The sequence below is a fragment of the Microvirga medicaginis genome (assembly GCF_052658925.1).
Window position 1 is genome coordinate 396739 of sequence record NZ_JBQWEL010000001.1, and the last position, 53592, is coordinate 450330.

The following is a 53592-nucleotide window of genomic DNA, read 5'->3' on the forward strand; positions in this document are numbered from 1 at the left end:
CATCATCGACCTCGCTCAGTCGGTCCCGATGCTGCACCGCGCCCTCCAGGCCGTCAGTGACACGGTGGCCAAGGGCGGTCGCGTGCTCTTCGTCGGCACGAAGCGTCAGGCTGCTGATGCCGTTGCCGATGCTGCCAAGCGTTCGGCTCAGTACTATGTGAACTCCCGCTGGCTCGGCGGCATGCTCACCAACTGGAAGACGATCTCCGGCTCGATCCAGCGCCTGCGCAAGGTCGACGAGATCCTCGCCGGTGGCGGCCAGGGCCTCACGAAGAAAGAGCGTCTTATGCTCGCTCGTGAGAAGGAGAAGCTCGAGCGTGCTCTCGGCGGCATCAAGGACATGGGCGGCACGCCTGACCTGATCTTCGTCATCGACACCAACAAGGAACAGCTGGCGATCAAGGAGGCGAACCGCCTCGGCATCCCGGTTGCTGCCATTGTCGACACGAACTGCGATCCGGACGGCATCGCTTTCCCGGTCCCGGCCAACGACGACGCCGGCCGTGCGATCTCGCTCTATTGCGACCTCGTTGCCCGCGCCGCTCTCGATGGCATCTCCCGTGGTGCTGGCGCCATGGGCATCGACATCGGCGAGTCCGAGAACCCGATGGCCGAAGAGCTCCCGGCAAATGATACCGCCGCCTATGAAGGCGAGCAGTTCGAGCGTCTGGCCGCTCCCCGCGGCGCTCCGGACGATCTGACCAAGCTGAACGGCGTTGGCCCGCAGCTCGAGAAGAAGCTGAACGAAGCCGGCATCTTCCATTACTGGCAGCTGGCCGCCATGCAGCCGGGCGACATCGCCCAGCTCGACAAGGACCTGAAGCTGAACGGCCGCCTCGAGCGTGACGGCTGGATCGATCAGGCCCGCGCGATGATCGAAGCCGCTGCGGCGTAAATCTCTTGGCGCCGCCTGCAGCGCATCGTGCGGAAAAGTGGATCCGGTTTTCCGCCATAAACGATGCGCTACTCTATAGGGGCATCGGATGGACCCCAAAAGTGCAAATCCACTTTTGGGTCTGATGCTCCGGCGGCGCTTGAACGAATGATCGAGCCCGGCGTTCCATGAGCGCCGGGCTCCCTCTATGCAAGAACCTGTGAAAGGATAAGCCATGGCGAATATCACCGCTGCGATGGTGAAGGAGCTGCGCGAGACGACCAGCGCAGGCATGATGGACTGCAAGGCTGCTCTCGCCGAAACCAACGGCGACATGGAAGCCGCCATCGACTGGCTCCGCAAGAAGGGCCTCTCCAAGGCTGCCAAGAAGGCCGGCCGCGTTGCTGCCGAGGGACTCGTTGCCGTCGAGTCGTCCGGTCATACGGCCACCATCCTCGAGGTCAACTCGGAGACGGACTTCGTTGCCCGCAACGACCAGTTCCAGGCTTTCGTCCGCGAGGCCGCCAAGATCGGCCTGAACGGCAACGGCACCATCGAGTCGCTTGAAGCCGCTACGTTCCCCGGTTCGTCCACGACCGTGAAGGATCGCCTGCAGGAGCTCATCGCCACCATCGGCGAGAACATGACCCTGCGCCGCATCGCGAAGCTTGAAGTCTCGAAGGGCGTGATCGCAACTTACGTGCACAACGCTGTCGCCGAGGGTCTCGGCAAGATCGGCGTGCTCGTTGCGCTTGAGTCCGAGGGGGACGTTGAGGCTCTCAGCACGCTCGGCCGTCAGATCGCCATGCACGTGGCTGCGACCAGCCCGGTTGCTCTCGACGCTTCGGGCGTCGACCAGGCCACCATTGACCGCGAGACCGCGATCCTGCGCGATAAGAACGCCGGCAAGCCGGACAACGTCATGCAGAAGATCATCGAGAGCGGCCTGAAGAGCTACTTCAAGGAAGTCACGCTCCTCGAGCAGCCCTTCGTGCACGATCCGTCCAAGACTGTGACGCAGGTGCTGAAGGAAGCCGAGTCCAAGGCCGGCAAGCCGGTCGCTCTGAAGGCCTTCGTCCGCTACGCTCTCGGCGAGGGCATCGAGAAGGAAGAGGCCCCAGACTTCGCGGCAGAAGTCGCGGCCCAGGCCGGTCTCAAGGCCTAAAGCAAGAAACAAAAACGGCGGCTTCTCAGCCGCCGTTTTCATGAGAAGGCTACAAATCCGGCAAACTCTCCTGAACCCTATCCTTTGAGATGGCCCGAAGCCCTCATCTGGATAATGGCTTCCGGCGAGCCATGCTGAAATGATCGCGAAACGAGGAGACCGACAGTGGCACAATTCCGGCGCATTCTGGTGAAGCTTTCGGGAGAGGCCTTGATGGCTCCCGATGGATATTGGTTGGATTCCGAAGTCCTTTCCCGCTTGGCCCGGGATCTCGCCAGAGCCACCAAGGCCGGATTCGAGATCGCTGTCGTGATCGGCGGCGGCAACATCATTCGCGGCGCGCGCATGAGCGCTGCCGGCTGGATCGACCGTCCCACCGCCGATTCCATGGGCATGCTCGGCACCGTCATGAACTCCCTGGCCATCGAGACGGCCCTGAACGCTGCAGGCGTTCCGGCCCGCACCATGTCGGCTGTATCCATGCCGACGATCTGCGAAACCTATGCCCGCCAGCCCGCTCTGCATCACCTGGACAAGGGACAGGTGATCGTACTTGCCGGCGGCACCGGTAACCCGTTCTTCACCACCGATACCTCGGCGGTGCTGCGTGCAGCGGAACTCAGGTGCGATGCGGTGCTGAAGGCGACCCAGGTAGATGGCGTCTATTCCGCCGACCCGAAGAAGGATCCCAGCGCCGTCCGCTTCGATCGCCTCACCCATGACGAAGCCATCGCCAAGGATCTGAAGGTGATGGACACGGCCGCCTTCGCCCTGGCCCGGGAGAGCAAGCTCTCGATCATCGTCGGTTCGGTCCACGCGCCGAGCTCGGTCACCGATCTCCTGCTCGGAAATGTGCCGTCGACAATTGTGGTCCCGTAAGGCGCATCGTGTGGAAAAGTGGTTCCGGTTTTCCGCACAAAACGATGCGTCACTCAAAAAGGCATCGAATGAGTCCCAAAAGTGGTGCCCACTTTTGGGTCCGATGCTCTGGGGCCTTGATGCGGGACCTTGGGCAGCGTAAGCCCGTTTCTAGAGAGTTCGCGTAAGGAAAAGATCTCCATGGCTACGACCTTTGACCTCGCCGATGTCAAGCGCCGAATGCAGGGCGCCATCAACGCTTTCAAGAACGACCTCGCCAGCCTGCGTACGGGCCGCGCTTCGCCGAACCTTCTCGACCCGATTCAGGTCGATGCCTACGGCTCGCTGCTGCCGATCTCGCAGGTCGCCACCGTCAACGTCCCGGAGCCGCGCCTGCTCAGCGTTCAGGTGTGGGATCGCGGCATGGTTTCTGCCGTGGAAAAGGCCATCCGTGAGTCGGATCTTGGCCTCAATCCGCAAACGGAAGGCCAAGTCATCCGCCTGCGCATCCCCGAGATGAACGAGCAGCGTCGCAAGGAGATGGTGAAGGTCGCGCACAAATATGCTGAAGAGGCGCGCGTTGCCGTCCGCCACGTGCGCCGCGACGGTCTCGACCTGCTCAAGAAACTCGAGAAGGACTCGGTCATCAGCGAGGATGATGCCAAGCGCGATGGTGACCAAGTCCAGAAGGCTACCGATCAGTTCGTTGCTGAAATCGACCACCTGCTGGTGGCCAAGGAAAAGGAAATCATGCAAGTCTGATCAACTTCAGACTTGCATCGGAAACGCATCATGAGCGGCGAAGCCAAGCGGTCGGCTCCCATTCTGGCCCGTCAAGGAACGGGCGAGGGGGCGCCGGCCCATGTTGCCATCATCATGGATGGAAACGGCCGTTGGGCCGCTCAGAGAGGCTTGCCGCGCTTCGAGGGCCACCGCAAAGGCATCGAGGCGATCCGGCGTGCCGTGCGTACGGCCACCGATCTCGGCATCCGGTATCTGACCGTCTACAGCTTCTCCGCCGAGAATTGGCGCCGCCCCGAAGAGGAGGTCTCCTTCCTCATGGGGCTTCTCAAGCGCTTCGTGCGCCACGATCTGGCCGAGCTCCACGCCAACAATGTGCGCGTTCGGATCATCGGCGAACGAGGGGGCTTGGCCTCCGACATTCGCCTTCTGCTGGATGAGGCTGAGCAGCTGACCCGCAACAATACGGGCCTGACCCTGGTGATTGCCTTCAATTACGGCGGCCGCCAGGAGATCGTGAGCGCGGTGCGCGCTCTGGCCCAGAAGGTCAAGGAAGGCACGCTCGATCCGTCCGCCATCGACATGGGCATGATCGGCGAGGCGCTCGACACGCGCGGCATCCCCGATCCGGATCTCGTCATCCGCACTTCCGGCGAGCAGCGGGTGTCGAACTTCCTCACGTGGCAAACGGCCTATTCCGAGTTCGTCTTCCTGCCCGATTTCTGGCCCGATTTCGACGAGGCGATCTTCAAGGCCGCCATTGATGAGTATTCCCGCCGCGACCGGCGCTTCGGCGGCCTGAGCGCCAAGGCTAGCTGACGATGGCTTCCCACGAAGGCCCCGCCTTGACGTCAAGCGCTCCTAAACCACCCACAAGCGAGCTGAAGACCCGGGTTCTGTCCGCGATCGTGATGGTCGCGCTGGCTTTGGGAACCGCCTATTGGGGCGGCTGGCCTTTTGCCCTGTTCTGGCTCGCGGCCGGCATCGCCGTGATGGTCGAATGGACGGACATGACCAAGGTCGAGCCGCGCCGGATCGTGCAGACAGTTTTCGGTTTGGGAGCTCTGGCTCTCACCGTGCTTTTCCTATCCGACGTGAGCTTCACGGCCGGAGCCGTGACGGCTCTTGTTGCCCTGGCTCTCGGCATGCTGCTCACGAAGGGCACCTACAACAAACTCTGGGCAGCCACCGGCTTTGCCTACGCCATGGTGATCGTTCTCGTGCCGCCCATGGTCCGGGCCTATCCGGACGTCGGCGTTCTCGGACTCATCTGGATGTTCGCGGTGGTCTGGGCGACGGATATCGCCGCTTATTTTACCGGCCGTGCTTTTGGAGGACCGAAGCTCTGCCCCGCCATCAGCCCGAAGAAAACCTGGTCAGGGTTCTTTGGGGGGCTCTTTGCCGCATCTCTTGCCGGCTTTCTGGTCGTGTGGGTGGGCGAGCGCTTCGGTGTGACACATTCCTTTCATCCGTGGGGTACGATAGCACTTTCCATGGTCGCTTCCATTGCAAGCCAGATCGGCGATCTGGGCGAGTCGGCGCTCAAGCGCCATTGCGATGTGAAGGATTCGAGCCATCTTATTCCTGGTCATGGCGGCGTGATGGACCGCCTCGACGGTTTCTGGGCCGTTGCTGTCATTGCCGGTATTGTTCTTCTCGTTGCGTCCGGAGTTACATAATCTTTCATGGTCCGCTCCCTCACGATCCTCGGGGCCACCGGCTCCATTGGCCGCTCCACGGCGGAGGTGGTTCTGGCGCATCGGGATGCGTTTCATGTCGAGGCCGTTGTCGGTGGACGCAATGCGCTGACACTGGCGGAAACGGCCAAGCGCTTGGGGGCCAAGTTCGCAGCTTTGTCCGATGAGAGTGGGGCTGGAGCCTTAAGAGACGCGCTTGCCGGGTCGGGAATTCAGAGCGGGGCAGGCCGCTCCGCGGTGCTCGAGGCGGTGGATCGTCCGTCCGAGATCATCCTGGCGGCCATCAGTGGAACCGCCGGTTTGGAGCCGACCCATGCGGCTCTGAAGCCGGGCAGGCGGATTGCTCTCGCCAACAAGGAAAGCCTCGTCTGCGCGGGCACTGCCTTCATGACGGATGCACGCCGGATCGGCGCCGAGATCATGCCTGTGGATTCCGAGCATAATGCTCTGGAACATGCCCTGGCGGCAGGGCGGAACGGCGATGTGGAAAAGGCGGTGATAACCGCAAGTGGCGGCCCGTTCCGCACGTGGCCGCGGGAGCAGATCGCCAAGGCCAGTGCCAAGGAGGCCTCGGCTCATCCGGTCTGGTCAATGGGCTCCAAGATCAACATCGATTCCGCCACCTTAATGAACAAGGGGCTGGAGCTGATCGAAGCGCACCACCTGTTCGATCTGGAGGGCGAACGCCTCGATGTGCTCGTCCATCCCGAGGCCATCGTTCATGGCCTCGTCCAATGGGGTGACGGCGCCGTGACTGCAGGGCTTGCGCTGCCGGATATGAAGGTACCGATCGCCAATGCCCTGCAGAATCGCGAACGGCTGTTCATGGACCTGCCCCGTCTCGATCTTGCCGCGATTGGCCGTTTAACCTTCGAGAGAGCAGACGAGGTGCGGTTTCCGTGCCTGGCACTTGCCAAGGCAGCACTTCAGTTCGGAGGGGCAATGCCCACGATTCTGAATGCCGCCAACGAGATCGCGGTCGAGGCCTACATGGCAGACCAAATAGGATTTTATACAATATCTGAGATAGTTGAGGACGTTTGCTCAACCTTCTCTGGAGGCGGGAGGGCTCCGGCGACGGTCGCGGAAGCCTTGGCCATTGATGGCGAGGCCCGAGACATGGCACGGCGCTTCATTCCCGCCAAGCAGGTTTAATGCGCTCTTGAGAGCGTGAAAGGGACGATGATGGGCTGGCTTTCAACAATCGGCGGGGCGACAGGATCGTTCGCTCTGACCATCTTTGCCTTCCTTGTAGTGCTGACGGTGGTGGTCTTCATCCACGAATACGGCCACTACTGGGTCGGACGCCGGTGCGGAATTGGCGTGACGGCCTTCTCCATCGGCTTCGGACGCGAACTAATCGGCTGGACGGATAAGCACGGCACCCGCTGGAAGATCTCCGCTATTCCCCTCGGAGGCTACGTGAAGTTCGTCGGTGACGTGAATGCGGCAAGCGTTCCGGATGCAGAGGGCCTCCAGCAGATGTCGCCCGAGCAGCGGGCTATCAGTTTTCCTCATCAAAGTGTCGCCAGGCGTGCAGCCACAGTTGCGGCGGGGCCGATCGCCAATTTCATCCTGGCGATCGCCATCTTTGCGGGCTTCAACTACTTCAGTGGGAAGATGGTCCTGGAGCCGGTGATCGAGAGGGTTATTCCTGGTAGCGCGGCCGAAGAGGCGGGCTTCCAGCCTCATGACGTCATCCGTTTCATTGACGGCACCCGTATTGAGACCTTCGCCGACATGCAGATGATCGTCAGCTCGAGTTCGGGCGAGGCGCTCAATTTCGTGGTTGAGCGCGACGGTCGGGCCGTGAATCTGACAGCCACTCCCAAGGTGGAGGAGCGGGAGACGCCCTTCGGCAAGCAGCGCATCGGCCTCCTGGGCGTTCAGGCTCCCCAGGACCGCTCAGCTATCAAGAGCATCTCCTATTCCCCTTGGGGCGCCTTGAAGGCTGGCGCCGTTGACACCTGGAATCAGGTGGATCGGACCTTCAACTTCTTGCGCCGCCTAATCCTGGGCCGAGAGTCGATCGACCAGCTCTCCGGGCCGGTGGGCATCGCTCGAATCGCGGGCACTGCCTATGAGGTCGGCGGGATCTACAGCCTGGTGAACCTGATCGGCTTCATGTCCGTCTCGATTGGCCTCATTAACCTTTTTCCCATTCCGCTGCTCGATGGCGGGCACCTTTTGTTTTATGCAATTGAAGCCGTTCGCGGTCGGCCTTTGAGCGAAAGGGCCCAGGAAATCGGCTTCCGGATCGGCTTCGCCTTCGTGGCGATGCTGATGCTTCTGGCGACCTGGAGCGACCTGACCCGCTCGTTCGGATGAGGACTCGTTCACCTTGCCACAGGATTTGTGGTGGGCAGAACGTGACAAGGGCGCAACGCCGGTTAAAAATTGCTACTCTGTTTGTATGGGCCGTTTGCAATAGCGGCGAAAGTTTGTACAAGCGGGGCAGCACCAAATAAGGTTGGGACACCTGTCGCCAGCCCGCGGGCCTGCCCCGCGACGGACAAAGTATAAAAGAAACGGGCCAGTTGATGATGTCGACGACCACGCCACGCCGGAAGAAGCCGGCCGCCACCGCAGTGATTGCCATGAGCGCGCTGATGGCTGGCCTTACCGTTGCGGACAGCGCTCTCGCTCAGCGGGCGCCGCAGACGAGCCGCCGCGCTTCCGCCGCCCAGGGGCCCCTGATCAACCGCGTTGCCATCGAGGGCAACAGCAAGGTCGAGAAGGCGCTCATCGAGGGTGAGCTTCAGACCCGGGCCCGTACGCCCGTGAATCAGGCAACCATCGACGCCGACGTGCAGCGCATCCTGGAGATCTACCGTCGCACGGGCCGTGGTCTTGCCCAGGTTACGCCACGTATCGTGGACCTGCCGAATGGCCGCGTCGACGTGGTCTACACCATCGTCGAGGGCGACAAGACGGGCGTGAAAGAGATTCGTTTCGTCGGCAACAACGAGATTTCCGCCGGCCGTCTGCGTGGCATCATGCAGACCACGGAAACCAACATCCTCAGTTTCCTGAAGAGCAGCGACGTCTATGATCCGGATCGTCTCGCCAATGACCTGGAACTGATCCGCCGTTACTACCTGAAGAACGGCTATGCCGATTTCCGCATCGTCTCCAGCGATGTGACGTTCGACCCCAATGCGGGCGGCTACATCGTCACTATCGCCATCGAGGAAGGCCCGCAGTACCGGGTTGGCAGTGTCAGCATCGATTCCCGCATTCCGACGGTGAATGCTGAGGCTCTGCGCAGCGACCTCTCGATCTCTTCCGGTTCGGTCTACAATGCCGATGCTGTGGAGAAGTCGGTTCAGGCCGTTACCAGGACCGTGGCTCGTCAGGGCAATCCCTTCGTTCAGGTTCGTCCCGTTGGCACCCGTGATCCTTCGACCCGCACGGTCAATCTCGGCTACGTGGTCGAGGAAGGTCCGCGTATCTACATCGAGCGCATCAACATCCGTGGCAACACCCGTACCCGCGACTACGTCATCCGTCGCGAGTTCGACCTGGGTGAGGGCGATGCCTACAACCAGGTATTCATCGACCGCGCCGAGCGCCGTCTGAATAACCTCGGCTACTTCAAGCGCGTTCGCATTTCCAATGAGCCGGGCTCCTCGGCCGACCGCGTGGTCGTGAACGTGGATGTGGAAGATCAGTCCACCGGTGCCTTCTCGATCTCGGGCGGTTACTCGACGGCTGACGGCTTCATCGGTGAAGTTTCGGTCAGCGAGTCGAACTTCCTGGGTCGCGGCCAATTCGTTCGCGTGGCGGGCCAGCTGGGCCAGCGCGCGCACGGCATCGACTTCTCCTTCACGGAGCCGTACTTCCTCGGCTACCGCATGGCTGCTGGTATCGACCTGTTCTCGAAGTTCAGCGATCAGACCAAATATTCCCGCTATGAGAACCGCATGACGGGTGGTCAGCTCCGCCTCGGCCTGCCGATGACGGAAGAGTTCACGCTCACCCTGCGCTACTCGCTGTATCAGCAGGATCTGACGATCCCGAACGATGAGGATAAGCCGTACAACGACTGCTCGTTCCCGATCCCGGGAGTCACGACGAGCACCAACTGTCTGGCGAATGGCGAGGCGTCGCTGGCGATCAAGGAGTCGCAGGGCGACACTCTCACGTCGCTTGCCGGCTTGACCTTCAACTATAACACCCTCGACAGCACCCGCGATCCGCGCAACGGTTTCTATGCCGAAGTGAAGACGGACTTCGCCGGTCTCGGCGGTGACTCACGCTACTTCCGTGCCACTGGCGATGCTCGTTACTACTACGAGATTTTCGAGGATGTGGTGGGTATCGCGCGCGTCCAGGGTGGTCACATCGTCGGACTTGGAAACGACAATGACGGCGCCGATCTGCGGATTGTGGACCACTTCTTCATGGGGCCGTCGCTGGTCCGCGGCTTCGCCACGAACGGGCTTGGTCCGCGCGATATTTCGAGCCCTGACGCCAATGCCAACGCCATCGGCGGCACCACCTATTTCGGCGGTTCGCTCGAAGTCCAGTTCCCGCTCTTCGGTTTGCCGCGTGATCTGGGTCTGAAGGGTGCCGTCTTCGCCGATGCCGGTACGCTCTACGGCTATGAGGGCCCGACCCAATTCAATCCTGGCGGCGGAAGCGTTTTCGATCCCGATGGCGGCGGAGTCTGCGAGCGGGTTGCGGGACAGCCGCAGGATTGCATCAGGGTCCTTGATAGCGACAAGATCCGTTCCTCGGTCGGTGCTTCGCTCCTCTGGAGCTCGCCCCTCGGCCCGATCCGCTTCGACTACGCAGTGGCTCTCTCGAAGGAAGAGGGTGAGCTTCAGGCGGATGGCACGCGGATCGGTGGCGACCGCACCCAGGCCTTCCGCTTCTCTGGCGGTACACGCTTCTAATCGGGGAGGGCGCCTTGATGGCGCCCTCACGTTTTCATGACAGAATCAATTTTCTTTCCGCAAATCCAGACGCTGAACCTGCGTCAGGTGGCGGAGATGGCGCAGACAACGCTCCCCGACGGTGCCGACGGGGAGTTTTTGCTTAAAGGCGTCGCTCCGCTTGAGAGCGCAGGCCCGAATGACTTGGCCTATATGGACAATCCGGCTTATGTGGGCGCCCTAGGTTCCACTCGCGCCGGGGCTTGCCTCGTCACGCCTCGTTTCGCGTCGAAGGTGCCCTCTCACACCATCGCGATCGTGACCCCGCTGGCTTATCGGGTTTTCGCTCAGGTCATGGGCAGGATGTTCCCCTCCGCCATGCGGCCGGAATCCTCCTTTGCCGCCACGGGCATCTCGCCAGGTTCCTTTGTTCACCCGACAGCGCGCCTGGAATATGGCGTCACCGTGGATCCGGGCGCGGTCGTCGGCCCTTATGCCGAAATCGGTGCGGGAACCATCGTCGGCGCTCATACGGTCATCGGCCCGCATGTGAAGATCGGTCGGGATTGTTCCTTGGCGCCGCATGTGACCGTATCCAACGCCTTCATCGGAAACCGCGTCATCCTGCACCCGGGCGTGCGCATCGGCCAGGATGGATTCGGCTTCGCCATGGGGCCGCAGGGGCACCTCAAGGTGCCGCAGATCGGGCGGGTCATCATCCAGGATGACGTTGAGATCGGAGCCAATACCACCGTAGACCGCGGCGCGAGCCGCGATACGGTGATCGGTGAGGGCACCAAGATCGATAATCTCGTCCAGATCGGCCATAATGTTGTCATCGGGCGGCATTGCGTGATCGTGGCCCAGGTCGGCATCGCCGGCTCAAGCACGCTCGAGGATTATGTGGCTCTCGGCGGCCAAGTTGCTGTCAAGGGCCATGTGCGGATCGGCATGGGGGCGCAGATTGCCGCCACCAGCGGCGTGAACGGCGATGTCCCCCCGGGCGCACGCTGGGGCGGCATTCCCGCCCGACCCATGCGCGAATGGTTCCGTGAAATCACCGCATTGAAAAAGCTTGCATCCACGGGCGATTCCGACAAAGACGACGGCGCATCGTCCTAAAATATCGATACGCCAGCCCTATCCGGAGAATTCAGTCATGTCCGAAGCGCCCACCACGCTTCAAACCGCCGATATTCTCGAGATTCTCGAGCTGTTGCCGCACCGCTATCCCTTCCTGTTGATCGACAAGATCATCGATATCGACGGCGACAATTCGTGCATCGGCATCAAGAACGTCACCTTCAATGAGCCACAATTCACGGGCCATTTCCCGTCTCGCCCGATTTTCCCGGGCGTGTTCCTCATCGAGGCCATGGCTCAGACGGCGGGTGCGATCTGCGTGAAGGCCAAGATGGCCGAGCAGGCGAAGCCGAAGCAGGTGTTCTTCATGACGATCGACAAGGTGAAGTTCCGCAAGCCCGTGCAGCCCGGCGATCGGGTCGAGTTCCATATGAAGAAGCTCAACAACCGCCGCAACATGTGGTGGTACAAGGGCGAGGCCAAGGTTGACGGCGTGCTCGTCTGCGAGGCTGAGGTCAGCGCCATGCTGGTGACCGACTGATGGAAACGGTGATTCATCCGACTGCCATTATTGAGGATGGTGCCAAGATCGGGGCCGGCGTCAAGATCGGCCCGTTCTGCACTGTTGGTCCGGAGGTCGAGCTGGGCGAGGGCTGCCAGCTCATGAGCCATGTGGCGCTTGCCGGCAAGACCAGGATCGGCCCCCGCACGCGCATCTTTCCCTTCGCGTCCATTGGCCATATCCCGCAGGACCTGAAATATCGCGGCGAGGCTTCGACGCTGGAGATCGGTGCCGATTGCATGATCCGCGAGGGCGTGACCATGAATCCCGGAACCGAAGGCGGCGGCCTGCGCACCCTTATCGGCGACCGCTGCACCTTTCTTGCCGGCTCTCACGTGGGCCACGACACAAAGGTCGGCAACGACTGCATCCTGTCCAACAATGTGATGCTGGCAGGCCACGTCACGGTCGGCAATTTCGTGATCTTCGGCGGTGGCTCCGCAGTGATCCAGTTTGCCCGTGTGGGCAACCACGCCTTCGTGGGCGGCTTGTCGGGCCTTGAGAACGATCTCATCCCCTATGGCATGGCCATGGGCAACCGCGCGCATCTCGCGGGCCTCAACATCATCGGCATGCGCCGTCGCAACTTCACCCGCGAGCAGATCCACGACATCCGCCGCGCCTATCGCCTGCTCTTCGCAGACGAAGGCACGCTTTCGGAGCGCGTCGAGGATGTGGCGGCTGAGTTCGGTAACCACCCCTTCGTGCACGAAATCCTGGACTTCATCCGTGAGGGCAAGGATCGCTCGATCTGCACGCCCCGGGATCCGGTTAGCTCCTCCGGTTGAGGCTGAATGCAGCCCCAGCGTGAGATAGAAGCAGGAGCCGGCTCCCATGAGCTGGCTTCTTCTGCAAACGGCCCGATTGCCATTGTTGCCGGGAGCGGACGCCTTCCCATTCAGGTCGTCGAGCACCTCGAACAGACGGGGCAGGATTATCGCGTGCTTGCCTTCCGGGGCTTTGCAGCGCCGGAACTGCGCAAGAAAGCCCATGCGAATGTGGGCCTTCTCGATCTCAAGACCATCCTGCACACCCTGGACAGCTGGAAGCCGCGCGCGGTTTCCCTCGTCGGCGCCGTGCGTCGACCGGGCTTTTCCGCATTGCTTGGAGCCTATTCGGCCCTGCGCAACATGCAGGAGGTGAAAGAGGTCATCACCCGTGGTGACGACCAGGTTCTGCGAGGCGCCGTGATGCTCATCGAAGAGCGCGGTCATCGGGTCGTGGGTGCGCATGAGCTTGCTCCGAATCTCGTTGCAGCACGTTCTTTGGGCGGATTCTTGAAACCGAACGAGGATGACCAGCAGGCCATCGCGGTCGGCCTCGATCTGCTCGCTTCGCTTTCGGCTTTCGATATCGGGCAGGGCGCCGTCATCGCGCGCAAGCATGTGCTCGCCATCGAAGGACCCGAGGGTACGGACCGCATGCTGCGCCGAGTTACGGGCCTTCGCCAATCCTGGTTCGGACTTCGCCGTCGGAAAGAGGGCGGGGTACTGATCAAGGCCGCCAAGCGCGGGCAGGATCTGCGCGTTGACATGCCGACCATCGGCCCGCGCACTGTTGCAGAAGCCGCGAAAGCAGGCCTCTCCGGGATCGCCATCGGCGCGGGCTCCACCTTCGTCTTGGAGCAGGAGGAGACCTTGCGCACGGCTGACCGTCTCGGCCTGTTCCTCATCGCCGTCGACCTGCCCTGGATGGAGGCCGCTCGTGGCTGATCCGAAGCCGTTGAACATCTGGATCGTGTCGGGCGAGGAATCGGGCGATCAGCTCGGCGCGAAGCTCATACGTGCCCTGAAAACCCGGCTCGGAGCAGAGCGCCTGCGCTTCTGCGGTGTCGGTGGGCACGCCATGGAAACGGAGGGCTTGAAGAGCCTCTTTCCGTTGGAGGACATTGCCGTCATGGGCATTGTCGCCGTCATTGCTCGGCTGCCGACGGTATTGAACAGGATCAATCTGACTGCCGATGCGGCCGTGGTCGCCAATCCGGATTTGCTCGTCATCATCGACAGTCCCGATTTTACGCACCGTGTCGCCAAGGCCGTGCGCAAGCGCGCACCGCATATTCCAATCGTCGATTACGTGAGCCCTTCGGTCTGGGCCTGGCGTCCGGGCAGGGCCGCCAAGATGCGCGCCTATGTTGATCACCTCCTGGCGCTCCTGCCCTTCGAGCCGGAGGCGCACAAGCGCCTCGGCGGGCCGCCGACCACCTATGTGGGCCATCCCCTGATCGAGCGGGTGGGCGAGTTCAGGCCCGCACCCGGCGAGCGAAATTTTCACAAGGATGAACCGCTTAATCTCCTCGTGCTCCCCGGCAGCCGTCGCTCCGAGGTGAGCCGTCTGATCGAGACCTTCGGTGAGACGTTGAAGCTGCTTCAGCAACGCTCGCCCCGTGCTTTCGAGGTCACGCTCCCGGCCGTGCCGCATCTGGCGCAGGAGATCCGGGAGCGCACGGCCTCCTGGAGCGTGAAACCGTGCATCGTGGAAGGCGAGGCCGCCAAGTGGCAGGCCTTCCGCAGCGCCGACGCGGCACTGGCTGCTTCAGGCACCGTGACCCTTGAACTCGGCCTCTCCGGCATCCCGATGGTAGTGGCCTACAAAGTGTCGAAAATCGAGGCCGTGATCCTGCGTCCGCTCATCAAGGCGCAATCCATTGTCCTCACCAATCTCGTGCTCGGCGAAAACGCGATTCCCGAGCTCATCCAGGAGGATTGCACGCCGGAAACCCTGGCAGCGGCGCTTCTGCCGCTTCTGTCCGACACGCCGGAACGAAAGCGCCAGGAGGCCGCTCTCCAGCGCCTCGATGAGCTGATGCGGATCGGCGACGAGATGCCGAGCGAACGTGCGGCGCGCATTGTGGAGGAGGTGCTGGAAGCGCGTCGATAGTTACGCACTCCGACATCATATCCGCCACCTTTTGCCTCAACCTCCTCCTGAGGAGCAGATGAAGTCTGCGTCTCGAAGGAGACTCTAGTGTGCACTGGATCATCTTTCGAGACGGTCGCGATGCGACCTCCTCAGGAGGAGGGGCATGCTTCAAGGCGTGAGCAGTCGCGGCAAGTGTAGCCGTGACCATAAAAGACAAAGGGGCCTTTCGGCCCCTTTCTCGTGTCCGTTTCCGGATGATCTTACCCGCGCTGGGCGAGGGTCACGTAGTCGCGCTCCGGCGCGCCGGTGTAGAGCTGGCGCGGACGGCCGATACGCTGGGACGGATCCTCGATCATTTCGCTCCACTGGGCGATCCAGCCGACCGTGCGGGCCAGCGCGAACAGCACCGTGAACATCGACGTGGGGAAGCCCATCGCCTTCAGCGTGATGCCCGAATAGAAGTCGATGTTCGGGTAGAGCTTCTTCTCGATGAAGTACTCGTCCTTGAGCGCGATCTGCTCGAGTTCCATGGCGACGTCGAGGAGCGGGTCGTCTTTGATGCCGAGTTCGTTGAGCACCTCGTGGGTGGTCTTCTGCATGATGCGGGCGCGCGGGTCGTAGTTCTTGTAGACCCGGTGGCCGAAGCCCATGAGGCGGAACGGATCGTTCTTGTCCTTCGCCTTGGCGATGTACTCGGGAATACGGTCGGGCGTGCCGATCTCTTCCAGCATCTTGAGGGCGGCTTCGTTCGCGCCGCCATGGGCAGGGCCCCAGAGGCAGGCAATGCCGGCCGCGATGCAGGCGAAGGGGTTGGCACCCGAGGAGCCGGCGAGACGCACCGTCGAGGTCGAGGCGTTCTGCTCATGATCGGCATGCAGGATGAAGATGCGGTCCAGAGCGCGCGCGAGAACCGGGTTCACCTTGTACTCTTCGCAGGGCACGGCAAAGCACATGCGCAGGAAGTTGGAGGTGTAGTCGAGATCATTCTGCGGATACACGAAGGGCTGGCCGATGGAGTACTTGTAAGCCATGGCGGCGAGCGTCGGCATCTTGGCGATCATGCGCATGGAGGCGACCATGCGCTGCTGCGGATCGGAGATGTCGGTCGAGTCATGATAGAAGGCCGAGAGCGCACCGACACAGGCGACCATGATCGCCATCGGGTGGGCGTCGCGGCGGAAGCCGGTGAAGAACCGGTTCATCTGGTCATGCACCATGGTGTGGCGCGTGACGCGGTAATCGAAGTCGGCCTTCTGGGCCGCCGTCGGCAGCTCTCCGTAGAGCAGCAGATAGCAGGTCTCGAGGAAGTCGCCGTGCTCGGCGAGCTGGTCGATGGGATAGCCCCGGTAGAGGAGGACGCCCTTGTCGCCGTCGATATAGGTAATCTTCGACTCGCAGGCAGCGGTCGAGGTGAAGCCGGGATCATAGGTGAACATCCCGGTCTGGGCATAGAGTTTCGAAATATCGATGACGCTCGGGCCGATCGTGCCCTCTTTCACCGCTAGTTCCACGGCCTTGTTGTCAACTGAGAGTGTGGAGTTGGAACTCATGGGTCTTCGCCCTTTCAGCAGGAGGCCGGGCATAACCTAGAGCAACCAAGTATTCGGAGGAGGCCTTCGAGCTTCGGTTGCCGGACCGAGGTCAGCCGGTCGGGTATGAGAATGGTGCCTTCGGTAGCTTATCCGTTGGTAAGGGGCAAGCACATCTAAAGGTGGGTGCGCCTGCTACGCAGCAGGCGCGTCCTTGAGCTGATCCTGAAGCCGCAACAGGGTTTCGTCCTTGCCGAGAACCGCCATCACGTCGAAGAGTCCGGGGGAGGTGGCCCGGCCTGTCAGAGCCGCGCGCAGGGGTTGCGCCACCTGCCCGAGCTTGGCTCCGATGGCCTCCGCATGCTCGCGGATCACCGCTTCCACGCTCTGAGAGTTCCAGTCGGAGATGGCCTGCAGCTTCTCGATAATACCGACCAGACGCGCGCGGCCGTCAGCAAGGAGGCCTGCTGCCTTCTCATCCAGCTTCAGGGGGCGCTGGGCATAGAGGTAATAGGCGCTGTCCAGGAGCTCCACGAGGGTTTTGGCGCGCTCTTTCAGGCCCGGCATGGCGGCGATCAGCTTCTCACGCAGGGCAGGAGTGAACTTGCGGCCCAGATGGTGCTCGTCGCCGCCGAGTTCAGGCAGCAAATCCTCGAGCGCATTCACCAGCCGTCTGTCGTCGGCCTGGCGCATGTAATGGCCGTTGAGATTTTCCAGCTTCGCGAAATCGAAGCGCGCCGGGGATCTGCCGATACTTTCGAGATCGAAGGCGTCGATCATCTCCTGAGTGGAGAAGATTTCCTGGTCGCCATGGCTCCAGCCGAGGCGCACGAGGTAGTTGCGTAGGGCCTCGGGCAGATAGCCCATGCTGCGATAGGCCTCGACGCCGAGCGCGCCATGACGCTTCGAAAGCTTCGCTCCGTCCGGGCCATGGATGAGTGGAATATGCGCCATCTTTGGGACATCCCAGCCCATGGCCTGATAGATCTGCGTCTGACGGGCGGCGTTCGTCAAATGATCGTCGCCGCGGATCACATGGGTGACACCCATGTCGTGATCGTCCACCACCACAGCGAGCATATAGGTCGGTGTGCCGTCCGAGCGCAGCAACACGAGATCGTCGAGATCCTTGTTCTGCCACACCACGCGGCCCTGCACCTCGTCTTCCACCACGGTCTCGCCCTCGGTGGGAGCCTTCAGGCGGATCACGGGCTTTACATCCTTGGGCGCCTCGGACGGGTCGCGGTCGCGCCAGCGACCGTCATAGCGCAAAGGACGGCCCTCCTTGCGGGCGGTCTCGCGCATCTCCTCCAGCTCCTGCTGCGTCGCGTAGCAGTAATAGGCGCGACCCTGGGCAAGCAGGGTTTCGGCCACCTCACGATGGCGGGCAGCGCGGGAAAACTGATAGACTACGTCGCCGTCCCAATCGAGACCGAGCCATGTCAGGCCGTCGAGGATGGCCGCAATGGCGGCTTCCGTGGAGCGTTCCCGGTCCGTGTCCTCGATGCGCAGCAGCATCTTGCCCCCATGCCGCTTGGCATAGAGCCAGTTGAACAGGGCCGTGCGTCCCCCGCCGATGTGCAGGAAGCCGGTAGGCGAGGGAGCGAAGCGGGTGACAACGGTCATCGCAGGGAACCTTAACTTGAAATTCTCAAAAGATTACGCGGCTTGGACAGCAAGCTCGCACGCGTCCGGCTCATCCACAGGGCGGTTTGGGCCGAAGCGTGGGCTCGTCTACCATGCAACCGACCCTGCGTTAAGCCAAAGCCATGACCGTAGACAACAAAGGAGAGCCAAACAGGATCCCGCGCAGCCTCGCGCGGGCCGTGGCGCTGCCTCGCTCGTCCGGCCTGGCCCTGGATTGGGGCGCCCTCGACTGGCGCGGTTGGCTGGAACGCAACCTTGCGCACGAAATCGAGCAGCGGCGGCTGTTCCCGTGGCTTGCCGTGTGCTTCGGCTTCGGGATCATCCTGTTCTTCCAGGCCGAGCAACCTTCGCTTTGGGCACCCCTGGGAGCCGTGACGGTTCTGACGGCTGCCGCCGTGTGGCTGCGGCACAATCTCCTGGCGCTTTCTGCTTGTGTCGGCCTTGCCGCTGTTTTTGCCGGATTCTCAGCGGGCGTGATCCGCACGCGCAGCGTTGCGGCTCCGGTGTTGACCCGAACCGTGATTGCGCCGATTTCCGGTTTCATCGATGCGGTAGAGGATCGGGAAGAAGGCAAGCGCATTCTGCTGCGGGTCTCCAGCCTGCAGGGGGTGACCGAGGCCGAGCGGCCCCTTCTGGTGCGTGTTTCCATTCGCAACGGGGATCGTCTGTCGGCAGGCCAGTTCATTGCCGGCACGGCGCGGCTGTTGCCGCCGCCACAGCCGGCATGGCCGGGCGGATACGATTTTGCGCGCGATGCCTATTACCGGGGAATCGGCGCAGTCGGTTCGCTCACGGGAGCCGTGCGTCAGCTTGAGTCGCCGACCTCTCTCGACTGGTCGCTATGGCTGGCGGCGCGTGTCGACGAAGCCCGCAATACGCTCACGCAACGCATTGCGGCATCCATCGGTGGCGCAGCCGGTGGTGTTGGCGCTGCGCTCGTCACCGGCAAGCGCGGGCTGATCGGCGAGCCGGCCAATGATGTGCTGCGCGCGGCAGGTATTTATCACATCGTCGCATGATGAGCGGTTAATCCATGCTACCTTAAGTATATGGAGGATTCGTTTCACATGGCGTCGCCGCGTCCCAAGGCCTATTCCTACATCCGCATGAGTTCCGAGCGCCAGCTGAAGGGCGATAGCCTCGCGCGCCAGGAGGAGATGCGCGACGCCTTCGTCGCCGAGCACGGCCTCGACCTTGACGACACGCTGCGCGACCTGGGCGTCTCGGCCTTCGACGGCTCGAACCGGGACCGCGGAGCCCTGGCGGTCTTCCTGCGCAAGGTGAAGGCCGGGGATATAGAGAAGGGCTCCTACTTGATTGTCGAGAGCCTGGACCGCCTGTCGCGCGACCACGTGCTCAAGGCCTTGCGTGTGTTCCAGGACATCCTTGAAGGTGGGATCATCATAGCCACGGTCGGGGACGGCTACATCTACTCCGAGGAGACCATCAACCAGAACTTTGCTCAGCTCATTGTCAGCCTGTCGATCATGTCCCGGGCCCACGAGGAGAGCGCCCGCAAATCCGACCGCCTGATCCGGGCCTGGCGCCGCAAGCGCGAGGACATGACGAAGAAGCTGACCGCCCGCTGCCCGGCATGGCTGACCCTGAGTGACGACCGCACCACCTTCATCGTCAACGAGTACCGGAAGAAGATCATCATCCGCGTCCTGGAAGACCTCGCCAATGGCATCGGCCGGGACAAGATCGCCCGCCGGCTGAACAAGGAAGGCGAGAAGCCCTGGACGCACGGCCGGGAGTGGCACGGCGGGACCGTGCAGAAGCTGACCGACAACGAAGCCCTCATCGGGCGGTACCAACCACACCGGATCGAGAAGCGGGATGGCAAGGTCGTCCGGGTGCCCGTCGGTGAGCCCATCGAGGGATATTATCCAAGGGTCATTGAAGATGATCTCTGGCAGCGGGCCCGGGCCGCTTCGGAGGCCCGCGCGCGGTCCGGCCCGGGCAATGCGGGAGGGCGCAAGGGCACCTGTTTCTCCAACATTTTGTCCGGCGTGACGGCGTGCCACCACTGCGGAGGCCGGATGGTCTACCGTGACAGGGGCCCCAGAAGCACGGTCGTGCTGCGCTGCTCCAGCGAGAGGAACGGCGTCTGCGAAAACGCGACCAGGGTCCCGTATCCGGATCTGGAGCGAGAAATCCTGCGCTGGGCCGAGACGTTCGAGCACCTCTCCCCGGCGACGGACGCGGAGCAGCCGATCCGCGAGCGCCTGGCCGGCATTGAGCGCGAGCGCAGGGAGGTCGCCGAGAAGATCGAGAATTTGATTGATCTGGCCGAGGCCGGCCAGCAGGTCGCAGACCGCCTGGCGCAGCGCCGCGTGAAACTCGCCGAGCTGCAGGAGCAGGAGGCCGAGGCGAAACGGGAGCTCGTGGCCGTTTCGGCCCGGACGGATCCCGGCGAGCGCCGGTCTCTCATTGCGGCCGTGCGGACGTGTGTCGGCCGCCCGGATGCGGAGCGCTACGCCGTCCGGGCCGCCGCGAACCAGGCCCTGCGGCAGGTCCTCGACGAGGTCCGCTGCATGGTGGACGGGCGGCTTGTCGTGCGTACTGGGACCTTCGGATCCGTGGTGACCCTGACCGACGACGGGTCCGTCTGGACGCCCTGGCGGAATGTCGAGCGGATGGACAACGTCCCGCAAGTCGCGTCCTGGCCTCCGGGGCAGGCGAGGGGGCTCGACCTGCTCGGCGCACGGAGAGCCGCCTGAACCTTTAGGTTAGCTTCTCGGCCCTCTCTTTGCTCGCCCGTCCCTCGGAGAACGCCTGCAGGACGGCACGGGCGAATGTCTTCGTGAGCTCAGCCATGGATTCCCCTCCCAGGAGTCGATTGGGGCCCGCACCAACCGGCCGGGCCCCGTGTCATGCTCCGGGCGATGTGCGGTCGAATGCAGTGATCCATTCCGCGGGGCTGAGATCTCCAATGCTAGCGATTCGCGCGGGTACCACCAGGGCGGGACTCTTGACGACCGATTCTCGGAGCTGGCAGCCTTGGCCGCATGACCAATGACAACAACCCGCGCCAAGTGCTCCGCGTCGAGGATCTCACGCTGGACGACATCGCGCGCATTCAGGCTGCCCAAATCGAACCGCCGCAGGACGACCAGGAATGAGGCTGCCCGTCGCCCTGGCCTGCCTGCTCGCGGCCGCCCCGGCTGCTGCCTCCGACGTCATGCAGGGTGAAACCTGGACGGCCGAGGCGCACGTGGTGAAGGACGGGGTGTCGCGGGACACCATCTTGTACTTCCGGCGCGCCGGGCCGGGGTATTGGGACGTCTCAGTTGAGTGCCAGGTGACCGACGTGCGCACCCGGAAGTGGACGTCACATAAGGGCGGCGGGGTCGCCCGGATGCAGGCTGGGTTCGTGCATGGGACAGCGCGAGGCCTCGGGGAATTTGTCGTCGCCCGGGACATGCTTTCGATGGCCGATCCCCGCTGCGCCAGCGGGCCGGTGACCTTCTCCACTGGTGACTGAAAAACGAATCGGTATCCTGATCTTAGGCCGTCTGAAGTGGAACGCAGGGGGTCTGGCTCCTTAGTCCGCTCACGAGAGCGGGTAGAAGGCCTCGGAAAGATCCGGGGCTTTTTCTTTTCGAGGCCTGCTCCACATCAAGCGAGCGACCGCCGCGCAGGCGGGCAAGCCCGAGGCCGCCTCGATCCGAGACGAGATCCTCATGCCGCTCCCCGTGAGCGGGCAACCCTGGCTGCCCCCCGCGCGCACGGGGTGACCCGGCATCCGCTCTCGGCGAGCGGGCATCAAAGGCCTCGGAGAGATCCGAGGCCAAACTTTTTTCATCAGCCTCCTTGAAATAGTCTCGCTGTCCTATTAGATCGGACATTAGGGGCGCGGCACGATGCCGGTCTCGAAAACAGGAAGCAGGAAACCACACCATGTCGAACCTCAAAGCCGGCGCGACCGCCCAGCAGATCATCGACGACATCATCGACGGCGCCGCCGAGAACGAGCGCCTCTCCGGCCCCGGCACGTACGCCGACTGGACCGACGCCAACCACATGATCGACACGTACTCCGAGAACGAGGAGTACCGCGACAACCTATACTCCGACGCCGACCTCCTGGCCGAGGTCACCGAGGCCGTCCGCGAACACCTCGCCGAGATGAAGGACCAGACCGTCACCGCCGAGTGGATGGTCTGGGGTGGCCTCTCCGACGAGCAGGCCGCCCGCGCCCATGACATCACCGTCGACAGCGACGAGGACGACATCGAGGCCGCGGCCGACAAGCTCGTCCAGGCCGCCGAGGACAACGTCATGATTGTCGCCCGCGGCGACCACAAGACCGCGAAGGAGGCCCTGGTCGCCTCGCTGACCGCGCTGCGCCGCGAGCTGCGCAAGGCCAAGGGCCTGGTGCGCGTCGTCGGCGGCAGCATGGAGCCGCTCTCCAAGTGGCACGACAGCGAGCCCGAGGCCTGGCGAGGCCGCCGAGACCACCGGCGAGACCTTCGACGAGATGGAGGAGCACGGCCTCTACCAAATCCAGCGCTACGAGGACGCCTGAGCATCAACCCGCGGGGCACGGCACAAGCCGGCCCCACCAACCCAGGAAGCAGGAAACCGACCATGATCAACCAGAACACCAACACCGCCTGCAAAATCTGCGGCAAGCCGCTGAGCGACCCGATCTCCGTCGAGACCGGGATGGGCCCCATCTGCCGCATCGGCCTCAAGGCCGCGGCCGCGGACAACCGCACGCTCGATCTATTCGGCAACCGCCCGTGCTACACCTGCGAGCTCGTCGGCGACGTCATCTGCATCGTCGACCTCGACCGCGGGGGCAAGTCCGTGACGAACGACGCCGAGAACGTGATCGAGGACCTCGTCGCCGACGGCTACGACCTATCCAAGCTGCGCGTCATCTACAAGGACACTCTCGGCATCTGGGACGAGCTCGTTGTGCGCGACGGACGCTTCGCCGGCTTCAAGAGCATCAACGAGCGCAGCCGGGATGCGGCGCTCGGCAAGATCCGGAGGGTGGCAGCATGAGCATCCGTCCCGGCGAGCCCGTAAACCCGATCAGCCAGGCCATCCTTGTCTCCTGCGCCCACAAGCGCAGGAGCGGCAGCCCGGTCCAGGGTGGCTTCACCATCGGCATTCACCCGCGCTACAAATCCACAGACGACATCCTCGCCGACCTCGACATGCTGACCCGCTACGCGGAAATGGCGTTCCGCGAGCGAGAGGGCCTGCACGCGAACTGCCGCGTCCACGTCCACGTCACCGGCATCGTCGCGAAGTACACGTAATCCAAGGCGGGGCTTCGGCCCCGCCCGTTCCCCGGAGGCCTTCGCGGAGGCCTCTCGGCAACGGGCATCAAAGCCACTGGGGGCAGCATGAAGATCGAATTGAAACCCATGCCGGATTCAGATGTCGGCCTCGCCGTTGGCACCCTGGACGGCAAGCCGCTCGTCTACGACGGGCGCACCCCGCTCGTCGCCGGGCAGCCTGTCGAGCATCGCGAGATCGCCTCCGCCCTGGTCGATGCCGTCGACCGTGCGGCGAGCGCCGTGTTTGGGCCCGAGTGGGTCAAGGACCTCTCGCTGGTCACCGGCCTCAATGTCCGCACCGTGCAGCGCGACCGCATTGTAAAATACGGCCTGCCGTCCGTCGCATTGAAAACCCTGGCGGAGGCCTCCGCCTACGAGGAGCCCAGGGCGCTGGGATACCTCATGCTGGCTGTCGCCCGCATGTACGAGGACAGGGCTGTCGAAAGCGCCGTGAAATCCGTGCCGACCGGAGCCAAAGGCGAGGTGTCCGTGAAGTCCCAGGTACTCCTCGCGCAGGCGCTGGAGATGGTCGACTGGCTCAGGGTTCGCCGGGCGCAGCACCAGGCTCCCAAGCTCGAAGATCGTTAACTAGATCTTAACCACTCTCTGAAACTGTAGCGATTCGACCAACGACAGGGCGGCTGCGGCACATGCCGAGACGCCCGATACGGATGCGAGAAACCGACATGACAGACAAGACGAAGCGCCAGTTGGCGCTGCTCGACGACGTGCGCCGCTTGGAGAGAACATTCGAAACCTCCGCCGCCGTCGCCCCGAGCACCTCGATGCTCTATCTGGGCTCACCGCTCCTCGCAGGAGACCTCGCGGCGGACGCCCTGGCATGGCTCGGGGCCGCCGAGCTCGCCCTGCGCGGCATCGGCCCAGCGCAGCGGCTGCTGCATTTTTTGCGGACCTTCGCGGCTGGCCCGACCGAGACGATGGCCCTGACCTGCGTCGAGGCGGGGTGGGAAATCCTGCATGGGCCGTTCGAGACAGAAATGCGGCGCGACGAACTGGAGATCGTGCGCGACGCCTACGCCAGAGCGGCATTCTATGCCTGGTGCCTCGGGTCACCCGAGGCCGCGTTACACGTTGCCCAGCATGCGGCCGCCATGTTGCGCCGGGTCGATTCCGAGCTGTTCAAGGTCCGCTTTGCGCAGACGATGTTGGCGGCCTTGCGCACTGCAGAAGACGGATACCCGTGGGGCAAGTTCGATGTTGCGCGAGAGCGCACCCGGGCGCTGGATGTTCTCGTTGGCCTCGGCGAGCTGGTGCCGGACGTCCGCCTCGCACAGCGCGCTTATCTTGCCGAGCAGGTTCTGGAGGAGGCGAAGGGGAAGTTCAGCGGCAGCCGCGTCGCCGACCTTGACGACCGGGAGGGCATCGCGCGGACCGGCGATTTTGAAATCGATGAGCCGGTCGTCGGGCCGAGCCTCGTCGTCGTCCCGTCGCTTGATCACCTGCCCGACAAGCGAAACGACCGCGGCGCTCCGCGCAGCGAATTCGGGCACCTGGCCCAGCGCGCCCTGCCGCTCGTGAAGATGCCCGATTTGGCGGAGGCCTCCGCCGTCCTGAAGGGCGAGTTCCCGTGGTTGTCCGCGGTCACCGACAGGATCCTCGAAGGCGTAGTGGGTAAGGAAGCCGTTGTTTTCCCGTCCGCAATTTGCCTGGTCGGAGGGGCCGGGGCCGGGAAGTCACATTATGCCAGGGCCGTCGCGAGGGTTCTCAGCCTACCCCTGACCGAAGTGCCCATGGGTGGTGCGGCCGACTCCTCGTTTGGAGGGACAAGTCGGCAGTGGTCCACAGGGCGAGCCTGTACCGTATTGCAAAGTATCAAGCGGGCGGGCGTGGCAAATCCTTGCGTGATCCTCGACGAGCTCGACAAGGCTAGCTCAAACAGGTTCAACGGCAGTGCCCTGGACGTAGTCCTTGCTCAGATCGAGCCGGGCAGCAGGAAGGCGTTCTTCGATCCTTTCCTGGAGGCGGCTATCGATTTATCGGCAGTGACATTCATCGCAACGGTCAACGACATACGACCTCTGAAGGGCCCTTTGCTCGACCGCATGCTCGTCCTGTACTGCCCAGCACCGACAGCGCAGGACATCGACGCGATTGTCGCCGGGATACTGCGCCAAGTGCGCGAGGGCTCGGGCATCGACCCACGGTTCACGCCCGACCTTGACGCCACGGAAATGGACGTCCTGCGCCGGGGTTGGCGGGGTGGAAGTATCCGGCCGCTCAAGCGCGCCGTCGACCGCCTGTTGACGTTGCGCAGCGCCCCTGGCCTCGCGCACTAACGGAGGCTGTCATGGCAGGAGATACGAGAGCTGCCGTGGCCCAGGCCGCGGTCCTCGCGGCAGGATTCCGGCTGCTCGACGCACGTCCACTCGCCGCCGCCCAGGCAGCTTGGACGGATCCCTCCGCCCAGCGGCTCGACGAGCTCGTGCGGGCGCTCTGGGTCATCGTCGAAGATCTCCGCGCCCAGGCGGAGGAGATCGTCGAGACCTGGCACTGCATGAGAAATCTCAACCTGGCGCGGCGCGGCCATGGAGACTGATGTCTATTGGTGCATCCCGAGGAAGCGCTGGTCGATCCGGCAACGCGGCCGGGTCATTAACCACGTGACGATGGTCACCTTGTCCAGGTGCACGATGCACGTGCGCGAGACGGAGCGCTTGCGCTGCCTCGAACGACGCCAGCGCAGCGTCCACGCATGGATACGAGGCGAGATCCAGGACGTCACCGTCGACCATGCCGCCGACCTCATCCAGATCGGCTACTCGCCGTGGTGCGTCAGCCACTTCACCACTCGGCCGGACTTCCGGCCAATCTATTCCGCCCGCCTGGTCGTCTTTCACTCGGAGGGCCGGGCCTGGGCTCTGCCTTGAGGATCACATGCGCTATTCAAGATACCCCTTGTCCCCGGGTTGGAGGCCTCCCGCTAGCATGATGGCGGAGGCACCCCTGGTTGAGGACTACGAGCTTTTCAATGATTGCGGCGACATGCACCTCCGCGGCATCCTCCATGGCAGCCCAGACCCCCGGCATGAGGATGGTGCGCGCTTCGTGAGCGGCGTGATCCAAGTTGCCGACGAGGAGGAGGGTTGGGCTATCAGCTATCACGGCTCATACAGGCTTGGCGCGCCCCTGCGTCCTGCCGACGAGTAGGAAGACCTTGCCTAGTTGTTGGGGAAATCCATAACGACGGACTCGCAGACAGAGGCGACGGCATGGTTAATCGACGAATCAGTAAACGAATTCTTAACCACGATGCCCTGCCGGCCTTCGCAGCGGCACTCGCGGCCCTTGGCCTAAGTCTTTACGCTGTTGGTGTTTTCTGGCCCGTGGGCCCATGATGGGCCTATGTGCGGCCCACCGTGGGCCGCACATGGCGTACCACAACAACTATTTGCAGGAAGCCCCGAAATTGAGCCTCTTTCTCGTGGATAAGGTTCCTCCAACGAATTCACCAACGGGCTGTTGGGAAATTCGTTGTGAATGATGTCGTTCCTGTTGGGGGTTAGGACACCTTCTTGCGGCCGCGGCGACCCGCCGGCGGCAGGCCTTTGTTCGTGCGCTCAAGGTTGTTCGTCAGCGTCCGCTGCCCCGGCCAGCCCCACCACTCAGGAGCGCTAGATCAGCCGCAGTCCCGGACAACCTGCTGGACCGTCTCCAAGGTCGGCATGATGCGGGTCTCGCCCTCCGACGAGGACACCATAGGGCGCTCCAGCACGTGCCTTAAGGTAGACCAGGGCCTTATGCGTGTAGGTGTCGGCCGCCCCGGCTGTGCAGGTCCGCAGCGCCCCTGCGAGGGTGAGCAACATCAAGCGGTCGGCTCACTTGGCGTCTCCCTTGCCCTGAGCCTCCTCGACGGCGGCGTTGATGATGTCCCCTCCGGAAATGGCGGCGGGCAGGCGCAGACGCCTCGACCAGTCCATCGCCATTGTGAACACACCGTCGGCGACGGACATTTCAGTCAGGCGAGTGAAGAACGCGATGCCGTTTGCGGTCGCGACGTCTGTCGAGAACAGGGCCAGCCGTCCTGGCGAAGGGTTGTCGCGTAGGTCGCGCACAGCACCCCAATGATGGCCGTGGAGACGGACTGCAGGATCAACTGGCTAGGCTTGATGATCACACACGCGGTGTCGCCGAAGAGGCCGGCAACGATGTGTCCAATCTCAATGCCGAGGAAGGTGGAGACGCTGGAATCGGGCGATATTGCTTGTTCTCCGTTAGCTTGAGGATCTGGCGACCGATCCGAATTGCGTCCGGCAGTCCTGACTGGTCTCGGAGAGATCGCGCTCCCAAGGCGCCATGGCCTTGGTGTCTGGGACTGGCTGGAGAACGGGCCGGGCAAGGGAGCGGGCTCGTCCTTGATCGATGGAGATGGGCCTGGCTCCCGTCTGACGACCGCTCTACACAATTAACAAAAAGAATAATTCAAACATTCTCGTAATTTAGGGGGCATTCGTGCGCTGCCATGCCTATCCAATAATCGAGGAATGTTCCTCCCGCCCGCTATAGCTCTGACCTTCAGGCTGTCGATAGGGCGGCCTCCGACCATGCGCCCTCCAAGACGGACAGGACCAGAGGTCCGCCCGACCCCTCATGGTACACAATATAATGAAGAAAAAAGTCAATATAATCTCGGCGTTGGCATTGATCCATTCGTCGAATTGCATATCTTATAATCGAAGAAGGTTGGTCCTGACCTTCGCTTCTCCCCGCACCCTGGATCTCCACGTGAGCGCTGACCCTGAGCTTTTTGCGATCCTCTCCCCCAAGGCGCGCCGCTGGACCGTCTCCACTATCCTGATGAGCGGCGGAGATCCTGCTCCTGGCAAGGCTGGTTTGATGCGCCTGCGAGCTTCGGACGTGCCGGCGCTGGAGCACTACCTGCGGACGGAAGCGGCTTGGCACCAGTCCCAAGGCGGGATGGAGGGCCTGACCGATACCATCATCGATTCGGTTATCGCTTCCATCGTCCGGTACTACTCGATCAATGGCGTTGACCCTGCGATGGCCTCCGGGCGAGCGGACAATGCGTGGCTGTACAAGCCAGTGGCGCGTGCGGCTTGGGCATGGACCCGCACCCGGCTGGCCCGTGAGGGGGCGGGCCCGACGGCAACCCTGCCTGCTCCTATCATCAGACCTGAGATCGAGCGGCTGGTCGCCCAGCGCCTCGCGGAAGCGGGCAAGACATGGGATGACGGGGACGCCCGCGGAGTAGTCGACCGAGTAGTGGAGTTCTGTGCCAGGATGGTGTTGCGCAAGCGGCGGGCGGTTGTCCGCAAGGGCGCGACAAAGCGTGTCCGCGACGCGTTGACCGACGAGGTAATACATATCACTCTTCTCCACGAGATGGGCGGGTACAACGGCCTGCTGGTCCCGGGACGCGGTGGCAAGCTCGTCCCCTTCAAGCCAGCGGGGCCGCGTGGGGCGCTGAGTGTCTCGCAGATATGGTTTTTCCACACGCATACGCGCAAGTTCCAGCCGGATGGGAGCTATGTCTGGATCGACCGAGTCCGCGAGGCTCGGGTCGGCTCGGACGGGAGGCGCAACGTCTGGATGGTAAAGCGGTCGACCTCGCGCTCGGCGGTGGCGTCAGCCCTCCGCGAGCTCTACGGCACGCCGCGGCGTCAAGCCATCATCGACCGCCAGCGCTCGACTGTCCGCGATCTCATCTGGGCGATTGAAAACGACCTACCGCGGAGCACCGTGTCGGTCGTCGCTCTGGAAGATCTGGCTGGGCGGCTCTGGGCCCGGCCGAGGTCGGCCCAGGCACTTTGGAATCAGAAGAACCGGGTCGCGGTCGCTCTTGCTGAGGTACATGCGGCTGGGGTTGGCATCAATGCCGCGGTTGCCGAGGGACATGCGGTGATCGGAAAGGGGCGGACGCTGCCATCGGACCTTGTGAAGGCGGTCGACCAAGCCGTTAGGAAGGGCAAAGTCCGCCGGATCACGGCGCGGCTCGTGCCGCAGCGGCAGTCGGTCTGGGGCACACGCGAAGGGCAGGATGCGCAGGCCGGATTGCGCGTTGCGACGTCCAGGGCCGGCGACGAGGACGTGGACCGCGTCGCCCGCCTTGCTGGATATGACGGGGCGGAGGCAATGATCGAGATCGCAGTCGGCCGAACCCCAGAAAGGGGCATGGGCCTTAAGCGCGTCGCACAGCCCGGCCTTCGCGATGATACCGAGCAGTGGGCCCAGGCTGCTCTCAATCGGATGTCCCTTGGCGTAGGCGTCGGCGACAATGGCGCGGCGACCCACATGCTCGACCTCGTCAAGACCGCGCGCGAGCAAGGCGCGGGTGCCGTGTGGCGGAAGATCCGTCGTGGGCCACAATACAGCGTCTGGCTCTCAGGCGCTGCGGCTGCTCCCGCTCGGCGCCGGGCCGACCACATCGAGCGCGTGCTGGACAAGTGCTCAGATGTGGACGACTGGGGAAAGGCTGTCCATGCCGACGTGCTGATCCACCGGCCCGGGCGACGTCACACCGTGCCCCTTCGGCGGTTCAGGACTCCCCAAGTTTGCGCGGAACCCATCCATCCGCAGCGCCAGAATACGGCCATGACCACTAAGACCAAGACGATGCCGGCCACTCCTCGCCCCATGATGCCGACCCGGATCGAGGGGGATTTCTACCTCGCGCAGGTCTTCGAAGACCGCAGGCTCTCAGTCGAGCGCGACATTCTTGTCGAGACCTTCTACGGCCGCGCTCCGCAGGTTATCAGCGAGCGGCCCTTCCTGCGCGCGGACGGCACGCCTGCCACATTCCGCGACGGGAGGCCGATGATCGAGGTCGAGACCGACCGGGCGGCGATGTGGATCGACGACCCCAGCGCCGCCATGGCCCGGCTGCGAAGTGTCTACCACGACCTGAGGCCGCAGACGTTGGCGGCGGCGTACTTCCCCGTCACGCGGGCGATCAACGAAGCGGTTGGTGGAGCAGTGCTAGACGGCATCGGCGAGGCGGGCCAGGCCCTGCGAGCGGCCGGGCCTCTTGCGGTCATCCGGTCGAAGCAGTTCTTTGAGGCGGTCATTCGTGGACTGCAGAGCGAGGAGGCCGCACTGACACTCCGGTGGCACATTGATCGCTTGAGACAAGCCTTCGAGGATCCCAACGTCGCGGTCGCATAGCGGACATGTCCGCCGTTGTGGCTTGCCAGCGCCGGGTGGATGATGCGGGTACCCCAAACGGAGACCACCTATGGTCAGCACCGCCGACCGCCGAAAGTCCGACAGAGAGAGAAAGGCAGTCGAACGGGCCGAGCGCAAGAGGATCGGAGTACCGGATCCGGTTGTCCTCGACCGCGTCATCGTTAACGCCCTCCGAGACTGTGTCCTCATAGGCCTGGGCCATGATGACAGGCCCGCGGAGGTCCACCTGGTGCGCTTCCGGCTCAAGGACGTTCTCCGGAAAGCCCAGGAGGAGTATCAAGCGCGAGGATTGAACGGTGGCGCTTGCGAGGCCGCAATCCTGCAGCGCCTGGCCCCCCTGAATGGGGGGCAGACCAAGGGGGGAGGCCAGGCTGGGGACTCTGTGGACATGTCCCGCGAGTCCACCCCTCCAACCGAGCTCGTGACGGAGACCAGGCGCGAGGACCATGACCAGGAGGCCCACGATCTCCTGTTCTCCCTCTGCGATGAGGCACCCTTGCAGCGGCAGGCTCAACCGTCGAGCAGCAGGTTGACCGTTCCGGGTCGGTCGCCCTCGCAGATAATGTCCTCGCGGGGGCGGTAAGACCTGCCTTGGCGCGACGCCCTCTCAAGGGCGTTTCCCGCACCAGCGCATTGACGGCCGCCGAGCGTTCATGTCGAAGTGCGGCATCAACGTGCGGGGGCGTAGCCGCAAGCTCCGCATCTGCTACCGCACCTCCGACGAGATCCGGCGCTTCGCCGAGACCATCATCCAGGGTGTCACGGTCGACGACCTCGACGATTTCCACCGACGACCTGAAGGGCTACCGCAGCCTCTTCCACGGGCCGCAGCCGGACATCGCCATCACCTCCTCACCGGAGGCCGAGATGTCGGCGCTCGTAGAATGGATCAAACGCTGCTAGGCCGACGGGATCGAGGAGAGCGAGATCCGCATCCTGGCGCGCACAAATGATCTCGTGAGGGCTGCGGCCGACGGGCTAAAGGCGCGCGGCTTCAAGGTGAACCTGCTCGCGCGCACCCATGGCGTGTTCGAGCTGGCAGACAGGAGCGAGATGGCGCGGCACTGGTTTGCCACGGAGCTCCAAGGAAAGTGGCAGCCGCGCGGGTCTGACCACTCTTCAGGAGGCCTCGGACAGGCCGACCCTCCTCTTGCGTACAGTGGAGGAGCATACGGATCTGGATTTAACTGTCACGATGACGGCATTCATGCCTTTGCCATCGTCTTTGACAACCGCTCGATTGGACCGCCTTCGGCATCTGGCTGACCATGCTCCTCAACCGGCATGGCACCAGGATCCTGCGCGTGAAGGGAATCCTCAATGTCGCGGGTTCGCCGAAACCCGTCGCCGTGCACGGGGTGCAACACCTTGTTCACCCGCCGGTGCATATGGCCGCGTGGCCTGACGATGACCGCCGGTCGCGTGTTATTTTCATCGTGGATGGCCTCGACCGCATCATGGTCGAGCGCTCGCTGTCCGCCTTCCTGTACGCGCGGGAATGCAGCCAAGCACAGCCGTAGGAGATGCAGCGCGCCACAAAGTGTGCGCCTGCATCGGTCATCGCCCTTCAACTGAAGGTGGGCCCAGACCTGCCGGAAATCAGCGCTGGGATTGGATGGGAATATCAGTGAGGCGGATGCGAAAGCAAATGGGAGCAGTGCCATCCATTATAGCTTTGGATCTCCCTGCCAGCGCCTCTGCGGCCGGCCGGGCTGAGAGGCGCCGAAAGCGGAAGCCCCTTCGGTCCGCATCTGGGTTCCGAACCGATGCTGCGACGCCGTCTCAATGAGCCGGGTCGTGCTCACACTTGCCGGACCGATTGAGCGGCACCGCCGCTCAGCGGAACGTCGGCCCGGCAGGTGACGCCGCTCGGCGCAAACTCGATCCTCACAATGCCTTCCAGTTCCCTGGCGAGGCTTCGCTCGATCAGCCGCGTGCCGAAGCCGCGGCGGGTTGGCGGCGCGACGGGCGGCCCGCCGCTCTCCTGCCAGACGAGCCGCAGGCGCTGGCCCTCTGGCGTGCCTTCGACAGTCCACCCGATCTCCACCCGGCCGGTATCGTTCGACAGCGCGCCGTACTTCACCGCGTTGGTCGCCAGCTCCTGGAGCGCCATGGCGACCGCGAGGACCTGCTGCGGCGTGAGGCGAACATCAGGGCCGTGCACCTCGAAGCGCCCGTCGCCTCGGCCAGCGTAGGGCGCGATGGCCTTGGAGACAGTGTCGGCAAGCGAGGCGCCCTCCCAATTCTCCTGCGTGAGCACGTCGTGCATGCGCGAGAGGGCGAGCAGGCGGCTGACGATGTCATCCGTCACCTGCGGGGGCGAGCCGGCGCTGCGCAGCGTCTGGCTGACGATGGACTGCACGGTGGCCAGCGTGTTCTTCACCCGGTGGTTCAGCTCATTGACCAGAAGACGCCGCTTTTCCTCCGCCTGCTTCCGTTCCGAGATGTCGCGCATCACCCTGATGCCGTAGAGCGGCCGGCCGAACTCGTCATCGACTCGTGTGGCCGAAGCCGCCACCCAAACCAACCCACCATCCTTGCGGATGTAGCGCAGCTCCAACGCGTAGGATTCGATCTCCCCGGCCATGAGGCGGTTGAACTGTTCCAGGTCCGCGGCGCGGTCGTCCGAGTGCGTGATTGCATGGCAGGTCCGCGCGACCAAATCGGCCTCGTCGTAGCCGGTAATCGTGCACATGCACCCGTTGACGCGCAGGAAGCGGCCGGTCCGGTCGAACTCGGCGATTCCGGTGGCCGCATGCTCGTAGGTGGCCTGCAGCCGCTGCTCGCTCTCGCGCAGGGAGGCCTCGGTCATCTTGTTGGCGTGGATGTCCGTCGCGTGCCCGTACCACGCCACGACCTGCCCGGTTGCGGGATCACGGTGCGGATTGGCGCGCACCAGGTGCCAGCGGTATTCACCGTCCGAGCGGCGGTAACGAAGCTCGGCCTCGTACGGGATGCCCGTCGTGCGCACCTCCTGCCAGGTCCGCCGCGCCAGGGGGCGGTCATCCGGGTGGATCGTCTCCAGCCAGCCGTGACCGAGCCCTTCGCCAGGCGCGCGTCCGGTGTAAGCGAACCAGCGCTCGTTGGCATAGGTCATCCCGCCTGCGGCATTGGCGGCCCAGACGATCCCAGGCGCCGCGTTCGCGATCAGGCGAAAGCGCTCCTGGCTCTCGCGCAAGGCAGCCTCACTCTCGCGCAGCGCCGCCTCGCGCTGCCGGTCGCGGGTGATGTCGACGCTCACGGCGACACCCCGCTCCGGCTCGCCGGCCGCGTTGCGGATGAGGCTGGCGGCAGTGCGGGTCCAAACCTCCGAGCCGTCCGGCCGCAGGTAGCGCTTCTCGGTCTCGAAGCGATCCTCCACGAGCCGGCCCGCCAGAAGCTCCTCGCTGCGCGGCAGGTCGTCGGGATGGACGATCTCGCGCAGGTGGCGTCCGAGGAGCTCGTCGCGGCGGCGGCCGAGCATGGCGCAGAAGTAGTCGTTTGCGCGCACGAGGCGGCCGTCCAGGCCGCACTCGGTGAGACCGGCCGTCGCTTGGTTGAAGAGCACGTCCATCCTTTGCCCGCTCCGGATTCTGTTGTGGCTGGGGACCAGGCGGAGAGTATCGCTTTAATCTCACGGTTCCGCACGGCCCTTTCCACACAGCGTCATTGATCCCGTCCGGTGTCAGGTTCCTTGCCCTGGATCAAAGAACAGGGTCCACAGCGGACTATTCTTTTTTGATGCATCCCTTGGAGGCTACGTCCATGAGATCGAGGGCGCCCCGGAAGTCGACGTCACGTGCGCGGGCCTGGCCCATGACCCGGTGGGTCGAGCGGCAGGCCGGCCTGTTCGGCCGGATGATGGAGCGGGTCGGGGCGGATCCCGGCGCCGCGGCCCGGGAGCAATTCGAGGGCGGGTTCGCGGCCGCGTGCCGCCGCTGCCTGGCGTGCCCAAGCGCCACCGACTGCCAGCGCTGGCTGGAGGGCGGGGGCGCCGATGCCGCGCCCTCCTTCTGTCCGAATGCCGCGTTCCTCAACCGGGTTCGGACGTCAGCGAGCCCGTGATCGGCTGGATGACCGGAGCGGAAGCCCCGGGCCACCGGGGCACGCGCCAGGATGCGGGGTCAAGGGCGCGCCTGCTCACCGGCCGAACAGGATCGTGAGCAGCAGCGACGAGTTCTCAAGACCCTTGAGGGTGTGCCTGACGCCGCCGTCGAGGTAGATCCACTGGCCCGCGGACAGCTCCAGGCTGGCATCAGGCAATTCCAGCAGGACGCGCCCCTCCAGGCACTGCAAGGTGAGCTGCCCCGGCACCTCATGGGGTGCGATGTTGCGGCCGGCCGGGACCACGAGCCGGATCGCCTCAAAGGCCTCCGTCTTGGTCAAGGCGGTGGTCTTTACGTCCGCCAGCTTTTCTCCGAGCGGCCGCAGGTCGACCACATCTCCGGCTTTAACGCGGTTCAGTGCCATAGTCCCTCCCAAGTTCATTCCCCTGCACCGGCCAGGGGCAAGAGCTGGTCTTCGCCGCTGGTGTTCCCCTTGACGGTCTCACCGCCTTGCGGTGCCTCTAAGGTTGGAGCGGGGCCGCCACCTCTCAAGCTTCGGCGGCTCGTTGGAGTTGGCCTGCCGGGTCATGGGGCAGTCCGTTTTGCAGTCGGCTGTGCAGGCATGCTTGCGGGCCAGCTCCTGATCCATGATCGAGCGGATCGTGGTGGCGCAGCGTCCGCATTGGGGGCCGCAGCCGAGACACCTGTAGACCTGGGCGGGGGTGCGGGGGCAGTCCGGCCCGGGGTTGAGGCAGCCACGCACCTCGCCGTCCGAAAAGACATTGCACGAGCAGACGATCATCGAGGCCTCAGTTTGGAAGTGTTCTAAATGCTACGTTTCATCAGACACTTAGCCCGATCTACGGCCTCTGGACCATTCCGGGATTTACCGGAGGCACCGCGGCAGTCGGACTCCGTCTTCGGGTCCGCGCCGGGCGGGAGCCAGGAATATTGGAGCCGTCATGACGGGCTGGCCTATGCCTGGAAACCGGCGCGGTTGGCCCCACAGAGCTGCCAAGACTTTGCTGCACGACAAAGTGCCTGTCCCGTCACCGGTTATAAGCCCATGGACGGCTGCGGGGGCGAAGCCGTCGTGGCCGGGGAACCTCGCTCAAGCCCTGGGACGAGGAGCCCCGGTCCTTCGGCCAGCTGCCCGATGGCCGGAAGCATGGGCCGCGCCGCATGGGCAGATGCGCTTGCCGGGAAGGAGATGATGGCGTGACGGACCGATCTTTTCGCGTGGCTCTCGGGTGGCATGGCGGAGCGGCGGACGGGGAGGGTGTCTGCATTAGCGGGAACAAGCGCTTTGGGTATTCGGCTTGCGCCGAAGCTGGCGGACTTGGCGAAGGCGTCAATCCGGAGACCCTGCTCCTGTCCGCGGTGGGGTCCTGCTACAGCATTACCCTGTCCCGCATCCTCACGAATGCGGGGCTGCCGTTCTCGCGGGTTCACGTCACGGCGGAAGGCTCGATGACCGGGTGCCCGCGGGAGATGCGGTTCACTACCATCTTGGTCGATCCCGAGATCCGCGATGCCGACGGGAGCCGAGCCGAGGAATACGCGCGGGCGGCGCAACGCGCCCGGGACTGCAGCTTCATCGGGAGCGTCGTGCGCGGCAGCCTGGACTACAGGATTGGCGAGGTGAGACTGACCGGCCCATGACGGGGGCGCCTATCTGGCGGTCGCCTGGCGGGCGTCCCGAACGTGCCGCGGGGCGGACCGCCAACGCAAACATGCTGATCCGGCGCAAGCCGTTCGGCGGACGGCAACGCCTCAAGAAACCTGGAGGAGAGAGGTGATCGTGTTCGAGCGTTTCATCAAAGGTGCGAGGTTCGTCCCGCAGAAGACCGGCCCCCGCGGCGACGGGTATGGCGTGGCGGCGCCAGGCCTCCCGCATGACGAACGGCCGGAAACAAAGAGCCTCATCCTGATCCACTCCGACGAGGAGCTTCTGTATTACCTGCAGCGCGGCTACTCGGTGCGGATGATCGCCGAGGACAGTGGCGATGGGCATCTCGCGAAGGCCGAAGACGTCGCCGTGCGCTTCGTGCCGCCGTACCGCTGAACCAGCTGCCCTCGGGCGGAGTTCGATTCCGCCTAAGTCTTTGTACCTGAGTTCCCGCAGTGGGCTCCGGGCGCCGGGACTCTCCGGGATGAAATCGCCAATCCGCTAGCGATAGCCAACGCACATCACGTAGTCGCGCAGGAGCGCCTCCTCGTACTCGACCTCGCCCAGCAGGCTCTGAAGGGCGTCCCGCGCATAGAGGATGCCCAAAGGCTTGCGGCCCGCGTCCACCACCGGAATGCGCTGGAGACCATGCCGCACCATTGACGCCCAGACTTCCTTGAGCCGGACATCGGGTGTGCAGGAGATCACATTCCTGGTCATGATGGCTTCGACCTGGGCTGCGCATCCGCACCCAGTGCATTGGCGGATCTGTGCGACGATGTCGGTCTTCGTCAGAACGCCAACCATCTCCCCTTCGCGGCCGCACACAACAACAAGATCGGTATGCGGCTTGGACATGAGCTCCGCTGCCTGCGTGACGGGGGCATCATGGTTGATCAACGCGAGGCGTTCGCGGGCGGATTGAAGAATGCGCTCAACCAGCATGTTTGTTTCTCATCCTCTGCCGAGTTTCCATACACTCTCAATGTCGTCAGCCATCGTGGTCGCCGGGAAGGAGGATTGCAATGTCGCGGCAGCGCTGCGCGTGACGCATGCGACCGGTTGGCCAATCCCGGCGCCGCTAGATGTGCCGGGCGAAGATCATCTTCTTGATCTCGGCGATGGCCTTCGCCGGGTTCAGGCCTTTCGGGCAGGTGTTCGAGCAGTTCATGATCGTGTGGCAGCGATAGAGCCGAAACGGGTCATGCAGCGTGTCGAGCCGCTTATCGGTAGCTTCATCACGGCTGTCGATGAGCCAGCGATAGGCCTGGAGTAGGGCCGCGGGACCGAGATAGCGGTCGCCGTTCCACCAATAGCTCGGGCACGAGGTGGTGCAGCAGGCGCAGAGAATGCACTCGTAGAGGCCGTCGAGCCTGGAGCGCTCCTGCGGCGTCTGGCGCCATTCACCTTCCGGCGCGGGGGTCTCCGTCTGCAGCCAGGGCTCGATGAGAGCGTGCTGGGCGAAGAAGCTTGTGAGATCCGGCACCAGATCCTTGATCACCGGCATGTGCGGCAGCGGGTAAATCTTGATCGTATCCCCGTGGCAGTCATCCATGCCGAGGGTGCAGGCGAGCGTGTTCATGCCCATGATGCTCATGGCGCAGGAGCCGCAGATGCCCTCGCGGCAGGAACGGCGGAAGACCAGCGTCGAGTCGACGTTGTTCTTGATCCACAGCAGCGCGTCGAGAACCATCGGGCCGCAATCGCCGCGGTCGACGTAATAGGTGTCGATGCGCGGGTTGGCACCGTCGTCCGGGTTCCAGCGGTAGATGCGAAATTCCTGGACGTTGGAGGCGCCGGCCGGCTTCGGCCAAGTTTTGCCTTCGGTGTACTTGGAGTTCTTGGGAAGCGTGAATTGGGCCATTGATCGGTTCTCTTCGATGTTCGCGCCAAGGGGTCGCCCGTCGCATGGCTTTTGCCAGTATAGGGAGGGAACGCCTTTGGTCTATCTTCCCAGGAACCAGCGCAGCCGCGAGCTGGCGGCAAGCCACTCCGGTTGGTCCAGATGCCTAATCGGGTGAGCCCTCGGCGAGCATGAACAGCTTGTGCGGGTCGCGGAGGATGATACGCTGCCGCCCGCCCTCGACCAGCCCCCGGTTCTCCCAGGCGCTCAGGACGCGGCTCACCGTGTGCAGCGTTGTGCCGGTCATCTCGGCGACGTCCTGGCGCGTGATCGGGAAGTCGATCTCGACCCCGGCCTCGATCCGGCGCCCGGCCTGCCGCGCCAGGCGGAGCAGGGCGTGGGCGACGCGGCGCTCGACCTCCTCGGTCGACATCTCGACCACCCGGGTGTGCGCGTCCTGGAGCCGGCTGCCCACGGCCTGGAGGGTGTTGACCGCCAGCCCCGGGTGGGTCGCCACAAGCCGGGGCCATGCGGTGGAGGGCCAGACCAGGGCAATGCTGTCGACGACGGCATGGGCCGTGGCCGGATAGGTTGTGCGGCCAATGGCCATGGCGATGCCGAAGACCTCGCCCGGTGTCACGAAGCGGACCACGACCTGCTGTCCGTCGGGAGTGAGCTTGAACACCCGCAGGCGCCCGTGCAGCAGGATGAAGAAGGAATGCGCCTCCTGAAGCAGCTGGTCGACCTGCTCCGGCGCGAGGCCGGCAAAGACCGGAACATTCGCCACGAGGGAACGATCAACGCCGGCCATGCCACCTCCCTTGGATCGAACAGGACAAACGTCAGCCCCTGGCCTTGCTTCGGTCGCAGAGGCGGGCCGCACCGGGTCAACCGCCGGACGCCGTCCCGGTTCAGATCGGTCGGGGAACCGCGGACGGCATCACAGCCAGGCAGTCGTTGCCCGGGAGTGGCAATCCCATGGGAAAGGCTCCGCGACAGCGTCCAGAGACGTCTCAGGCCGCCCGCGCGCCAACTTCGTCCGCAACGGGCTGGTCCGGCGAGGGCGAACCGACAGGACTGAGGCGTCCTGACCGGGCCGCCTCGGTCCAGGCGCGGAGCAGGCCGGCGGCCTCGCGCGAGAAGCCTGCCCGCCGCTTGAGGTCGTCGAAGGTGTCGTCGCGGTGGCAGGCCTCGTAGGCCCGACGAGCAATGGCCTCAATGGCCGTATCGGATGCCGCGGGTTGCTTCAGGGGTTGAAGGCGTGTGGTGTTCGGCATGGGATGTCTCCGGTTCGTTCCTCCGGAGAATGGCGCGGGACTGCACCGACGTCCTTGCGTCAGCACAATCCCGCCCTGCAATCCGTCAAGGAGGCGGCCTAGGTCTGCCGATGTCGCCGCGTGAAGGATCAACCGCGGGCCAGCACCATGCACTCCAGCACGGCGCCATAGTGACAGGCCGCGGCGACAAGCACGAAGGCGTGCCAGATCGCGTTCTGGAAACGCAGGCTGTCCCAGACGTGAAAGACCACCCGACCGTGTAGAGGGCGCCGCCTGCGGCCAAGAGCCAAAGGGCCGAGACGGGCAGGGCGCCGAGCACGGCCTCGTACGCCATGACGCCGCTCCAGCCGAGTAGCAGGTAGAGCAGGATCGCAAGCCGATCATACCGGCCCGGCAGGCACAGCTTCAGGGCCATCCCGGCCACAGAGCCCGTCCAGACGCCGACCAGCAGAAGGATCGCCGTGACGTCGTTCCGCATCTGCGTGATGAATGGTGTGTAGGTGCCCGCGATCAGGAGGTAGATGGCGGAGTGGTCGAACCGGCGCAGAATCCATTTGACCGGGGAAACCGGCCAAAGGTTGTAGACCGCTGAGATCCCGAGCACCGCGAGCAGGCCACTCCCGTAGATCGCCACTGCGGTCAGCTCCCAGGGGCCGACCGTCGGTGCGGCGAGGACGAGCAGCAGGGTCACGCCGACCAGCCCGCCGACGATGCCCAGGCCATGCACGATGCCGTCCGCCAGGATTTCGTGCCGGTCGTAATCCCACCGGACCATTGCTCCTCCTGCAGGCTATGGCTCCTAACCGCGCGCTCGGTCAGGTTTCGGCGAACCCTGTGGCTCGCACGATCAGGGTGCCGGCCCTCGGGTCACGGGTGAAGAACAGGCCGCCCTGGCGCGCCGAGTGCCCAGGGATGTAGTCGAAGACAACCCGGCTGGTTTCCTCGTGTTCACCAGCCATGGTCACCTTGCCCTCGATCTCGACCTGTGCGGCGGCCTCGCCGGCGGTGTTGCGCGCCCGGAGCAAAACCCGGTGGCCGCCCTCCACGGGAGTCACGTTCTCAACCTCGACGGTGATCACGGGTGGCGTGGTTGCACCATTGAACGCCTGCCATCCGATCACCCCGAAGATGCCGAGCCCCAGCAGGAGGCCGGTGCCGGCAGCGACCCATTCGAGCCAGGGCACCTGCGGCCGGGACGTTTCGGGATGGATTTCGCCGACCTTATGTTCACGGTTCATCACAGTCTCACACCACCAGCCGCGCCGTCGCGGCGCCGAGCGACGCCGGAAAGCCCAGCACCACCAGCATGTTCGCGATCTCGGCCACGGAGACACCATCGATCCGGCCGAAGCTCCAGAGCACATAGAGGCTCACCAAAAGTGCAATGCCGTAGCCGGCGAGGGTGAAGTGCAGGAAGGTCGCCAGGAATGTCCCGCCCTCGGGCCGGCTCTCCTGGCCGGAGAACCCGATACTGTAGACGAATACGTGCAGGAGCAGGAGGGACAGGATCCCAAGCGCCAGGGCGTGCCGCGGCGTCATCTGGAACGCGATCAGGATCATCTCCTCCGTCGGGGCCATGTTGAAGGCCAGGAACAGGGCTCCAGCCAGCATGAGGAAGAGTTCGCCGGCATAGCCTGCCTCCTGCTTGCGCTCCTCCTCCGCCTTCATGTCCTGCTCCGCCCCAAGCTGCTTGCGCCCGAGCATCGCCCCGATGCTTGCCGGCACGCTCTGCAGCGCCACCCGGCCGACGATCTCGCCCCAGCTCATGTCGAAGGTGACCACCGCGAGCCCCAGGAGCAGCACCGCGGACGTGATCACGCCGACACCCAAGGCGGCGAACGCGTCCATGGCGTCCTCCTTCAGGCTGAAGGTCTTCTCAAAGCCGGAGAAGTAGGAGAGGCCGACGAGCATCATGAGGGTGAAAACCATGAGCAGCAGCAGCCGGCCGCGGCCCATCGCGAAACCGAGCGACCACATCTCCATGGTCATCAGCAGCGGGATGCCGAAGATGATCGCGCCGCCGAAGGCGCGGGCCAGGCCGATGGCATAGCGTTCACTGGTCACAATCACGTCGCTCCTTTTCGTCTCGACGGCCTCAAGCTTGGCTGAATGAGGAACCCACCATCCGGCGCCGGGTTCCCGGCGGGCTGACCCGCCGGACCAAAGCCTTCGCGAGGCGAGTGCAATCGTGCAGATCCTTGCTCGTCGGCAAAGAGAGATCCTGCGGGAAGGGGCTATGTCCTGAGGCGCGCGGGCAAGGAGCAGGCACAAGGGGGAAGACCGTGACGGATCAAGCCATGGCGAGCATGCATCGCCCTTACGAGGATGTGGCAGCCGTCCTCACGGGCACCTTGATGGTGGCGCTCGGGATCACCTTCTTCAGCACCGCCGGCCTGCTGACCGGCGGCACGGCGGGCCTCGCCCTTCTGCTGGCGCGTGCAACCGGATCCGAGTTTGCGGCTGTCTTCTTCGTCATCAATCTTCCGTTCTATTTCCTTGCCGTCATACGCATGGGCTGGATGCTCGCGGTAAGGACCTTCCTGGCCGTCCTCCTGGTTTCCCTGCTCTCGAAGCTGGCAGCCTCTTCGATCAGCATGGGCCATCTCGACTCGATTTTCGCCGCGGTCACCGGCGGGGCGCTCGCCGGGATCGGGCTTCTGATTCTCTTCCGCCACCGGGCCAGCCTGGGCGGCATCAACATCCTGGCCCTATACCTTCAGGAGCGCCACGGCCTGAGGGCCGGGTATGTCCAGTTGGCCATCGACACGCTGATCCTCCTTGCGTCCTTGTTCGTCCTCGATGTCGACGGGCTGGCCTTGTCGCTGCTGGGGACCGCTGTGCTCAACCTCGTGCTGGCGACGAACCACAGGCCCGGCCGCTACACCGGTGTCAGCTGAGGCTGCGCGGCCTCATCCCACGGCAGCGGGATAGACGATCCATTCAGTGGATGGCCGGGCTCCGGGCGTGAGAGACGCCGGCTCGATCTTGCCGGGCCCAAGGATGTGGAACACCGCATGGCCGGAGGCGAGCAGGTAATCGGCGATGATCCGGCGGTGGCAGCGCCACCACACCGCCTCGGCACACATGATCGCCGTGATGTTCTCGCTGCCGAGGACAGTCAGGCGGCCAAGCCCCTCCCGAAACCGATCCGTCAGGGCGTAATCGGCATAGTTCCGGAAGCTCGTGTTCTCCCAGTATCCGTTGGGGGACGGCTCGACCTAGCGCTGCCGGCCGCGCAGCCCGCCAAGCTCGGCAATGTGCTCGTATCCGATCTGGTACTCCGCAAGGCTCTCGGGCAGGGCGTCGCGGTTGAACTGCGGGTTCGTCCGGGAGCGCGGAACGGTCCGGACGTCCACCACAAGCCCGACTTTCGCCTCGCGGAGGAGGTCCGCGAATTCCGGAATGGTGCGGGTGGAATGCCCGATGGTATAGAACGGGTTCGCCATGCCGGTCAGTGCGGGCTCGGGGGAGCACTCGCGTCCGCCAGCTTCCGCTTCAGGCTTCTGATCTCCTCGAAGCGGCTGGTCACGTCGCGCATGACGGCGGCGAGGCCGTGCATCTGTCCGTGCTCGTCCTTGATCGGCACGATGGTGAACTCCAGCGAGATCCGCTGTCCGTCCTTGCGGATGCCCGGCACCGATAGCAGGTCGCCCGCGCCGTAATGGCTCTCGCCCATTGTCATGACGCGGTGGAAGCCCTCCCAGTGACGTGCCCGCAGGCGCTCTGGGATGATGAGGTCCAGGGACTGTCCGAGCGCCTCGCCGGCACGATGACCGAAGATTCGCTCGGCTCCGGGGTTCCACACGCGGATGATCCCGTCGCGGTCCGTCGCCACGACCGCATCGGCGGCGGCAGTCAAAATGGCATTGGCAACAATTTCAGTCAGATCCATCCGCACCACCTGTTCTCCGTTACGGGCCACGTTGAATTTTGGGACATATCATTCCTCACGTTCGCCTGTCCGCAGCCGGATGTCTTCATAGCGGCAAGGGAAATCTGACGCAGGTGCGCGTGCCCTTCTCGACTGCCTCCCGCTCCACCTGTCCATCAAGCTGGTTGGCGAAGGCGTCGATGAGCTGAAGGCCGAGCCCGCCCTTCCGCGGTGGTCCCATCCCGCGTCCGTTGTCCGCGACCGCAAGGCAGGCCTCGCCGAGTTCGGACCGTGTGGTGAAGCTGACCCGGATGAGGCCACCGTCCTCGTCGAAGGCGTACTTCAGGGAGTTGGTGACCAGCTCGTTGACGATCAGCCCGGCCGCTACAGCCCGATCCAGAGGAAGCAGCGCTCCGCGCTTGGCCTCAACCTCAATGCTCACCGCCTCCCGCTGCGGGTCGATGTTGGCGCACAGGGCCCGCAGGTAATCGCCGAACTCCACATTGCTGATGCCGCTCTCGAAGGAGAGCTGATCCTGGGCCAGAGCGATGGCATGCACCCGGTCCATGACGCTGACGAAGCGGTCCCGATCCTCCTGTGACGAGGCATGCCGCCGTTGCAGCGCCAGAAAGGAGATGATGGTCTGGAGGTTGTTCTTCACCCGGTGCTGGAACTCGCGCAGGACCACCTCGGCAAAGGACTTCTCCCTGGCATGGACAGCGGCCGCCTCGGCGGCCTTGGCTTCGGTCTCCAACCGCAGCAGAACCACGCCCAGGATGTTGGCCATGGTGGACAGGAAGGTCACGTCGCCTTCGTCGAAGGTGCGTGGCTCCTCCGCATCCACCTCCAGCACGCCCCAGGTGCGCCCGTCGATCCGCACCGGAACGTTCACGAGCGAGACGATGCCATGCTCGCGCAGGCTCGGGTGCATGCGGAACTCAGGGTCGTTCGGCAGGTCCTCGACGATCACCGGAGCCGCTGTCTGCATGCATCGTCCGGCCACAGAGGCATTGTCGAGGGCAAAGGTCGTCTGTCCCACCACGCCGGGCTTCCAGCCCACCCCTGCCACCATCAGCAGGTCGCCGTGGTCCGGGCGGTAGCACAACACCTTCACATGCCTGATGTGGGTGACGCGGGAAACCTGGGCGGTGACGTAGTGCAAGAGCTTCTCACGCGGCAGAACCTCGGAGGCAATCCGACCGAATGCGGCGAGCGCACGCTGGTACTCGTGCAGACGCTTCAGTTCAGGGCCGGGACCCTCGCTCCTCTTGGGCATCATGCCTCCTGCTCGGATGCCCGTCGGGGCTTTCTTGCTGCAACGCTGGAAAAGCCCAGCGGTCGTGTCCGGTTCCAGTGGGTCGCGATGACCGCCGTGGCTCCTGCCCCGAGATCAATGGGCTTCTCCGCCAAATCCGGAACATTGTACACGCCCACCGACCCGGATAGCCGGCCGTCATCCGAAAGGATCAGGCGTCGAGCCTGACCCTCCCGGCCAAGCTACTGTCCGGCCTGGGCTCCCCTCTACGGAGCCGCCCGACCTCGGCCTTGGCCCGCGACGGCCGACCCCGTGCCCGCCCGCTATTCGGGGGCCGCTATTTGGGGGGCCAAGAATAATCCTGCCGTCTGCCAAGGACCCGGACAGCCGCGGGCGCCGTTCCCACCGGCATCCGAGTTGCAACAGGAGTGCCGGACCATGAACGACAGGCCCCACGTGACCGCGGGCGAGATGGAGGAGCGCTGGAGCGTGCTCCACGATCTTGAGAACTGGCTGCAAACGCCGATGATGGTGCTCAGCTTCGCCTGGCTCCTGCTCGTGATTGTCGAGCTGGTGTGGGGCACCACCCGCATGCTGGAGGTCTTCGGCACCGCGATCTGGATCACCTTCATCGCCGAGTTCACCCTCCGGTTTGCGCTGGCTCCCCGCAAGGGCTCCTTCCTGCGGCGCAACTGGCTCACGGTGATTGCCCTGGTCGTGCCCGCCTTCCGCCTGCTGCGGGGTCTTCGCTTCCTCAAGGTTGCCCGGGCAGCACGCAGCTTTCGGCTCGTGCGCATCGTCGGCACCGCCAACCGGGGCATGAACGCCCTGCGGGCCAGCCTGAGCCGGCGCGGGCTCGGCTATGTCATTGGTCTGACTGTGCTGATCGCGCTGCTCGGGGCCGGCGGCATGCTGGCCTTCGAGCCTGCCTCAGAGGTGGAGGGTGGCTTTGCCAGCTATGCCGACGCGCTGTGGTGGACCGGCATGCTGCTGACCACCATGGGCAGCGAATACTGGCCCAAGAGCCTGGAGGGCCGCATCCTCTGTTTCCTGCTGTCGCTGTATGGCTTTGCGGTGTTCGGCTACATCACCGCAAGCTTTGCCTCGTTCTTCGTCGAGCGGGATGCCGCTTCGCCTGAGACAGACACCGCAAGCAGCAGCGATCTGGCCGCCCTGCGAACCGAGATCGCGGCCCTGCGGGCGGACCTCGCCGGTCAGGCAAGCCGCCTGTGACGTCTAAGGCGGCCTGGGAACGGCGGCGAACCCGTCCCGACCAGGCTCGTTACGTCCATTCCCTGTGCGTTTTCGGAGGTGGCAAGCATGGATCAGGTTGAGGAGATCGTGCGTGTGGCGCTGGGCCTCGGGCTGGAGAGCCGCGATATCAACGTCCTACAGATGGGGCTGCGCGCAGCCATCGTGTATGTGGTCACCGTTCTCATGGTCCGGTTGGCCAAGAAGCGTTTCATGGGACGCGCCACCGCCTTCGACGTGATCCTCGGCATCATGATCGGCTCCATTGTCAGCCGCGCCGTAACCGGCAACGCGCCGTTTCTGCCTGCTCTTGCGGCGACCGCGGTGCTGCTCGGCATGCACTGGCTGTTCTCTGGCATCGCCATGCGCTGGCATGGATTCGGGACAGTGATCAAAGACAAGTCACGCGTCCTGGTCTGCAACGGCGACGTTGACACATCGGCGTTGCGGGTGACGCACATGACCGAGCATGACCTCTGGGAGGACCTGCGGGGTAAGGGCATCTCGCGTCTGGAGCAGGTGGAGGAGGCCCGCCTGGAACGCAGCGGCAACCTCAGCGTCATCAAGGCCCACACTGGAGCCAAGGTGAAGGAGGTGACGGTACAGGATGGCGTGCAGACGGTCCGGATCGAAATCAGCACCTCTTGATCGCCGGCACGATGGTAGCGCCCGTTCTAGAGCGGCCGCTGGCGCCTTCCTTGCTCCCGGGACTCCCTCAGAGGGTCAGCAGCAGGGCCGCATAGCCGGCCATGCCGGCGGCAAAGGCCCAGAAGCGGCTCTGGCGCTCGCTCGGCACCTCTTCCTTGAGCACGTTCAGGATCACTCCTCCGGCCAGGAATGCCGTGAGGACGGCGATGGCGGCCTCGGAGACTTCTGTGGCAAAGCCGATGCCGAGCCCAAGCAGGATCGAGGCCGCCAGCACCCAGCGGCCGATGTGGCGGTAGGGCTTCTTGTGGTCCTCGTTGAGCCCGTAGTCGGTCACCAGGAAATGCAGCGCCATCGCCACGGCAAAGAACAGCAGTGCCGGCAGCGTCATCACCTCGCGGTGGAGCAGGAGGTATCCGATCAGCGCGTTGTAGATGGCGAACGAGCCCATGTGGATCCAGAACACCTGCGGGCTGGTGCTGGCCTCCGCCGCCTCGCTGCCCCGCCCGGGCTGGACGGGTGCCCCCTCACGCTGGGAGCGCGACGTCTTGGCGAGCCGGTCGAGGCCGTAGAACACCGCCAGTCCCGTCAAGGCGATCAGGTAGACATGGCGCTCTGCAAAGGTCTCGCTTGCTTGGACCACCTGGCTGACCTGCTCCTGGCCGGCGGCGAGCTCCGGCAGCAGATGGACGAAGACGTAGGCCACCGACACGCCTCCCGCGAGGGACAGCCAGATGCTGCGCGGGGTGCCCTCAAGAAAACGCAGCGACGGCGTGATGACGTGGATGACAGCCAGCAGGATGGCTGCGATCACGGCGGCGGACGCAAGGGTGGGCATAGGTGAGCCTTTCCGGTCGGCAAGCCCCGCCGATGCATGAACCGTGCGGCCGTCGCCGGGCGATGGGGCCTGGGACAACGCACAAGGCCGCAAAAGGTCAAGCCGCACGAGGCGTCTGGGCCCGGTCGGCCGGAACACGTCTGGCGCAGGTCCGCTGGACCGTGGCCGTAGCGGCGGGCGTGAGGCTGCATCCGCCCGTCGACGCCATATTGTCCGATTGACAGGGCTCCTGCGCGGAGACCACCATCCTGTGGTGGGGGCGCGCCGCAAGGATGGCCGCCATGGACAACTTTGATCACATCCTGAACTGGAAGCTGAAGCGAGGCTCGCACACTTTCCCGGGCAAGGACGGCGGGACCTGCATCAACGAGGCCGCCATTGTCGCGGCCGGGTTCCCGTACCGGCCCGTCCGCTCTGTGCAGGACATGCCGGACTGCTTCTCACGCCCGATCTGCGCGCTGGCCATGCAGTTGAACGACGAGGCTGAAGACGCGGAGCGCCAGCTCCTGCTGCCCTTTGTCGCCCGCCTGGCCTGTGCCGACACGCCGGAGGTGGAGCGCGAGCGCGAGGCGTACATCACCGCGCGCCTGCGCTGGCTTCAGTCCTTCCAGGAGCACTTGGCCATTCTCGAAGGTACGCTTGCCATCGGCCGGCAGGCCGACGCGCCGGCACCGGAGGAGGTGAGGGCCCGCCTGGAGGGCGTGCAGCAGCGTGCGGCTTTGTCCACATCGGTGGACGAGCACCCGCTGCTCGGCAAAATGCACGCTTGGCTCGCCGCAGTGTTCTAGGCCTTCGGCCCGAGCTGCCGGCCTGCAGCGGAAAGGACGAGCCGCCCCGACGGCTGACTAGTTATCGCCGCACCCCGGCAGGGTGTGTTCAGAGCACAGACCCGGGCTCGGCAACCATCAGCCTCGTTGAGCCAGAGCAACGAGCGGACGGCGCAACCAGGGTAGCATTCGGCATGATCTCTGGAGATGCCGATGAATTATCCGAGCTTCTTTGACGCGGCGCCGCGCATCACGCTGTACGATCCGCTGAGCGCCTTTCTCGGCGCGACGGAGGACGGACTGGTCGAGTACACGTATCTCGATGCGGTCAAGCTGGCCGGGCATTCGTGCCCGACCGTGGCCGGCGCCTACCTCATGACGCGGCGGGCGCTTAGGCATCTGTACCAGGGCGAGATCCCGGTGCGGGGCGACATTGACGTCACGCTGAGCCAGGACGCCTCCGAGGGCGTGGCCGGCGTGGTCGCCGCGGTGGCCACCCTCGTCACCGGAGCTGCCGGGGAGGGCGGGTTCAAGGGCATCGCAGGGCGGTTCGAGCGCCGTGACCGGCTCGCCTTCGGGGCCGCCATCGCCGGCGAGATCCGGTTCACCCGTCGCGACACCGGTGAAGGCGTCATCGCGAGCCTGAACTCCGCGGCCGTGCCGCTTCATGCCGATGCACGGCCGCTGTTCCAGCGGGTGCTTGGTGGCGAGGCCTCCCCGGCGGAGGCCCAGGAGTTCCGCCGGCTATGGCAGGAGCGCGTCCGGCAGCTGCTCGACCATGCCGACGATCCGGAGGTGGTCCTGCTGACGCCCGCCGTGGGCCCAGCCTCCGCGTCGGCGGCCTGACGCAACTGTGGCTCGGCTTGGCCGCACCAGTGAAGGGAACCAACATGCCCGAGATCGAAATCCAGGACGGCACGATCCAGGTTGACGCTTCGGTTCTCGGCGAGGGCCTGGGCGTGGAGCCATCATGCGTACCGGAGCTGCTCCGCAGCGGGGCGATCACGAGCCGGTGCGAGCGCGGCATCGGCGAGGATGAGGGCCGCTTCCGCCTGACGTTCTTCCATGCCGGACGGCGGCTGCGGCTTGTCGTCGAAGCGGCCGGGCGCATCCTGCAGCGTTCCACCATCGACTTTGGCGACCGGCCGCTGCCGGGAGCCCTGCGCCGGCCGGGCCGGTGAACGCCCTCTGACAAGCGCAATCAGCGCCCGGACAGGTCAGGCTGTTTCACTGCCATGCAGATCAAGCCCTCCGGCCCGGACCATGTCCTCGGCTCCACGTGTCGCCGCCGCCTTGATGTCCTCGAACAACAGCGCGATCTCCTGAAACACGCTCAGGTCGGCCTCGTCCGTCGACACCGTGTCGAGCTCGCCGACGAGTTCGAGCAGCGCTCCGATGCGTTCCGCCTGATGGCGGGCATCAAGGATCAGGCCGCGGAGCTGGCGCCGGTTCTCCAACGCCTCGAACCGTTCCAGAGCGGCGTCGAGCTTGCCGCGGCAGCGGCAGTCCAGGTCAAAGGTGTCCATGACGGCGCGCACGCGCGCCAGCAGAGGCGAGGGGGCGGGTGGGGCGGCCGGGCCGGGAGTGGCGACCTCGCGCAGTTCAGGCTTCATCAACATTCTCCGTGGGGTTCGAAGCGGGGCGGTGTTGGCCCTGTGCCGACAGGAAGACAGATGCCGGCCCCGGCTTCGTTGCCCTCGCGCAAAGACCTGAAATGCAAAAAGTCCGGGCCTGGCCCGGACTTTTCACCAGATCGTATCGCTGCGATCAGTGGCCGCTGGTCGACATGGCCGACTTCTCGGGGTTGTAGTCTTTGAAGATCGCCTCGTTCTTCGCACCCTCGACCTGGAGGATGCCGGCCAGACCCCGCTCGACCCGGCTCAGAGCGTGATCCACCAGGACGTAGTTGCCGGGCACCTCGACCTTGAAGTCGACTACGCTGGCCCCACCCGGAGGAGTGGTGATGGTTTGGACGTCCTTCATCGGCGAGCTGAGCGAAGCCAGCGGATAGGCCTCGTCGAAGATCTCGCCGATCACATGGAACGACGAGGTATAGTTCGGGCCGCCCACGCCGAAGTAGATGCGCACCGTCTCGCCGACCTTCGCCTTGAGCGGGTTCTTCTTCAGGGCGTCCGCGCTGCCGTTGAAGATGAAGTACTCGGGACGCTCGCTCAGGAGCTTGTCGATGCTCTCTTCCACGAGCCCCTTCGTGCCATGGGCCTGCTCGGTGTAGATCTCGCCCTGCATGACGTAGAACTCATGGTCGACCTTCGGCAGGCCCTCCTCCGGCTCCACCAGGATCAGGCCGTACATGCCGTTGGCGATGTGCTGGGCGACCGTGGGGGTTGCGCAGTGGTAGACATAGAGGCCGGGGTTGAGCGCCTTGAACTCGAAGCCGCGAGTTTCGCCTGGAGCCGCTTCGGTGGCCTTGGCGCCGCCGCCGGGGCCGGTGACCGCATGGAAGTCGACGTTGTGCATCATCACGCTGTCGTCGGCGTTCTTCAGCTTGACCTCGACCGTGTCGCCCACCCGCACCCGGACGAACGGGCCCGGGACCTTATTGTTGAAGGTCCAGTAGTGGTAGGTGGTGCCGTCGTCCAGATGACCGGTCACTTCGGTGGTTTCGAAGTCGACCTTGACCCGCTGCGGGCCACGCTTGCCGATAGGACCCGGCAGATCGGACGGCAGGCGCACGACGCTGACCGGGGCTGCCTCCGTCGCAGCGTGGGCGTGAGCCGGGGCAGCCGCCACCTTGTCGCCCGCGTTGGCTGCGAGCGGGGCGCCGAGCCACGCCGCGGCGGCAAGGGCTACTACAGCAGCGGTCGCAAGCAGCGGCCGGCGTCCCGAGATCTTCATGGCCTTCATCATCGTCTCCTCTGTGGGACCGCCTGGCGGATCGATCTGGTCCGTCATCGGATGAAGGCGTTGTACTCTCCAGCTTCAGGGGCTTATTTGCTGCAGCGCAAATATATTGGCGAATGCGGTCGAGACCGGATGGATTTTGGCGAGAACCGTCAAGGGTTTGATCTAGATCAAACGGTGTGTGCGGTGCGGGAGGGAGAAAGCCTCGGATCGTATTAGGTCAGCGCGAGGAACACCGGTTCGATGTCCTGAACGATCCCATTCATGAAGGGCGGACGGCCTCCCGGGGGATGGTCCACCGACTGGCCTTGGGCTCGGCAGCAAAAAGCCCACAGGAGCCGAGCTTCGACCTGACTCCTGTGGGCTTTGTTGTGTCGCTTCCGGTGATGACGGCCCTCACTCCGCCATCGATGGGTTCGTCAAGCGCAGGACCGCACCTGATAGACATCGCCGGTCTTGGCGTTCCGCTCCTCGTGGACCGGGCATTCATGCCAGCTGCGATACTTTGGGGTCTGGCTTGCCTTTACGGGAGGGCAGGAGACCGGAACGGTAACGTATTCGTTGGTCAGGTGGTTGTAGGCATTCCGGTAGACGCACTCCGCGGAGGCCGGCGCCGCCGAGAGCAGGAGCACGGCGGTCAGAATGGCTTTGGTCGGCATGGCTCTTATTTCCTTCCGTTGGGTATGTTGATCTCAGGCAGTGGCGGCAAGGCCGCGTTCGTTTCCGTTGCCAACCCCGAGGCGCTGGCGCAGCAGGATCCGCGGGGCGACGAGGTCGGCCAGCGTCACCTCGTCGAGCGAGGCGAAGAAGGCTTCCCTCGCGCGGCCCATGGTGCGCGTGAGGAGGCAGGCACCGCTCAGGATGCAGGTGGTCGGGCCATCGCCCAGGCACTCGACCAAGGCGGTATCGTCCTCCAGGGCGCGGACGACCTCGCCCATCCGGATGGCAGAGGCCGGCTTGGCGAGCTTCAGGCCGCCGGTTCGTCCGCGCACGCCTGTCACGTAGCCGAGGCTGACCAGGGTCTGCGCCACCTTCATCAGGTGGTTGCGCGACAGCCCGTGGCGCGTCGCGAGCTCCTCGATGGTGACGAGGCGCTCCTCCATCACGGCAAGGCTCATCAGCAGGCGCAGCGCAAAGTCGGTGTGGGATGTGAGCTTCATTCGAACCCCAAAAAGATGCATTGAACATACATCTTTTTGGGCGTAAGCAAACAGGAATTCCGAAGGCATCTTTTGGCATGAATTCAATGACCGCGATTCCCCTGATCGAGCCGGCGAGGGGCGTGACCGAGGACATGATCCGGCGTCTGGTCGAGACCTTCTACGACCGGGTTCTGCAGGACGAAGAGCTCGGACCGATCTTCCGCCAGGCTCTGTCCCACCGCTGGAACGAGCACCTGGCGATCATGGTCGACTTCTGGTCGTCCATCGCCCTGCGCACAGGCCGCTACCAAGGCAAGCCGCAGCAGGCGCACAGGGGGATGGCTCTGGTGGAGGGCCACTTCGAGCGCTGGCTTGCCCTGTTCGAGGCAACGGCGCGTGAGGTCTGCGAGCATGATGTCGCGGAGTTCTTCATCGACCGCGCGCGGCGCGTCGCCGACAGCCTGCAGATCGGTCTCAACATTGGCCCGAAAGCCCTGCGCCTGCCCGGCCGCGCTGCCACGGACAGCATTTGCGGCTGACCGACCAAGGCCGGCGGGATCGCCGTCGTTCCTGTCCCGAGACGGAGCAACGTCGGCAGCGGTCGTCCTTTCCTCATGCGGTAAGATCTCCGGGTTTGCCTGCCGAGATCGGCGCCCGCTGCCCGGCAGGTGCTATCCCATGGCCGCGAGGCCGGCGAGGGGATCCGGGCCGATGAGGAGCGCATAGCCCTGCAGCATGAACCAAACGTAGACGGCAACGGCGATCAGGGCCGGCAGGACCAGAGGGCGCAACGCGTTCCATCGCGCCCGCCCGGAAAGGAGCGCCGCGAACGGAAGGATGGAGGTTCCGGCCGCCAGTTCCCGCCAGCGCTCTGGGCCGAGGCGCTTGCGCGCCTTGAGGTCAAGCAGGATGAACCCGAGCAGGGAGAACAGGGCCATCGCGCCGAAGAGCAGGAGTGCGACCACGGTTCCGTTCGGGGGGATGTGGGTCGCCGCCCAGATCAGGAAGCCCCACAGCACCGGGTGCCGCGTGACGGCGGTGATTGGGCCAGGGTCGGTGCCGCCTCTCAGGGAAATCGAGAGGGGGTTGGCTGCCATGAGGCCCGCGACGAGGAGGAATGTTGCAGCCGGCATGGCGACGAAGGGCACGTGCCACTGCCAGGGGGCCGGATCCCAGAGCCACACGGTTCCCGCGCGCTGGGCGGCCACGATCAGCCAGCCCAGGAGCGCCAGGGACAGAATCGAGTAGGCGGCCAGGTAGGCCGTCCGGCCCATCAGCAGGATCAGGCGGGCCCGCAGGCCGCGGCTTGCCGGGATCAGATGGGCTGCCAGGAAGGCACCCAGGGCAACGCAGAACTCGGTCATCGCCAAGGCCTTTCGGGAGGGTGTCCGGGCGGGCGCGAGGAGGAACCCATGCGGGCCCCACCCTGAACAAGCCCGGCGCCGTCAGGCGGCGCGGCTGATACGGACCCGCCAGAGGTCAGGCCCCTCCTCCTGGTAGTCCCAGCCGAACGCGCCTGGCCGCTCGACATTGAACTGGTAGAACAGCGGTCGTGGGTCATGGTCGTTGACGAGCAGGAAGGCCTCGCCGGGCGCAAGCTGATCGAAGGTCTGAAAGATCAGGGGGTGGCGCATCCGCGGCATGATCTGGCGGACGTCGATGATGGTCTCGGTGACATTGCAACTGCACATTGGACAGCGTTCCTTGGTGCGCGGCTGGGGAGCCCCTGGCCACGGGCGGTGTTGGGATCGGGATTCCGGACAGGTCTCGAACGCGGCCGACCTCCCCGCGGGA

Annotated in this window: 58 protein-coding genes and 2 pseudogenes (1 of these 60 only partly in view); 37 read left to right on the plus strand and 23 right to left on the minus strand. The window is 64.5% G+C overall.

Annotated features, from left to right (window positions below; genetic code table 11):
• From ACUXUR_RS01880 to lpxB, 14 genes are all read left to right on the plus strand, one after another.
• Positions 1 to 895 carry the 3' portion of a 30S ribosomal protein S2 gene (locus ACUXUR_RS01880; protein ID WP_445500626.1) on the plus strand. It extends 122 nt beyond the left edge of the window, so 895 of the gene's 1017 nt are visible here — the last part of the coding sequence; the start codon falls outside the window, past its left edge; the stop codon is at positions 893 to 895.
• 214 nt (positions 896 to 1109) lie between these two features.
• A complete protein-coding gene (gene tsf, locus ACUXUR_RS01885) occupies positions 1110 to 2039 on the plus strand; it encodes a translation elongation factor Ts (RefSeq protein ID WP_445500627.1) in 930 nt (309 codons plus the stop codon).
• A gap of 165 nt (positions 2040 to 2204) precedes the next feature.
• Entirely contained in the window at positions 2205 to 2918 is a 714-nt protein-coding gene (pyrH, locus tag ACUXUR_RS01890) for a UMP kinase (protein ID WP_084730790.1), read from the plus strand.
• A gap of 180 nt (positions 2919 to 3098) precedes the next feature.
• Entirely contained in the window at positions 3099 to 3659 is a 561-nt protein-coding gene (gene frr, locus ACUXUR_RS01895) for a ribosome recycling factor (RefSeq protein WP_445500628.1), read from the plus strand.
• A 30-nt stretch (positions 3660 to 3689) separates the two neighbouring features.
• Positions 3690 to 4457 (plus strand): isoprenyl transferase, encoded by a 768-nt coding sequence (locus ACUXUR_RS01900; protein WP_445500629.1) that lies wholly within the window; start codon positions 3690 to 3692, stop codon positions 4455 to 4457.
• 26 nt (positions 4458 to 4483) lie between these two features.
• On the plus strand, positions 4484 to 5317 hold the full coding sequence (locus ACUXUR_RS01905; RefSeq protein ID WP_445500630.1) for a phosphatidate cytidylyltransferase: 834 nt from the start codon (positions 4484 to 4486) through the stop codon (positions 5315 to 5317).
• Positions 5318 to 5323: 6 nt separating this feature from the next.
• Complete coding sequence (gene dxr, locus ACUXUR_RS01910) at positions 5324 to 6490, plus strand: 1-deoxy-D-xylulose-5-phosphate reductoisomerase (protein ID WP_445500631.1); 1167 nt, start codon at positions 5324 to 5326, stop codon at positions 6488 to 6490.
• 30 nt (positions 6491 to 6520) lie between these two features.
• The gene (gene rseP / locus ACUXUR_RS01915) at positions 6521 to 7663 is read left to right on the plus strand and encodes an RIP metalloprotease RseP (protein ID WP_445500874.1); all 1143 of its coding nucleotides are present in this window, start codon (positions 6521 to 6523) and stop codon (positions 7661 to 7663) included.
• 212 nt (positions 7664 to 7875) lie between these two features.
• Positions 7876 to 10233: an outer membrane protein assembly factor BamA gene (gene bamA / locus ACUXUR_RS01920; RefSeq protein WP_445500632.1), complete on the plus strand. Its 2358-nt coding sequence runs from the start codon at positions 7876 to 7878 to the stop codon at positions 10231 to 10233.
• Between the two features lie 36 nt (positions 10234 to 10269).
• On the plus strand, positions 10270 to 11334 hold the full coding sequence (lpxD, locus tag ACUXUR_RS01925; protein ID WP_445500633.1) for a UDP-3-O-(3-hydroxymyristoyl)glucosamine N-acyltransferase: 1065 nt from the start codon (positions 10270 to 10272) through the stop codon (positions 11332 to 11334).
• A gap of 37 nt (positions 11335 to 11371) precedes the next feature.
• A complete protein-coding gene (gene fabZ, locus ACUXUR_RS01930) occupies positions 11372 to 11836 on the plus strand; it encodes a 3-hydroxyacyl-ACP dehydratase FabZ (RefSeq protein WP_445500634.1) in 465 nt (154 codons plus the stop codon).
• Positions 11836 to 12645, plus strand: a complete 810-nt coding sequence (lpxA, locus tag ACUXUR_RS01935; RefSeq protein ID WP_445500635.1) for an acyl-ACP--UDP-N-acetylglucosamine O-acyltransferase — start codon at positions 11836 to 11838, stop codon at positions 12643 to 12645. Before fabZ ends, lpxA begins: the two co-directional genes overlap by 1 nt.
• 6 nt (positions 12646 to 12651) lie before the next feature.
• On the plus strand, positions 12652 to 13569 hold the full coding sequence (locus ACUXUR_RS01940) for an LpxI family protein (RefSeq protein WP_445500636.1): 918 nt from the start codon (positions 12652 to 12654) through the stop codon (positions 13567 to 13569).
• Positions 13562 to 14737, plus strand: coding sequence for a lipid-A-disaccharide synthase (gene lpxB, locus ACUXUR_RS01945; RefSeq protein WP_445500637.1), 1176 nt, complete (start codon positions 13562 to 13564; stop codon positions 14735 to 14737). The genes ACUXUR_RS01940 and lpxB overlap by 8 nt, the downstream gene beginning before the upstream one ends.
• 242 nt (positions 14738 to 14979) lie before the next feature.
• Here the strand turns inward: lpxB and gltA are convergent, their stop codons facing one another.
• Together gltA and gltX are read right to left on the minus strand one after the other, a co-directional pair.
• Entirely contained in the window at positions 14980 to 16269 is a 1290-nt protein-coding gene (gene gltA, locus ACUXUR_RS01950) for a citrate synthase (RefSeq protein ID WP_445500638.1), read from the minus strand.
• Positions 16270 to 16443: 174 nt separating this feature from the next.
• Positions 16444 to 17874, minus strand: a complete 1431-nt coding sequence (gene gltX, locus ACUXUR_RS01955; protein ID WP_445500639.1) for a glutamate--tRNA ligase — start codon at positions 17872 to 17874, stop codon at positions 16444 to 16446.
• 143 nt (positions 17875 to 18017) lie between these two features.
• Here gltX and ACUXUR_RS01960 point away from each other — a divergent pair, with 143 nt between their 5' ends.
• The 10 genes from ACUXUR_RS01960 (at position 18018) to ACUXUR_RS02005 (ending at position 26360) form a co-directional block, all read left to right on the plus strand.
• A complete protein-coding gene (locus ACUXUR_RS01960; RefSeq protein ID WP_445500640.1) occupies positions 18018 to 18914 on the plus strand; it encodes a DUF4131 domain-containing protein in 897 nt (298 codons plus the stop codon).
• A gap of 48 nt (positions 18915 to 18962) precedes the next feature.
• Positions 18963 to 20618 (plus strand): recombinase family protein, encoded by a 1656-nt coding sequence (locus ACUXUR_RS01965; protein WP_445500641.1) that lies wholly within the window; start codon positions 18963 to 18965, stop codon positions 20616 to 20618.
• Positions 20619 to 21016: 398 nt separating this feature from the next.
• Positions 21017 to 21382, plus strand: a complete 366-nt coding sequence (locus ACUXUR_RS01970) for a hypothetical protein (RefSeq protein WP_445500642.1) — start codon at positions 21017 to 21019, stop codon at positions 21380 to 21382.
• 416 nt (positions 21383 to 21798) lie between these two features.
• Positions 21799 to 22911 (plus strand): DUF6011 domain-containing protein, encoded by a 1113-nt coding sequence (locus ACUXUR_RS01975; protein ID WP_445500643.1) that lies wholly within the window; start codon positions 21799 to 21801, stop codon positions 22909 to 22911.
• Positions 22908 to 23171, plus strand: a complete 264-nt coding sequence (locus tag ACUXUR_RS01980; RefSeq protein WP_445500644.1) for a hypothetical protein — start codon at positions 22908 to 22910, stop codon at positions 23169 to 23171. The genes ACUXUR_RS01975 and ACUXUR_RS01980 overlap by 4 nt, the downstream gene beginning before the upstream one ends.
• Before the next feature lie 87 nt (positions 23172 to 23258).
• Positions 23259 to 23780: a hypothetical protein gene (locus ACUXUR_RS01985; protein WP_445500645.1), complete on the plus strand. Its 522-nt coding sequence runs from the start codon at positions 23259 to 23261 to the stop codon at positions 23778 to 23780.
• Positions 23781 to 23878: 98 nt separating this feature from the next.
• Positions 23879 to 25489: an AAA family ATPase gene (locus tag ACUXUR_RS01990; protein WP_445500646.1), complete on the plus strand. Its 1611-nt coding sequence runs from the start codon at positions 23879 to 23881 to the stop codon at positions 25487 to 25489.
• 11 nt (positions 25490 to 25500) lie between these two features.
• Positions 25501 to 25749: a hypothetical protein gene (locus tag ACUXUR_RS01995; protein ID WP_445500647.1), complete on the plus strand. Its 249-nt coding sequence runs from the start codon at positions 25501 to 25503 to the stop codon at positions 25747 to 25749.
• On the plus strand, positions 25739 to 26080 hold the full coding sequence (locus ACUXUR_RS02000) for a hypothetical protein (protein ID WP_445500648.1): 342 nt from the start codon (positions 25739 to 25741) through the stop codon (positions 26078 to 26080). The genes ACUXUR_RS01995 and ACUXUR_RS02000 overlap by 11 nt, the downstream gene beginning before the upstream one ends.
• 58 nt (positions 26081 to 26138) lie before the next feature.
• Entirely contained in the window at positions 26139 to 26360 is a 222-nt protein-coding gene (locus ACUXUR_RS02005) for a hypothetical protein (RefSeq protein WP_445500649.1), read from the plus strand.
• A gap of 668 nt (positions 26361 to 27028) precedes the next feature.
• Here the strand turns inward: ACUXUR_RS02005 and ACUXUR_RS02010 are convergent.
• Positions 27029 to 27265, minus strand: coding sequence for a hypothetical protein (locus tag ACUXUR_RS02010; protein ID WP_445500650.1), 237 nt, complete (start codon positions 27263 to 27265; stop codon positions 27029 to 27031).
• A 670-nt stretch (positions 27266 to 27935) separates the two neighbouring features.
• Here ACUXUR_RS02010 and ACUXUR_RS02015 point away from each other — a divergent pair.
• From ACUXUR_RS02015 to ACUXUR_RS02025, 3 genes are all read left to right on the plus strand, one after another.
• Positions 27936 to 30332: a hypothetical protein gene (locus ACUXUR_RS02015; RefSeq protein WP_445500651.1), complete on the plus strand. Its 2397-nt coding sequence runs from the start codon at positions 27936 to 27938 to the stop codon at positions 30330 to 30332.
• Between the two features lie 777 nt (positions 30333 to 31109).
• Positions 31110 to 31256 (plus strand): hypothetical protein, encoded by a 147-nt coding sequence (locus ACUXUR_RS02020; protein ID WP_445500652.1) that lies wholly within the window; start codon positions 31110 to 31112, stop codon positions 31254 to 31256.
• A 365-nt stretch (positions 31257 to 31621) separates the two neighbouring features.
• Complete coding sequence (locus ACUXUR_RS02025; protein ID WP_445500653.1) at positions 31622 to 31873, plus strand: CobW C-terminal domain-containing protein; 252 nt, start codon at positions 31622 to 31624, stop codon at positions 31871 to 31873.
• Positions 31874 to 32154: 281 nt separating this feature from the next.
• Here ACUXUR_RS02025 and ACUXUR_RS02030 read toward each other — a convergent pair whose 3' ends face one another.
• A complete protein-coding gene (locus tag ACUXUR_RS02030; protein WP_445500654.1) occupies positions 32155 to 33906 on the minus strand; it encodes a PAS domain S-box protein in 1752 nt (583 codons plus the stop codon).
• A gap of 242 nt (positions 33907 to 34148) precedes the next feature.
• Here ACUXUR_RS02030 and ACUXUR_RS02035 point away from each other — a divergent pair, with 242 nt between their 5' ends.
• Positions 34149 to 34397 carry a DUF6455 family protein gene (locus tag ACUXUR_RS02035; protein ID WP_445500655.1) on the plus strand — a complete coding sequence of 83 codons (249 nt, stop codon included), beginning with the start codon at positions 34149 to 34151 and terminating at the stop codon, positions 34395 to 34397.
• 75 nt (positions 34398 to 34472) lie between these two features.
• Here the strand turns inward: ACUXUR_RS02035 and ACUXUR_RS02040 are convergent, their stop codons facing one another.
• On the minus strand, positions 34473 to 34802 hold the full coding sequence (locus ACUXUR_RS02040; protein ID WP_445500656.1) for a cupin domain-containing protein: 330 nt from the start codon (positions 34800 to 34802) through the stop codon (positions 34473 to 34475).
• Positions 34803 to 34880: 78 nt separating this feature from the next.
• Positions 34881 to 35180, minus strand: a complete 300-nt coding sequence (locus tag ACUXUR_RS02045; protein WP_445500657.1) for a (2Fe-2S)-binding protein — start codon at positions 35178 to 35180, stop codon at positions 34881 to 34883.
• Between the two features lie 416 nt (positions 35181 to 35596).
• Between ACUXUR_RS02045 and ACUXUR_RS02050 the strand changes: the two genes are divergently transcribed.
• Complete coding sequence (locus ACUXUR_RS02050) at positions 35597 to 36040, plus strand: OsmC family protein (protein WP_445500658.1); 444 nt, start codon at positions 35597 to 35599, stop codon at positions 36038 to 36040.
• 133 nt (positions 36041 to 36173) lie between these two features.
• A complete protein-coding gene (locus ACUXUR_RS02055) occupies positions 36174 to 36443 on the plus strand; it encodes a hypothetical protein (protein ID WP_445500659.1) in 270 nt (89 codons plus the stop codon).
• A gap of 105 nt (positions 36444 to 36548) precedes the next feature.
• Here the strand turns inward: ACUXUR_RS02055 and ACUXUR_RS02060 are convergent, their stop codons facing one another.
• From ACUXUR_RS02060 to ACUXUR_RS02090, 7 genes and pseudogenes are all read right to left on the minus strand, one after another.
• Positions 36549 to 36992 carry a CBS domain-containing protein gene (locus tag ACUXUR_RS02060; RefSeq protein ID WP_445500660.1) on the minus strand — a complete coding sequence of 148 codons (444 nt, stop codon included), beginning with the start codon at positions 36990 to 36992 and terminating at the stop codon, positions 36549 to 36551.
• A gap of 136 nt (positions 36993 to 37128) precedes the next feature.
• Complete coding sequence (locus ACUXUR_RS02065; protein WP_445500661.1) at positions 37129 to 37911, minus strand: succinate dehydrogenase iron-sulfur subunit; 783 nt, start codon at positions 37909 to 37911, stop codon at positions 37129 to 37131.
• A 145-nt stretch (positions 37912 to 38056) separates the two neighbouring features.
• On the minus strand, positions 38057 to 38701 hold the full coding sequence (locus tag ACUXUR_RS02070) for a Crp/Fnr family transcriptional regulator (RefSeq protein ID WP_445500662.1): 645 nt from the start codon (positions 38699 to 38701) through the stop codon (positions 38057 to 38059).
• Positions 38702 to 38903: 202 nt separating this feature from the next.
• A complete protein-coding gene (locus ACUXUR_RS02075) occupies positions 38904 to 39167 on the minus strand; it encodes a hypothetical protein (protein WP_445500663.1) in 264 nt (87 codons plus the stop codon).
• Between the two features lie 128 nt (positions 39168 to 39295).
• Positions 39296 to 39942: pseudogene (trhA, locus tag ACUXUR_RS02080) on the minus strand (PAQR family membrane homeostasis protein TrhA).
• A 40-nt stretch (positions 39943 to 39982) separates the two neighbouring features.
• Positions 39983 to 40405, minus strand: a complete 423-nt coding sequence (locus ACUXUR_RS02085; RefSeq protein ID WP_445500664.1) for a hypothetical protein — start codon at positions 40403 to 40405, stop codon at positions 39983 to 39985.
• A gap of 7 nt (positions 40406 to 40412) precedes the next feature.
• On the minus strand, positions 40413 to 41237 hold the full coding sequence (locus ACUXUR_RS02090) for a TIGR02587 family membrane protein (RefSeq protein ID WP_445500665.1): 825 nt from the start codon (positions 41235 to 41237) through the stop codon (positions 40413 to 40415).
• Between the two features lie 227 nt (positions 41238 to 41464).
• Here ACUXUR_RS02090 and ACUXUR_RS02095 point away from each other — a divergent pair, with 227 nt between their 5' ends.
• Positions 41465 to 42064 (plus strand): YitT family protein, encoded by a 600-nt coding sequence (locus tag ACUXUR_RS02095; RefSeq protein ID WP_445500875.1) that lies wholly within the window; start codon positions 41465 to 41467, stop codon positions 42062 to 42064.
• A gap of 12 nt (positions 42065 to 42076) precedes the next feature.
• Here the strand turns inward: ACUXUR_RS02095 and ACUXUR_RS02100 are convergent.
• From ACUXUR_RS02100 to ACUXUR_RS02110, 3 genes and pseudogenes are all read right to left on the minus strand, one after another.
• Positions 42077 to 42613 (minus strand): annotated as a pseudogene (locus tag ACUXUR_RS02100) (DUF488 domain-containing protein).
• A 5-nt stretch (positions 42614 to 42618) separates the two neighbouring features.
• A complete protein-coding gene (locus tag ACUXUR_RS02105) occupies positions 42619 to 43059 on the minus strand; it encodes a PAS domain-containing protein (protein WP_445500666.1) in 441 nt (146 codons plus the stop codon).
• Between the two features lie 85 nt (positions 43060 to 43144).
• Positions 43145 to 44317: a sensor histidine kinase gene (locus ACUXUR_RS02110; protein ID WP_445500667.1), complete on the minus strand. Its 1173-nt coding sequence runs from the start codon at positions 44315 to 44317 to the stop codon at positions 43145 to 43147.
• A gap of 414 nt (positions 44318 to 44731) precedes the next feature.
• Between ACUXUR_RS02110 and ACUXUR_RS02115 the strand changes: the two genes are divergently transcribed.
• Both ACUXUR_RS02115 and ACUXUR_RS02120 read left to right on the plus strand, forming a co-directional pair.
• Entirely contained in the window at positions 44732 to 45526 is a 795-nt protein-coding gene (locus ACUXUR_RS02115; RefSeq protein ID WP_445500668.1) for an ion transporter, read from the plus strand.
• 87 nt (positions 45527 to 45613) lie between these two features.
• On the plus strand, positions 45614 to 46192 hold the full coding sequence (locus ACUXUR_RS02120) for a DUF421 domain-containing protein (protein WP_445500669.1): 579 nt from the start codon (positions 45614 to 45616) through the stop codon (positions 46190 to 46192).
• Between the two features lie 67 nt (positions 46193 to 46259).
• Here the strand turns inward: ACUXUR_RS02120 and ACUXUR_RS02125 are convergent, their stop codons facing one another.
• Positions 46260 to 47027, minus strand: a complete 768-nt coding sequence (locus tag ACUXUR_RS02125) for a hypothetical protein (RefSeq protein ID WP_445500670.1) — start codon at positions 47025 to 47027, stop codon at positions 46260 to 46262.
• A 281-nt stretch (positions 47028 to 47308) separates the two neighbouring features.
• On the opposite strand from ACUXUR_RS02125, the gene ACUXUR_RS02130 reads away from it, so the two are divergent.
• The 3 genes from ACUXUR_RS02130 (at position 47309) to ACUXUR_RS02140 (ending at position 48975) form a co-directional block, all read left to right on the plus strand.
• Complete coding sequence (locus ACUXUR_RS02130) at positions 47309 to 47815, plus strand: hypothetical protein (protein WP_445500671.1); 507 nt, start codon at positions 47309 to 47311, stop codon at positions 47813 to 47815.
• Positions 47816 to 48007: 192 nt separating this feature from the next.
• Positions 48008 to 48640 (plus strand): FmdE family protein, encoded by a 633-nt coding sequence (locus ACUXUR_RS02135; RefSeq protein WP_445500672.1) that lies wholly within the window; start codon positions 48008 to 48010, stop codon positions 48638 to 48640.
• Between the two features lie 44 nt (positions 48641 to 48684).
• On the plus strand, positions 48685 to 48975 hold the full coding sequence (locus tag ACUXUR_RS02140) for a DUF6522 family protein (protein WP_445500673.1): 291 nt from the start codon (positions 48685 to 48687) through the stop codon (positions 48973 to 48975).
• 36 nt (positions 48976 to 49011) lie between these two features.
• Here the strand turns inward: ACUXUR_RS02140 and ACUXUR_RS02145 are convergent, their stop codons facing one another.
• The 4 genes from ACUXUR_RS02145 to ACUXUR_RS02160 all read right to left on the minus strand — a co-directional run bounded on the left by ACUXUR_RS02145 (position 49012) and on the right by ACUXUR_RS02160 (position 51837).
• Positions 49012 to 49407, minus strand: a complete 396-nt coding sequence (locus tag ACUXUR_RS02145) for a hypothetical protein (protein WP_445500674.1) — start codon at positions 49405 to 49407, stop codon at positions 49012 to 49014.
• 154 nt (positions 49408 to 49561) lie between these two features.
• Positions 49562 to 50662: a copper-containing nitrite reductase gene (nirK, locus tag ACUXUR_RS02150; RefSeq protein ID WP_445500675.1), complete on the minus strand. Its 1101-nt coding sequence runs from the start codon at positions 50660 to 50662 to the stop codon at positions 49562 to 49564.
• A 413-nt stretch (positions 50663 to 51075) separates the two neighbouring features.
• Positions 51076 to 51315 carry a hypothetical protein gene (locus ACUXUR_RS02155; RefSeq protein ID WP_262268366.1) on the minus strand — a complete coding sequence of 80 codons (240 nt, stop codon included), beginning with the start codon at positions 51313 to 51315 and terminating at the stop codon, positions 51076 to 51078.
• Between the two features lie 33 nt (positions 51316 to 51348).
• Positions 51349 to 51837: an RrF2 family transcriptional regulator gene (locus ACUXUR_RS02160; RefSeq protein ID WP_445500676.1), complete on the minus strand. Its 489-nt coding sequence runs from the start codon at positions 51835 to 51837 to the stop codon at positions 51349 to 51351.
• 65 nt (positions 51838 to 51902) lie between these two features.
• Here ACUXUR_RS02160 and ACUXUR_RS02165 point away from each other — a divergent pair, with 65 nt between their 5' ends.
• The gene (locus tag ACUXUR_RS02165) at positions 51903 to 52337 is read left to right on the plus strand and encodes a group III truncated hemoglobin (protein ID WP_445500677.1); all 435 of its coding nucleotides are present in this window, start codon (positions 51903 to 51905) and stop codon (positions 52335 to 52337) included.
• A gap of 132 nt (positions 52338 to 52469) precedes the next feature.
• On the opposite strand, the gene ACUXUR_RS02170 is transcribed toward ACUXUR_RS02165, so the two are convergent.
• On the minus strand, positions 52470 to 53162 hold the full coding sequence (locus tag ACUXUR_RS02170; protein ID WP_445500678.1) for an NnrU family protein: 693 nt from the start codon (positions 53160 to 53162) through the stop codon (positions 52470 to 52472).
• Positions 53163 to 53243: 81 nt separating this feature from the next.
• Positions 53244 to 53489 (minus strand): DUF2249 domain-containing protein, encoded by a 246-nt coding sequence (locus ACUXUR_RS02175; protein ID WP_445500679.1) that lies wholly within the window; start codon positions 53487 to 53489, stop codon positions 53244 to 53246.
• Between the last annotated feature and the right edge of the window lie 103 nt (positions 53490 to 53592).

What these genes read in the sequence shown, in the direction of transcription:
- tsf (WP_445500627.1), top strand. Translation starts at nt 1,110, where the DNA reads ATGGCGAATATCACCGCTGCGATGGTGAAGGAGCTGCGCGAGACGACC.
- frr (WP_445500628.1), top strand. Translation starts at nt 3,099, where the DNA reads ATGGCTACGACCTTTGACCTCGCCGATGTCAAGCGCCGAATGCAGGGC.
- ACUXUR_RS01900 (WP_445500629.1), top strand. Translation starts at nt 3,690, where the DNA reads ATGAGCGGCGAAGCCAAGCGGTCGGCTCCCATTCTGGCCCGTCAAGGA.
- dxr (WP_445500631.1), top strand. Translation starts at nt 5,324, where the DNA reads ATGGTCCGCTCCCTCACGATCCTCGGGGCCACCGGCTCCATTGGCCGC.
- rseP (WP_445500874.1), top strand. Translation starts at nt 6,521, where the DNA reads ATGGGCTGGCTTTCAACAATCGGCGGGGCGACAGGATCGTTCGCTCTG.
- bamA (WP_445500632.1), top strand. Translation starts at nt 7,876, where the DNA reads ATGATGTCGACGACCACGCCACGCCGGAAGAAGCCGGCCGCCACCGCA.
- lpxD (WP_445500633.1), top strand. Translation starts at nt 10,270, where the DNA reads ATGACAGAATCAATTTTCTTTCCGCAAATCCAGACGCTGAACCTGCGT.
- fabZ (WP_445500634.1), top strand. Translation starts at nt 11,372, where the DNA reads ATGTCCGAAGCGCCCACCACGCTTCAAACCGCCGATATTCTCGAGATT.
- lpxA (WP_445500635.1), top strand. Translation starts at nt 11,836, where the DNA reads ATGGAAACGGTGATTCATCCGACTGCCATTATTGAGGATGGTGCCAAG.
- ACUXUR_RS01940 (WP_445500636.1), top strand. Translation starts at nt 12,652, where the DNA reads ATGCAGCCCCAGCGTGAGATAGAAGCAGGAGCCGGCTCCCATGAGCTG.
- gltA (WP_445500638.1), bottom strand. Translation starts at nt 16,269, where the DNA reads ATGAGTTCCAACTCCACACTCTCAGTTGACAACAAGGCCGTGGAACTA.
- gltX (WP_445500639.1), bottom strand. Translation starts at nt 17,874, where the DNA reads ATGACCGTTGTCACCCGCTTCGCTCCCTCGCCTACCGGCTTCCTGCAC.
- ACUXUR_RS01960 (WP_445500640.1), top strand. Translation starts at nt 18,018, where the DNA reads ATGACCGTAGACAACAAAGGAGAGCCAAACAGGATCCCGCGCAGCCTC.
- ACUXUR_RS01965 (WP_445500641.1), top strand. Translation starts at nt 18,963, where the DNA reads ATGGCGTCGCCGCGTCCCAAGGCCTATTCCTACATCCGCATGAGTTCC.
- ACUXUR_RS01970 (WP_445500642.1), top strand. Translation starts at nt 21,017, where the DNA reads ATGAGGCTGCCCGTCGCCCTGGCCTGCCTGCTCGCGGCCGCCCCGGCT.
- ACUXUR_RS01975 (WP_445500643.1), top strand. Translation starts at nt 21,799, where the DNA reads ATGTCGAACCTCAAAGCCGGCGCGACCGCCCAGCAGATCATCGACGAC.
- ACUXUR_RS01980 (WP_445500644.1), top strand. Translation starts at nt 22,908, where the DNA reads ATGAGCATCCGTCCCGGCGAGCCCGTAAACCCGATCAGCCAGGCCATC.
- ACUXUR_RS01985 (WP_445500645.1), top strand. Translation starts at nt 23,259, where the DNA reads ATGAAGATCGAATTGAAACCCATGCCGGATTCAGATGTCGGCCTCGCC.
- ACUXUR_RS01990 (WP_445500646.1), top strand. Translation starts at nt 23,879, where the DNA reads ATGACAGACAAGACGAAGCGCCAGTTGGCGCTGCTCGACGACGTGCGC.
- ACUXUR_RS01995 (WP_445500647.1), top strand. Translation starts at nt 25,501, where the DNA reads ATGGCAGGAGATACGAGAGCTGCCGTGGCCCAGGCCGCGGTCCTCGCG.
- ACUXUR_RS02000 (WP_445500648.1), top strand. Translation starts at nt 25,739, where the DNA reads ATGGAGACTGATGTCTATTGGTGCATCCCGAGGAAGCGCTGGTCGATC.
- ACUXUR_RS02005 (WP_445500649.1), top strand. Translation starts at nt 26,139, where the DNA reads ATGATGGCGGAGGCACCCCTGGTTGAGGACTACGAGCTTTTCAATGAT.
- ACUXUR_RS02025 (WP_445500653.1), top strand. Translation starts at nt 31,622, where the DNA reads ATGCTCCTCAACCGGCATGGCACCAGGATCCTGCGCGTGAAGGGAATC.
- ACUXUR_RS02030 (WP_445500654.1), bottom strand. Translation starts at nt 33,906, where the DNA reads ATGGACGTGCTCTTCAACCAAGCGACGGCCGGTCTCACCGAGTGCGGC.
- ACUXUR_RS02035 (WP_445500655.1), top strand. Translation starts at nt 34,149, where the DNA reads ATGACCCGGTGGGTCGAGCGGCAGGCCGGCCTGTTCGGCCGGATGATG.
- ACUXUR_RS02040 (WP_445500656.1), bottom strand. Translation starts at nt 34,802, where the DNA reads ATGGCACTGAACCGCGTTAAAGCCGGAGATGTGGTCGACCTGCGGCCG.
- ACUXUR_RS02045 (WP_445500657.1), bottom strand. Translation starts at nt 35,180, where the DNA reads ATGATCGTCTGCTCGTGCAATGTCTTTTCGGACGGCGAGGTGCGTGGC.
- ACUXUR_RS02060 (WP_445500660.1), bottom strand. Translation starts at nt 36,992, where the DNA reads ATGCTGGTTGAGCGCATTCTTCAATCCGCCCGCGAACGCCTCGCGTTG.
- ACUXUR_RS02065 (WP_445500661.1), bottom strand. Translation starts at nt 37,911, where the DNA reads ATGGCCCAATTCACGCTTCCCAAGAACTCCAAGTACACCGAAGGCAAA.
- ACUXUR_RS02070 (WP_445500662.1), bottom strand. Translation starts at nt 38,701, where the DNA reads ATGGCCGGCGTTGATCGTTCCCTCGTGGCGAATGTTCCGGTCTTTGCC.
- ACUXUR_RS02075 (WP_445500663.1), bottom strand. Translation starts at nt 39,167, where the DNA reads ATGCCGAACACCACACGCCTTCAACCCCTGAAGCAACCCGCGGCATCC.
- ACUXUR_RS02085 (WP_445500664.1), bottom strand. Translation starts at nt 40,405, where the DNA reads ATGAACCGTGAACATAAGGTCGGCGAAATCCATCCCGAAACGTCCCGG.
- ACUXUR_RS02095 (WP_445500875.1), top strand. Translation starts at nt 41,465, where the DNA reads ATGGCGAGCATGCATCGCCCTTACGAGGATGTGGCAGCCGTCCTCACG.
- ACUXUR_RS02105 (WP_445500666.1), bottom strand. Translation starts at nt 43,059, where the DNA reads ATGGATCTGACTGAAATTGTTGCCAATGCCATTTTGACTGCCGCCGCC.
- ACUXUR_RS02110 (WP_445500667.1), bottom strand. Translation starts at nt 44,317, where the DNA reads ATGATGCCCAAGAGGAGCGAGGGTCCCGGCCCTGAACTGAAGCGTCTG.
- ACUXUR_RS02115 (WP_445500668.1), top strand. Translation starts at nt 44,732, where the DNA reads ATGAACGACAGGCCCCACGTGACCGCGGGCGAGATGGAGGAGCGCTGG.
- ACUXUR_RS02120 (WP_445500669.1), top strand. Translation starts at nt 45,614, where the DNA reads ATGGATCAGGTTGAGGAGATCGTGCGTGTGGCGCTGGGCCTCGGGCTG.
- ACUXUR_RS02125 (WP_445500670.1), bottom strand. Translation starts at nt 47,027, where the DNA reads ATGCCCACCCTTGCGTCCGCCGCCGTGATCGCAGCCATCCTGCTGGCT.
- ACUXUR_RS02130 (WP_445500671.1), top strand. Translation starts at nt 47,309, where the DNA reads ATGGACAACTTTGATCACATCCTGAACTGGAAGCTGAAGCGAGGCTCG.
- ACUXUR_RS02135 (WP_445500672.1), top strand. Translation starts at nt 48,008, where the DNA reads ATGAATTATCCGAGCTTCTTTGACGCGGCGCCGCGCATCACGCTGTAC.
- ACUXUR_RS02140 (WP_445500673.1), top strand. Translation starts at nt 48,685, where the DNA reads ATGCCCGAGATCGAAATCCAGGACGGCACGATCCAGGTTGACGCTTCG.
- ACUXUR_RS02145 (WP_445500674.1), bottom strand. Translation starts at nt 49,407, where the DNA reads ATGAAGCCTGAACTGCGCGAGGTCGCCACTCCCGGCCCGGCCGCCCCA.
- nirK (WP_445500675.1), bottom strand. Translation starts at nt 50,662, where the DNA reads ATGATGAAGGCCATGAAGATCTCGGGACGCCGGCCGCTGCTTGCGACC.
- ACUXUR_RS02155 (WP_262268366.1), bottom strand. Translation starts at nt 51,315, where the DNA reads ATGCCGACCAAAGCCATTCTGACCGCCGTGCTCCTGCTCTCGGCGGCG.
- ACUXUR_RS02160 (WP_445500676.1), bottom strand. Translation starts at nt 51,837, where the DNA reads ATGCATCTTTTTGGGGTTCGAATGAAGCTCACATCCCACACCGACTTT.
- ACUXUR_RS02165 (WP_445500677.1), top strand. Translation starts at nt 51,903, where the DNA reads ATGACCGCGATTCCCCTGATCGAGCCGGCGAGGGGCGTGACCGAGGAC.
- ACUXUR_RS02170 (WP_445500678.1), bottom strand. Translation starts at nt 53,162, where the DNA reads ATGACCGAGTTCTGCGTTGCCCTGGGTGCCTTCCTGGCAGCCCATCTG.
- ACUXUR_RS02175 (WP_445500679.1), bottom strand. Translation starts at nt 53,489, where the DNA reads ATGTGCAGTTGCAATGTCACCGAGACCATCATCGACGTCCGCCAGATC.